At 73.5% G+C, this 57,166-nt stretch carries 51 protein-coding genes (1 of these 51 cut by a window edge); 26 read left to right on the top strand and 25 right to left on the bottom strand.

Features of this window, described 5'->3' with window-relative positions:
• Positions 1–310, top strand: the 3' end of a protein-coding gene (locus ACW69E_RS24180) for a helix-turn-helix domain-containing protein (protein WP_457500397.1). Its footprint begins 605 nt before the window's first position; the window shows 310 of its 915 coding nt (coding positions 606–915); its start codon lies beyond the left edge, outside the window; the stop codon is at positions 308–310.
• Between the two features lie 87 nt (positions 311–397).
• Here the strand turns inward: ACW69E_RS24180 and ACW69E_RS24175 are convergent, their stop codons facing one another.
• Positions 398–1,213, bottom strand: a complete 816-nt coding sequence (locus ACW69E_RS24175; RefSeq protein WP_457500396.1) for an SAM-dependent methyltransferase — start codon at positions 1,211–1,213, stop codon at positions 398–400.
• A 226-nt stretch (positions 1,214–1,439) separates the two neighbouring features.
• Positions 1,440–2,456, bottom strand: a complete 1,017-nt coding sequence (locus ACW69E_RS24170; RefSeq protein WP_457500395.1) for a LacI family DNA-binding transcriptional regulator — start codon at positions 2,454–2,456, stop codon at positions 1,440–1,442.
• A 286-nt stretch (positions 2,457–2,742) separates the two neighbouring features.
• Between ACW69E_RS24170 and ACW69E_RS24165 the strand changes: the two genes are divergently transcribed.
• The 4 genes from ACW69E_RS24165 to ACW69E_RS24150 all read left to right on the top strand — a co-directional run bounded on the left by ACW69E_RS24165 (position 2,743) and on the right by ACW69E_RS24150 (position 7,681).
• On the top strand, positions 2,743–4,041 hold the full coding sequence (locus ACW69E_RS24165; RefSeq protein ID WP_457500394.1) for an ABC transporter substrate-binding protein: 1,299 nt from the start codon (positions 2,743–2,745) through the stop codon (positions 4,039–4,041).
• Positions 4,042–4,157: 116 nt separating this feature from the next.
• Positions 4,158–5,174 carry a carbohydrate ABC transporter permease gene (locus tag ACW69E_RS24160; RefSeq protein ID WP_457500393.1) on the top strand — a complete coding sequence of 339 codons (1,017 nt, stop codon included), beginning with the start codon at positions 4,158–4,160 and terminating at the stop codon, positions 5,172–5,174.
• A gap of 18 nt (positions 5,175–5,192) precedes the next feature.
• On the top strand, positions 5,193–6,119 hold the full coding sequence (locus ACW69E_RS24155; protein ID WP_457500392.1) for a carbohydrate ABC transporter permease: 927 nt from the start codon (positions 5,193–5,195) through the stop codon (positions 6,117–6,119).
• Between the two features lie 101 nt (positions 6,120–6,220).
• Positions 6,221–7,681 (top strand): GH1 family beta-glucosidase, encoded by a 1,461-nt coding sequence (locus tag ACW69E_RS24150; protein ID WP_457500391.1) that lies wholly within the window; start codon positions 6,221–6,223, stop codon positions 7,679–7,681.
• A 92-nt stretch (positions 7,682–7,773) separates the two neighbouring features.
• Here ACW69E_RS24150 and ACW69E_RS24145 read toward each other — a convergent pair whose 3' ends face one another.
• Positions 7,774–8,232 carry a DnaJ family domain-containing protein gene (locus ACW69E_RS24145; protein ID WP_457500390.1) on the bottom strand — a complete coding sequence of 153 codons (459 nt, stop codon included), beginning with the start codon at positions 8,230–8,232 and terminating at the stop codon, positions 7,774–7,776.
• Positions 8,233–8,346: 114 nt separating this feature from the next.
• Entirely contained in the window at positions 8,347–9,882 is a 1,536-nt protein-coding gene (locus tag ACW69E_RS24140; RefSeq protein ID WP_457500389.1) for an ATP-dependent DNA ligase, read from the bottom strand.
• 131 nt (positions 9,883–10,013) lie between these two features.
• On the opposite strand from ACW69E_RS24140, the gene ACW69E_RS24135 reads away from it, so the two are divergent.
• The 6 genes from ACW69E_RS24135 to ACW69E_RS24110 all read left to right on the top strand — a co-directional run bounded on the left by ACW69E_RS24135 (position 10,014) and on the right by ACW69E_RS24110 (position 20,310).
• The gene (locus ACW69E_RS24135; protein ID WP_457500388.1) at positions 10,014–10,634 is read left to right on the top strand and encodes a dihydrofolate reductase family protein; all 621 of its coding nucleotides are present in this window, start codon (positions 10,014–10,016) and stop codon (positions 10,632–10,634) included.
• A gap of 469 nt (positions 10,635–11,103) precedes the next feature.
• Complete coding sequence (locus ACW69E_RS24130) at positions 11,104–12,840, top strand: sodium:solute symporter family protein (protein ID WP_457500387.1); 1,737 nt, start codon at positions 11,104–11,106, stop codon at positions 12,838–12,840.
• A gap of 33 nt (positions 12,841–12,873) precedes the next feature.
• Positions 12,874–13,005, top strand: coding sequence for a putative transporter small subunit (locus tag ACW69E_RS24125; protein WP_457500386.1), 132 nt, complete (start codon positions 12,874–12,876; stop codon positions 13,003–13,005).
• 305 nt (positions 13,006–13,310) lie between these two features.
• Complete coding sequence (locus ACW69E_RS24120) at positions 13,311–17,351, top strand: HAMP domain-containing protein (RefSeq protein ID WP_457500385.1); 4,041 nt, start codon at positions 13,311–13,313, stop codon at positions 17,349–17,351.
• 47 nt (positions 17,352–17,398) lie between these two features.
• Complete coding sequence (locus ACW69E_RS24115) at positions 17,399–19,915, top strand: SpoIIE family protein phosphatase (protein WP_457500384.1); 2,517 nt, start codon at positions 17,399–17,401, stop codon at positions 19,913–19,915.
• A 107-nt stretch (positions 19,916–20,022) separates the two neighbouring features.
• Positions 20,023–20,310 (top strand): hypothetical protein, encoded by a 288-nt coding sequence (locus ACW69E_RS24110; protein WP_237878327.1) that lies wholly within the window; start codon positions 20,023–20,025, stop codon positions 20,308–20,310.
• A gap of 65 nt (positions 20,311–20,375) precedes the next feature.
• On the opposite strand, the gene ACW69E_RS24105 is transcribed toward ACW69E_RS24110, so the two are convergent.
• The 4 genes from ACW69E_RS24105 to ACW69E_RS24090 form a co-directional block, all read right to left on the bottom strand.
• On the bottom strand, positions 20,376–21,254 hold the full coding sequence (locus ACW69E_RS24105; RefSeq protein ID WP_457500383.1) for a 5-oxoprolinase subunit C family protein: 879 nt from the start codon (positions 21,252–21,254) through the stop codon (positions 20,376–20,378).
• Positions 21,251–21,874, bottom strand: coding sequence for a 5-oxoprolinase subunit B family protein (locus ACW69E_RS24100; protein ID WP_457500382.1), 624 nt, complete (start codon positions 21,872–21,874; stop codon positions 21,251–21,253). The genes ACW69E_RS24105 and ACW69E_RS24100 overlap by 4 nt, the downstream gene beginning before the upstream one ends.
• A complete protein-coding gene (locus tag ACW69E_RS24095) occupies positions 21,871–22,626 on the bottom strand; it encodes a LamB/YcsF family protein (RefSeq protein WP_457500405.1) in 756 nt (251 codons plus the stop codon). Before ACW69E_RS24095 ends, ACW69E_RS24100 begins: the two co-directional genes overlap by 4 nt.
• Before the next feature lie 106 nt (positions 22,627–22,732).
• Positions 22,733–23,071 carry a DUF1232 domain-containing protein gene (locus ACW69E_RS24090; RefSeq protein ID WP_457500381.1) on the bottom strand — a complete coding sequence of 113 codons (339 nt, stop codon included), beginning with the start codon at positions 23,069–23,071 and terminating at the stop codon, positions 22,733–22,735.
• Positions 23,072–23,330: 259 nt separating this feature from the next.
• On the opposite strand from ACW69E_RS24090, the gene ACW69E_RS24085 reads away from it, so the two are divergent.
• Positions 23,331–24,332: a Gfo/Idh/MocA family protein gene (locus ACW69E_RS24085; protein ID WP_457500380.1), complete on the top strand. Its 1,002-nt coding sequence runs from the start codon at positions 23,331–23,333 to the stop codon at positions 24,330–24,332.
• 276 nt (positions 24,333–24,608) lie between these two features.
• Entirely contained in the window at positions 24,609–27,794 is a 3,186-nt protein-coding gene (locus ACW69E_RS24080) for a glycoside hydrolase family 3 N-terminal domain-containing protein (RefSeq protein WP_457500379.1), read from the top strand.
• 417 nt (positions 27,795–28,211) lie between these two features.
• On the opposite strand, the gene ACW69E_RS24075 is transcribed toward ACW69E_RS24080, so the two are convergent.
• From ACW69E_RS24075 to ACW69E_RS24065, 3 genes are all read right to left on the bottom strand, one after another.
• Positions 28,212–28,841, bottom strand: coding sequence for a histidine phosphatase family protein (locus tag ACW69E_RS24075; RefSeq protein ID WP_457500378.1), 630 nt, complete (start codon positions 28,839–28,841; stop codon positions 28,212–28,214).
• Positions 28,842–28,886: 45 nt separating this feature from the next.
• Positions 28,887–29,792, bottom strand: a complete 906-nt coding sequence (locus tag ACW69E_RS24070) for a hypothetical protein (RefSeq protein WP_457500377.1) — start codon at positions 29,790–29,792, stop codon at positions 28,887–28,889.
• 150 nt (positions 29,793–29,942) lie between these two features.
• A complete protein-coding gene (locus ACW69E_RS24065) occupies positions 29,943–30,611 on the bottom strand; it encodes a hypothetical protein (RefSeq protein WP_457500376.1) in 669 nt (222 codons plus the stop codon).
• A 141-nt stretch (positions 30,612–30,752) separates the two neighbouring features.
• Between ACW69E_RS24065 and ACW69E_RS24060 the strand changes: the two genes are divergently transcribed.
• On the top strand, positions 30,753–31,976 hold the full coding sequence (locus tag ACW69E_RS24060; RefSeq protein WP_457500375.1) for a lactonase family protein: 1,224 nt from the start codon (positions 30,753–30,755) through the stop codon (positions 31,974–31,976).
• A gap of 2 nt (positions 31,977–31,978) precedes the next feature.
• Here ACW69E_RS24060 and ACW69E_RS24055 read toward each other — a convergent pair whose 3' ends face one another.
• Positions 31,979–32,374, bottom strand: coding sequence for a DUF302 domain-containing protein (locus ACW69E_RS24055; protein WP_457500374.1), 396 nt, complete (start codon positions 32,372–32,374; stop codon positions 31,979–31,981).
• A gap of 185 nt (positions 32,375–32,559) precedes the next feature.
• On the opposite strand from ACW69E_RS24055, the gene ACW69E_RS24050 reads away from it, so the two are divergent.
• From ACW69E_RS24050 to ACW69E_RS24040, 3 genes are read left to right on the top strand one after another with little or no spacing between them, the layout of a single operon-like run.
• Positions 32,560–33,924, top strand: coding sequence for a rhodanese-like domain-containing protein (locus ACW69E_RS24050; RefSeq protein ID WP_457500373.1), 1,365 nt, complete (start codon positions 32,560–32,562; stop codon positions 33,922–33,924).
• A 49-nt stretch (positions 33,925–33,973) separates the two neighbouring features.
• A complete protein-coding gene (locus tag ACW69E_RS24045; RefSeq protein WP_457500372.1) occupies positions 33,974–34,333 on the top strand; it encodes a rhodanese-like domain-containing protein in 360 nt (119 codons plus the stop codon).
• Entirely contained in the window at positions 34,330–35,094 is a 765-nt protein-coding gene (locus ACW69E_RS24040) for a sulfite exporter TauE/SafE family protein (protein ID WP_457500371.1), read from the top strand. Before ACW69E_RS24045 ends, ACW69E_RS24040 begins: the two co-directional genes overlap by 4 nt.
• A 41-nt stretch (positions 35,095–35,135) precedes the next feature.
• On the opposite strand, the gene ACW69E_RS24035 is transcribed toward ACW69E_RS24040, so the two are convergent.
• Positions 35,136–35,426 carry a metal-sensitive transcriptional regulator gene (locus ACW69E_RS24035; protein ID WP_206348061.1) on the bottom strand — a complete coding sequence of 97 codons (291 nt, stop codon included), beginning with the start codon at positions 35,424–35,426 and terminating at the stop codon, positions 35,136–35,138.
• Between the two features lie 81 nt (positions 35,427–35,507).
• Here ACW69E_RS24035 and ACW69E_RS24030 point away from each other — a divergent pair, with 81 nt between their 5' ends.
• From ACW69E_RS24030 to ACW69E_RS24015, 4 genes are all read left to right on the top strand, one after another.
• Positions 35,508–36,074: a rhodanese-like domain-containing protein gene (locus tag ACW69E_RS24030; RefSeq protein ID WP_457500370.1), complete on the top strand. Its 567-nt coding sequence runs from the start codon at positions 35,508–35,510 to the stop codon at positions 36,072–36,074.
• A gap of 127 nt (positions 36,075–36,201) precedes the next feature.
• The gene (locus ACW69E_RS24025; RefSeq protein ID WP_457500404.1) at positions 36,202–37,254 is read left to right on the top strand and encodes an NAD(P)-dependent alcohol dehydrogenase; all 1,053 of its coding nucleotides are present in this window, start codon (positions 36,202–36,204) and stop codon (positions 37,252–37,254) included.
• A gap of 136 nt (positions 37,255–37,390) precedes the next feature.
• Positions 37,391–38,059, top strand: coding sequence for a helix-turn-helix domain-containing protein (locus ACW69E_RS24020; protein WP_457500369.1), 669 nt, complete (start codon positions 37,391–37,393; stop codon positions 38,057–38,059).
• Between the two features lie 78 nt (positions 38,060–38,137).
• On the top strand, positions 38,138–38,728 hold the full coding sequence (locus ACW69E_RS24015) for a tyrosine-type recombinase/integrase (protein WP_457500368.1): 591 nt from the start codon (positions 38,138–38,140) through the stop codon (positions 38,726–38,728).
• A 9-nt stretch (positions 38,729–38,737) separates the two neighbouring features.
• On the opposite strand, the gene ACW69E_RS24010 is transcribed toward ACW69E_RS24015, so the two are convergent.
• Entirely contained in the window at positions 38,738–39,946 is a 1,209-nt protein-coding gene (locus tag ACW69E_RS24010) for a cytochrome P450 family protein (protein WP_457500367.1), read from the bottom strand.
• 121 nt (positions 39,947–40,067) lie between these two features.
• Between ACW69E_RS24010 and ACW69E_RS24005 the strand changes: the two genes are divergently transcribed.
• Positions 40,068–40,748 (top strand): TetR/AcrR family transcriptional regulator, encoded by a 681-nt coding sequence (locus ACW69E_RS24005; RefSeq protein WP_457500366.1) that lies wholly within the window; start codon positions 40,068–40,070, stop codon positions 40,746–40,748.
• A 151-nt stretch (positions 40,749–40,899) separates the two neighbouring features.
• On the opposite strand, the gene ACW69E_RS24000 is transcribed toward ACW69E_RS24005, so the two are convergent.
• From ACW69E_RS24000 to ACW69E_RS23975, 6 genes are all read right to left on the bottom strand, one after another.
• Positions 40,900–41,796: a cytochrome c biogenesis CcdA family protein gene (locus ACW69E_RS24000; protein ID WP_457500365.1), complete on the bottom strand. Its 897-nt coding sequence runs from the start codon at positions 41,794–41,796 to the stop codon at positions 40,900–40,902.
• A complete protein-coding gene (locus ACW69E_RS23995; protein WP_457500403.1) occupies positions 41,793–42,533 on the bottom strand; it encodes a DsbA family protein in 741 nt (246 codons plus the stop codon). The genes ACW69E_RS24000 and ACW69E_RS23995 overlap by 4 nt, the downstream gene beginning before the upstream one ends.
• Before the next feature lie 114 nt (positions 42,534–42,647).
• Complete coding sequence (locus ACW69E_RS23990; RefSeq protein ID WP_457500364.1) at positions 42,648–43,142, bottom strand: hypothetical protein; 495 nt, start codon at positions 43,140–43,142, stop codon at positions 42,648–42,650.
• 115 nt (positions 43,143–43,257) lie between these two features.
• Positions 43,258–43,695: a hypothetical protein gene (locus ACW69E_RS23985; RefSeq protein ID WP_457500363.1), complete on the bottom strand. Its 438-nt coding sequence runs from the start codon at positions 43,693–43,695 to the stop codon at positions 43,258–43,260.
• Positions 43,696–44,052: 357 nt separating this feature from the next.
• A complete protein-coding gene (locus ACW69E_RS23980) occupies positions 44,053–44,529 on the bottom strand; it encodes a VOC family protein (protein ID WP_457500362.1) in 477 nt (158 codons plus the stop codon).
• Between the two features lie 223 nt (positions 44,530–44,752).
• Positions 44,753–46,192: an endo-1,4-beta-xylanase gene (locus ACW69E_RS23975; protein ID WP_457500361.1), complete on the bottom strand. Its 1,440-nt coding sequence runs from the start codon at positions 46,190–46,192 to the stop codon at positions 44,753–44,755.
• A 703-nt stretch (positions 46,193–46,895) separates the two neighbouring features.
• Here ACW69E_RS23975 and ACW69E_RS23970 point away from each other — a divergent pair.
• Together ACW69E_RS23970 and ACW69E_RS23965 are read left to right on the top strand one after the other, a co-directional pair.
• Entirely contained in the window at positions 46,896–47,351 is a 456-nt protein-coding gene (locus ACW69E_RS23970; RefSeq protein WP_457500360.1) for a tellurite resistance TerB family protein, read from the top strand.
• Between the two features lie 184 nt (positions 47,352–47,535).
• On the top strand, positions 47,536–48,513 hold the full coding sequence (locus tag ACW69E_RS23965; protein ID WP_457500359.1) for a TIGR03557 family F420-dependent LLM class oxidoreductase: 978 nt from the start codon (positions 47,536–47,538) through the stop codon (positions 48,511–48,513).
• 87 nt (positions 48,514–48,600) lie between these two features.
• Here the strand turns inward: ACW69E_RS23965 and ACW69E_RS23960 are convergent, their stop codons facing one another.
• A complete protein-coding gene (locus ACW69E_RS23960; RefSeq protein WP_457500358.1) occupies positions 48,601–50,091 on the bottom strand; it encodes an MFS transporter in 1,491 nt (496 codons plus the stop codon).
• 150 nt (positions 50,092–50,241) lie between these two features.
• Positions 50,242–51,036, bottom strand: a complete 795-nt coding sequence (locus ACW69E_RS23955) for a phosphotransferase enzyme family protein (RefSeq protein ID WP_457500357.1) — start codon at positions 51,034–51,036, stop codon at positions 50,242–50,244.
• 143 nt (positions 51,037–51,179) lie between these two features.
• Between ACW69E_RS23955 and ACW69E_RS23950 the strand changes: the two genes are divergently transcribed.
• Positions 51,180–51,962 (top strand): SDR family NAD(P)-dependent oxidoreductase, encoded by a 783-nt coding sequence (locus ACW69E_RS23950; protein WP_457500402.1) that lies wholly within the window; start codon positions 51,180–51,182, stop codon positions 51,960–51,962.
• A 38-nt stretch (positions 51,963–52,000) separates the two neighbouring features.
• Here ACW69E_RS23950 and ACW69E_RS23945 read toward each other — a convergent pair whose 3' ends face one another.
• On the bottom strand, positions 52,001–53,380 hold the full coding sequence (locus ACW69E_RS23945; protein ID WP_457500356.1) for a GDSL-type esterase/lipase family protein: 1,380 nt from the start codon (positions 53,378–53,380) through the stop codon (positions 52,001–52,003).
• Positions 53,381–53,678: 298 nt separating this feature from the next.
• Between ACW69E_RS23945 and ACW69E_RS23940 the strand changes: the two genes are divergently transcribed.
• Positions 53,679–54,980: an alpha/beta fold hydrolase gene (locus ACW69E_RS23940; protein ID WP_457500401.1), complete on the top strand. Its 1,302-nt coding sequence runs from the start codon at positions 53,679–53,681 to the stop codon at positions 54,978–54,980.
• A 62-nt stretch (positions 54,981–55,042) separates the two neighbouring features.
• On the opposite strand, the gene ACW69E_RS23935 is transcribed toward ACW69E_RS23940, so the two are convergent.
• Together ACW69E_RS23935 and ACW69E_RS23930 are read right to left on the bottom strand one after the other, a co-directional pair.
• Entirely contained in the window at positions 55,043–55,324 is a 282-nt protein-coding gene (locus ACW69E_RS23935) for a Thoeris anti-defense Tad2 family protein (RefSeq protein WP_457500355.1), read from the bottom strand.
• Positions 55,325–55,400: 76 nt separating this feature from the next.
• Entirely contained in the window at positions 55,401–57,047 is a 1,647-nt protein-coding gene (locus ACW69E_RS23930; protein WP_457500354.1) for a DUF4139 domain-containing protein, read from the bottom strand.
• Between the last annotated feature and the right edge of the window lie 119 nt (positions 57,048–57,166).

Genomic DNA, 57,166 nt, shown 5'->3' with positions numbered 1-57,166 from the left:
GATGCGCGGTCAGCTCCGCCACCTGATCGAGGCGGCGCGGCGGCCGAACGTCACGCTCCAGGTCGCGCCGTTCGAGACCGGCGGCCTGGCCGCGGTGGGCGGACCGGTGACGATACTGCGCTTCCCCGAGCCGGATCTGCCCGACGTCGTCTACCTGGAGCAGCTGACCAGCGCCCTCTACCTGGACAAGGAGGAGGACGTCGACCACTACCTGTCCATCATGGACCGGCTGTGCGCGGTCGCCCAGACCCCCGTCGACAGCGTGGGCTTCCTGGAAGGGCTTCTGGACAGGCTGGACGGGCTCGGCTGAACACGGGGGCGGGAGCGCCCCGTTCATCGGTGTGGGGCCGTCCTCCCCTCGGAGAGGACGGCCCCACACACGGCCCGGCGGCGGGCCTCAGGGCATGCGGGCGACGCCCCCGAACTCCTGCCACTCCCAGGTGCGCTGCCTGGGCCCCACGTCGGAGTCCGGACGCCAGGTGGAGACCTCCACCAGGCCGGGCTCGAGGATCTCCAGCCCCTCGAAGAACCGCTCGACCTCGTGCGGCTCCCTGACCCTGCCCCAGTTGCCCCCGGTGCTCCTGTCCATGAACTCGGTCACGGACCTGCGCGTCTCGGCGTCCTCGCTGACCAGCTGGCAGATCACGAAGAAGCTCCCCGGCGCCAGCCGGTCGGCCACTCGCTTGACCACGCCGGCCGGGTCCGCGGAGTCGGGAACGCAGTGGAAGACGGAGTTGAACAGGGCGGCGACGGGACGGTCGAAGTCGATCAGCCGGGCGGTGTCCGGGTGGTCGAGGATGCCGTCGGTGTCACACATGTCCGCCTGGATGACGGTGGTGTTCTCGTTCTCCGCCAGCAGCGCGCGGCCGTGGGCCAGCACGATCGGGTCGTTGTCCACGTAGACCACGCGCGCGTCGGGGTCCACCCGCTGCGCGATCTGGTGGACGTTGTCCTGGGTGGGCAGGCCGGAGCCGTGGTCTATGAACTGCCGGATCCCGTGGTCCCGGGCCAGGACGCGCACCACGCGCTGCAGGAAACGGCGGTTGTTGAGCGCCAGCGCCTGGGTGCTGGGGACGACCTCCAGCAGCTTCTCGGCCGCCTCCCGGTCGACGGCGTAGTTGTTCTTGCCGCCCAGATAGTAGTCGTACATACGCGCGGCCGTGGGGACGGTGACGTCGATCCTGCTGGTGAGGGGTTCCCTGGACTGGTTCATCCGGGCCTTCACAACCTTCCGCCTGGGAGATGTGTCGAGACTGGGGCGGCACCCGCCGAGTGGGGCCCATGCTGCCAGGCGCGGCCCCTCCCCGCTGCGGAAAGACGAACACTCAACTGATGGCTTTCCGCGGCACGCCCCGGTGGCCCGGCCGAGAGCAACTCCCTTGACCCCGAAGCCGGTTGAGCGGAATCACGGAACGCCGTCAGGGCGCGGGCGGACGGCGTCAGGCGGAGTCGCGGACGACGAGGGAGGTGGGGAGCAGCATGTGCCGCCGCGCGCCGCCGGGTTCGCCGATCTCCCGCAGCAGCAGCTCGGTGATCGTCCGTCCGATCTCCTCGACCGGCTGCCGGACGGTGGTCAGCGGAGGGTCGGTGTGCCGGGCGACGATCGAGTCGTCGAAACCCACCACCGCCACGTCGTCCGGCACCCGCAGCCCCCGGCGGCGCAGTTCGGCCAGGGCGCCCGCCGCCATCACATCGGAGGCGGCGAAGACCGCGTCCAGCCGGGGGCGGCGCTCCAGCAGCTCGCGCATGGCGGAGCGTCCGCCCTCCTCGGTGAAGTCGGCGGGGGCGACGAGTTCCCCGCCAGCCTCCCTCCCGGCCTCCTCCAGCGCCTCCCGCCAGCCCTGCAGACGGCTGTCGGCCACATCCATGTCCGGAGGGCCGGTGATGGTCGCGATCTCGCGCCGCCCGCGCTCGATCAGGTGGCGCACCGCGTCGCGCGCCCCTCCGATGTTGTCCGAGTGCACATGGTGCAGCGGCTCGGCCGGGGAGCGGCGCCCGGCCAGGACGGTCGGCAGACCGAGCTCCTCCAGCAGGCCGGGCAGCGGATCGTCGCGGTGCACCGAGACCAGCAGTACGCCGTCCACCCGGCGCGCGGTGAGGAAGCGGGTGAGCTGGTCCATCTCCCGCTGGTCGCGCACCAGGGTGAGCAGCAGCTGGATCTGGGTGCCGGCCAGGCCGTTGCTCACCCCGCGGATCACGGCGGAGAAGTAGGGCTCCGAACCCAGCCGGCTCTCCGACTCGGGTATCACCAGGGCGATGGAGTCGGTCCTGCTGGTCACCAGCGACCGTGCCACGGAGTTGGGCACATAGCCCAGTTCGGCGATCGCCGTCTGGACCGCCTGCCGGGCCGCGTCGCTGACCAGGGTGGAGCCGTTGAGGACCCGGGAGACGGTGGTGCGCCCAACCCCGGCCCGGGCGGCCACGGTCTTGATGGTCGGCCGCCGAGTGGCCCCCATGGCGTACCCGCCTCCTTCTGCTTCCGTCGCGCCGCGCACGGCGCTCACCAGCGCATTGTGTCAGACGGCCGTGTGGCGACCGGTGTGGTGCCGGTGCTCGCGGGAGCCTCGGCGGGCAACGGATCCGGTCCCCGTCCCTTGACAGCGGCTGTTCCTGCGGACAGTCTTCCACAACCTGATGGGAACGCTCCCACCTCTGAGTGGGAACGATTCCACCCGTCGGGCCCGTGCGGCCCGCCGGGGCCGCACCGCGGTGATTTCCGTCGCCGCCCGCAAGGAGGACGCCATGGGCAGGGCCCGCAAGCTGTTCGGTACAAGAGTCGTGGCCGCCGCGTCGGTCGCAGCCCTCACGCTCGTGGCGGGCTGCTCGGGCGGAGGCGGTGAGGACGGCAAGACCGAGGACGGCAAGACCGTCATCACCATGGGGCTGTTCGGCGTCATGGGCATCAAGGAGACCGGCCTCCTGGAGAAGTACATGGAGGAGAACCCGGACATCGTCATCAAGGAGGAGATCGCCGGCGACGAGCAGACCTACTACACGGCGCTGCAGACCCGGCTGGCCGCCGGCAGCGGCCTGAAGGACATCCAGGGCATAGAGGTCGGCCGGGCCAAGGAACTCGCCGACACCCGGGCCGACAAGTTCGCCGACCTCTCCGGCCTCTCGGGCACCGACCACTTCCTGCCCTGGAAGCAGAGCCAGGTCACCACCGGCGACGGCAGGGTGATCGGCCTGGGCACGGACATCGGCCCGATGGCGGTCTGCTACCGCAAGGACATGTTCGAGGAGGCCGGCCTGCCCAGCGACCGCGAGGAGGTCGCCAAGCTCTGGGACGGCGACTGGGCGAAGTACGTCGAGGTCGGCAAGGACTTCAAGAAGAACCACAAGGGCGACGCCGCCTTCCTGGACAGCTCCAGCGGCCTGTTCAACGCCATGATCTACGGCAGCTCCGAGCAGTTCTACAACAAGGACGGCGAACTGATCTACCAGGACAACCCGGTCATCAAGGACGCCTGGGAACTGTCCACCGGAGCGGCCCGGGACGGACTGACCGCCAAACTCCGCCAGTTCCAGCCCGGCTGGGATCCGGGCCTGGCCAACAGCAGCTTCGCCACCACCGTCTGCCCGGCGTGGATGCTCGCCCACATCAGCGAGAAGGCCGGCGAGGCCAACAAGGGCAAGTGGGACGTCGCCAAGGCCCCCAAGGGCGCCAACTGGGGCGGCTCCTTCCTCGGGGTCATGGAGGACAGCCCGGTGAAGGAGGAGGCCGAGAAGCTGGTGGCCTGGCTGACCGCGCCGGAGCAGCAGGAGCACATCTTCAAGGAGATCGGCAACTTCCCCTCCTCCGCGAAGGCCCTGGAGTCCCCGGCGGTGACCGGGGCGAAGTCCGAGTACTTCAACAACGCCCCGATCGGTGAGGTCTTCGGCGCGGCCGCCCAGGACATCCCCGACGAGCAGGTGCTCGGCCCCAAGGACGGCACCATCAAGGACACCTTCTCCCAGGGCCTCCAGCTCGTCGAGCAGGGCAAGAGCCCGGCCGAGGCGTGGGAGACCACCGACGAGCGCATCAGGAAGGCCGTCGACTGACCCGGACCTCTCCCCGGGGCTCCCGAAGTCCCCGGCGGCCACCGCCTCCCCGCGCGGCTGCCGGGGGCTCCGTCCCCACCGCCTCCCACCAAGCACTCCCAGGAAGGAAGCCCTCCGTGGCCACCTCCACCCCGGCATCCGGCCTCGGCGGGCCGCAGAGCGGACCGGCCGGCCCTACCAAGGAGAGCCCCGACGACCGCAAGGGCACGAGTTCCCGGCGGCCGTGGAGCACCCTCCTGCACCGCTTCGACATCAAGGCGGCCCCCTACGCGTTCGTCGCCCCGTTCTTCGTCGTCTTCGGCGCCTTCAGCCTCTACCCGCTGCTCTACACGGCCTGGATCTCCCTCCACGACGTGGAGCTGGCGACCATGGACATCATGGAGTGGGAGGGCTTCGGGAACTACTCGCAGCTCTGGCAGGACGACCGCTTCTGGAACGCGCTGGCGAACACCTTCACCATCGGCGTGATCTCCACCGTCCCGCAGCTGCTGATGGCCCTCGGCCTGGCACACCTGCTCAACTACAAGCTGAAGGGCTCGGCGTTCTTCCGGGTCGCCGCCCTGACGCCCTACGCGACCTCGATCGGCGCCGCCGCGCTGGTGTTCACCATGCTCTTCGAGCGCGACTTCGGAATGATCAACTGGTTCCTGAGTCTGTTCGGGGTCGACAACGTCGACTGGGAGAACAGCAAGTGGCCCGCCCAGTTCGCGATCTCCTCCATCGTCATCTGGCGCTGGACCGGCTACAACGCCCTGCTGTACCTGGCCGCGATGCAGGCCATCCCGCAGGAGCGGTACGAGGCGGCGGCCATCGACGGCGCCTCGCGCTGGCAGCAGTTCACCAAGGTCACCGTCCCCGGCATCCGCTCCACGATCGTCTTCACCATCGTGCTGTCCACCATCGGAGCCACCCAGCTCTTCGGTGAGCCGCTGATCTTCGGCCAGGGGCCGAACGGCGTCAGCGGCGGAGCGGACAACCAGTACCAGACGCTCGGCCTGCTGCTGTACGAGGAGGGCTGGAAGAACTACGAGATGGGGCGGGCCGCCACGGTCGCCTGGGCGATGTTCCTCCTGCTCATCCTCGCCTTCGTCCTGCAGCGCGTCGTCAAGCGCGTCAAGTCCCGCACGTCCTGACCAGGGAGCGGTAATCCGATGACCACCGACACCGCCCGCCCCCGGGCGGACGTACCCGAGCCGCTCGCGGACACCCTCGCGCCCACGAGCCGCCGGCCCCGTCTGTCCCTGCGCCCGAAGGCCGGACAGCAGCGGAAGGCCGGGCCCGTCGCCTACGCGCTGCTCGCCCTGGCCGCGCTGCTCTCCCTGTTCCCGCTGTACTGGACGATGGTGGCGGCCTCCACCGACAACACCCGGGTCTCCCAGACCCCGCCGCCGTTCCTCCCCGGTCCCAACCTGCTGAAGAACCTCTCGGCGGCCTGGGAGGACGCGGCGATGGGCACGGCGCTGGTCAACAGCTTCATCGTCGCCATGACGATCGCCCTGTCCACAGTCCTCTTCGCCACCCTGGCCGGCTTCGCCTTCGCCAAACTGCGCTTCCGCGGCCGCAACATCCTGCTGATGCTGGTCATCGGCACGATGATGGTGCCGCCGCAACTGAGCGTGGTGCCGCTGTTCATGATGATGACCGAGCTGGGCTGGGGACAGAAGCTGCCCGCCGTCATCTTCCCCACCCTGGTCAGCGCCGTCGGCGTGTTCTTCATGCGGCAGTACCTGCTGGAGGCGCTGCCCGACGAGCTCATCGAGGCCGGCCGCGTGGACGGCGCGCACAGCCTGCGGATCTTCTGGAGCGTCGTCCTGCCGGTCGCCCGCCCGGCGATGGCGGTGGTCTTCATGATCACCTTCGTGCACGCCTGGAACGACTTCTTCTGGCCGTTCATCGTGCTCGACATGACCAACCCCACGATCCCCGTCGCCCTGACCCAGCTCAGCGCGGGATACGTGCGCGACCAGTCGCTCATCATGGCCGGCGCGCTGCTGGGCACCCTGCCGCTGCTGGCGATGTTCGTCGTCTTCGGCAAGCAGATCGTCGGCGGCATCATGCAGGGCGCGGTCAAGGGCTGAGGCCCGCCCGGGAGGCCCGGACGACTTTGCGGTCCCGGGCCCCTGCCGCACCCCGAGCCGACCCCCACCCCCCTCGACACCATCGATCCGGAAGGACCTTCGTGGCCACCGCATCCCGTACAGCCGAACCCGCCCCGGCGACCCGGAGCGCCCGGGTGTTCCCGCCCGGCTTCCTGTGGGGCACCGCGACCGCCGCCTACCAGATCGAGGGAGCCGCCTCCGAGGGCGGCCGCACCCCCTCCATCTGGGACACCTTCTCCCGCACCCCCGGCAGGACGCGCAACGGAGACACCGGCGACACAGCCTGCGACCACTACCACCGCTGGCGCGAGGACCTGGAGATCATGGCCGGCCTCGGCGTGGGCGCCTACCGGTTCTCCGTCTCCTGGCCGCGCGTCCAGCCCGGCGGCAGCGGCCCCGCCTCCCGTGAGGGACTGGACTTCTACAGCCGCCTGGTGGACGGGCTGCTGGACAAGGGCATCCAGCCCGTCGTCACCCTCTACCACTGGGACCTGCCGCAGGAGCTGGAGGACGCGGGCGGCTGGCCGGAGCGCGCCACCGCCGAGCGGTTCGCCGAGTACGCCTCCCTGGTCGCCGGCGCGCTCGGCGACCGGGTGGGCACCTGGACCACCCTCAACGAGCCCTGGTGCTCGGCCTTCCTCGGCTACGGCTCGGGCGTCCACGCCCCCGGCCGCACCGACCAGGCGGACGCCCTGCGCGCCGCCCACCACCTCAACCTCGCCCACGGGCTGGGCACCCAGGCCCTGCGCGCCGCACTCCCGGCCGAAGCGCAGACCTCCGTCACGCTCAACCTCCACCATGTGCGCTCCCTGACCGGCGACCCCGCCGACACCGACGCCGCACGCCGCATCGACGGCGTCGCCAACCGGGTCTTCACCGGCCCCATGCTGCGCGGCGAGTACCCCGAGGACGTCCTGCGGGACACCGCGCACCTGACGGACTGGTCGTTCGTGCGGGACGGCGACACCGCGGCGATCCACCAGCCGATCGACTTCCTGGGCGTCAACTACTACAGCCCCACCCTCGTCTCCGCCGCCTCCGGCCCCGGCTCCCACAACGCCGACGGGCACGGAGCGAGCGAGCACAGCCCCTGGCCGGGCGGCGGTGACGTCGCCTTCCACCGCACGCCCGGCGAGACCACCGCCATGGGCTGGACGATCGACCCGACCGGCATGTACGACCTGCTGCTGCGGGTCAGGGACGACTTCCCCGGCATGCCGGTGATCATCACCGAGAACGGCGCGGCCTTCGACGACTACGTCGACCCCGAGGGCCGCGTGCTGGACCCGCAGCGGATCTCCTACCTCCACGGCCATCTGGCGGCGGTGCACCGGGCCATCGAGGCGGGGGCGGACGTGCGCGGCTACTTCCTGTGGTCCCTGCTGGACAACTTCGAGTGGGGATACGGCTACAGCAAGCGCTTCGGCGCGGTGTACGTGGACTACGCGACCGGTACGCGCATCCCCAAGTCCAGCGCCCGCTGGTACGCGGAGGTGGTCCGCGACGGCGCCCTGCCGCCGGAGCCCGGCGCGGGCGCCTGACCGCACCGGACCGCGCCCAAGGCCCCAGGGCCCCGGCCGCGGGTCCGGCTTCCGATCCGTCGGCCGGGCCCGCGGCCGGCCGTGTCCGGGGGTCAGGCGGGGCGCCGCCCCGCGCCGTCCCCGGGCCCGTCCGGCTTCCCCCGCCCCTCGCGCTCCCCGCGTCCCTCGCGCCACTGCCGTACGACCTCGTCGGCGTCGAAGGGCTCCAGGCCCAGCGGGGGGCCGGGCGGCGGCATCCGCAGCGCCGCGCGGATCCTCTCGTTGATCCCCGCCACGATCCGCCGTACCTCCGGCTCCGAGCGGGCCCGGCGGGCGGCGGCCAGGGCGTCCTCCGCCTCCTTGCGCAGGGCGAGCGCGGGCGGCAGGAAGGACAGCCCCTCGCGGCTCATCTTCTTCCTGACCCACCACAGGTCGTCATAGGGACGGTCCAGGTCGGGCAGCGGCCTGCCCATGCCCGGCAGTGCGTCGAACTCGCCACGCTCGGCCGCCTCGCGGATCTGCCGGTCGGCCCACGTCTCGAAGTCGGTCCCGGGCGGTTTGCGTTCGGTCATGGTGCGGTCCTCCCCGGGCGCGGCGGCGGTGACGGGCTTTCGCGGAGGGTGCTCGTACGGTCCAGGTTACGCGGGAGCCGGCCCCGCGGGACGGGAGCGCTCACCCGGCCGGGCTCACCCGGCCAGGGCGAGCACGGCCTCCACGGTGTCCGCCTGCGCCGCGGTCTTGTCCTCCCGGTAGCGCAGCACCCGGGCGAACCGCAGCGTTACGCCCTCCGGGTAGCGGGGGGAGCGCTGCACCCCGTCGAAGGCGATCTCCACCACCAGCTCCGGCCGCACCGTCACCGTGAATCCGTCGTCCTCCACGGCCAGTTCGCGCAGCCGCGCGGTCTGCCAGACCAGCAGGGCGTCGGTCAGTCCCTTGAAGGTCTTGCCGAGCATCGCGAAGGAGCCGTCCGGGCGGCGCGCGCCCAGATGGAGGTTGGACAGCTTCCCCGCGCGCCGCCCGTGCCCCCACTCGGCGGCCAGTACCACCAGATCGAGGGTGTGCACCGGCTTCACCTTCAGCCAGGACGCGCCGCGCCGCCCCGCGCCGTACGCGGAGTCCAGCGCCTTGAGCATCACGCCCTCGTGGCCGCGCACCAGCACCTCGTCGGCGAACTCCCGCGCCGCGGCCCGGGTCCGCTCCTCCCGCGGGTCCTCGACGACCGTGCGCAGCACCCGCATCGGTTCGGGCACCACCCGGGCCAGTTCCGCGTACCGGTCGGCGACCGGAAGGTCCAGCAGATCGCGGCCGTCGACGGAGAGCAGGTCGAAGAAGACGGGCGACAGCGGCAGCGACGCCCGTGCCCGCTCCACGTCCAGCCGCGACCCGACCCGGCCGGCGACCTCCTGGAAGGGCCGGGGCCGGCCGTCCTCGCCCAGGGCGATGACCTCCCCGTCGAGGACCGCCCGCCCGGCCCGCAGCCCCCGGGCGGCGGCCACCACCTCCGGGAGTCGGCCGGTGATCTCCTCCAGGGTGCGGGTGAAGACCCGCACCTCGGCGCCGTCGCGGTGCACCTGGACGCGGATGCCGTCGAGCTTCTCCTCCACCACGCACGGCCCGAGCCGGTCCAGGGCCTCGTCCACGCTTGCGGCGGTCTGCGCGAGCATCGGCAGCACCGGCCGCCCCACGTCGAGGCGGAAATCGGCCAGCGCGCCGGGGCCGCGGGCGAGCAGGGCCCGCGCCACCCGCCCCAGCGACCCGCCGACCATCACCGCCCGCCGCACCCCGGCCGGCTCCGCGCCCACCGCCGCCGCCAGGCCCTCGACGGCGAAGGCGTCCAGGGCGCCCTGCCGCAGCTCGCCGCCGATCAGCCGGACGAGGAAGCGCTGCTCCTCGCCGGTGGCGGCGGACAGCAGCTCCCGCAGCAGGCGTCCGCGTTCGGCCTGGGCGCCCCGGCCCGAGACCGCGGCGATCGCGTCCAGGGCGCGGTGCACGTCGGCCACCGACAGCGACGGCGCGTCCGCCGGGGGGACGGTCCGGCTCAGCGTCTTCCAGCCGATCCCCGTCCTGCGCTGGGGGAGTCTGCCCGCCAGGTAGGTGATGACGACCGGGGCGTCCTCGGGCCCGGCCTCGCGGAACAGCGCGGCGAGCAGGGCGACCTTCCCGGTACGCGACGGGGTCCGCGCGACGCGGTGGGAGACCTGGGCGACTTCGGCCAGCAGCATGTCCCCATCCTCACCCGGACGGTTGTCACCGGCGTCGGACGGCGCGCGGAAGAACAGATGTGCCGGGACCGATGACTTCCGGCGCACCGGCGGGTCCGCACCCGTGAGACCGAGCGGAGAGGAAGACGGCGATGGCGAAGGTGACACTGACGCAGTTCCTGACCCTGGACGGGGTCGTGCAGGCGCCCGGAGCTCCGGACGAGGACCGTGACGGCGGGTTCGAGCACGGCGGCTGGCTGGTCCCGTACGCGGACGAGGACATGGGGCGGTTCGTCGCGGAGGGCTTCCGGTCCGCGGAGGCCTTCCTGCTGGGCCGCCGGACGTACGAGATCTTCGCCGCCTACTGGCCGCGGGTCACCGATCCGGAGAACCCGGTCGCGAGCAGGCTCAACGCCCTGCCCAAGTACGTCGCCTCCCGGACGCTGGACGGTGTCGAGTGGCACAACTCCACGCTGCTGGGGGACGACGCGGTGCGGGAGGTCGCGGCCCTCAGGGAGCGGCTGGAGGGCGAGGTGCAGATCCACGGCAGCGGGAATCTGGCGCGGAGTCTGATGGCGCACGGCCTGATCGACGAGTACCGCCTGCTGACCTACCCCGTGATCCTGGGCGGTGGCAAGCGCCTGTTCGACGGCGGTGCCGTGCCGACCGCGCTGGAGCGGACGGGAGGCGGGACGACCTCCACCGGGGTGGTGATCAGCATCTACCGGGCGACGGGGAACCCCCGGCACGGCTCGTTCGACCTGGAGGAGTGAGGCGGGCCGGGGGCGGCGGCCGTGGGCCCGATGGTCAAGAAGCGGCATCGAACGGGCCGCCGTTGGTGATCTCCGCTACGTGCCGTAGAGCTTGACGTCGCATTTGCGACTTGTAAAGAAGTGGATGCAAACGGGCAGTACGGACACGGCAAACAGGGCAAAAAGCTTGTTCAATGTTCGACTATCTCGTGATGAGTCTTCTGAAAAATGGATAACCCATTCCATCCTGTCTCCAGGGGGATCGTGGGTCGTGGTGGCGTGAAGAAGCTGTTAACCTCCGGCAAGTTTGCGGACTGGAAGAGTCCGATTTTGTGTGAACGTCCCCCGGGGCCGGCGGCGCCACCGCCGGCCCCGGGGCCGGAGCCCTTCCGCCGCCCGCGGTGCGCGGAACGTGCCCGCGGCCCCCGGCCCGCCCGCCACTGGGCCGCGGCCGCTGCCGGGCTCCACGACCCGTAAGGAGGTGGCGCGCGTGGACGGGGTGGAGGCAGCCCAGTTCGGCGCCGTGGTGGTACTCGGTCTGCTGGTCCTCTTCTACGGAGGGACCTTCCTGATCTCGACCCGTATCGGGAAGAGGAAGGAGAACGCCGACGGATACATGACGGCCGGCCACAACATCGGCTTCGGGATCTCCGCCGCCAGCATGACGGCGACGTGGATCTGGGCGTCCTCGATGTACGCCTCGGCGACGTCGGGCTACACCTACGGCATATCGGGCCCCATCCACTACGGGCTCTGGGGCGCCCTGATGATCCTGTTCATCTACCCCTTCGGCAAGCGCATCCGGGCCGTCGCCCCCAAGGCGCACACACTGGCCGAGGTCATGTACGCGCGGCACGGCCGCTCCAGCCAGCTGATGCTCGCCGGGTCCAACCTCGTCGGCAGTCTCATCAGCCTGATGTCGAACTTCATCGCCGGCGGCGTGCTGATCTCCATGCTGTCGCCGCTCAACTTCATCCAGGGCGTCTTCGCGGTGGCCGCGGGCGTGCTGCTCTACACCCTGTGGTCCGGCTTCCGCGCCTCCGTGCTGACCGACTTCGTGCAGGTCGTCGCGATGCTCGGGGCGGTGGCCGTGCTCGTCCCGGTGATCTTCTTCGCGGCCGGCTTCCCGGCGGCGTTCGAGACCGGGGCGGCGAACCTGACCGCCCAGCAGAGCGACTTCTTCTCCAGCGACGCCTTCATGAACCAGGGCGCCCCCTACATCGCCGCGGTGCTGGCCTACGCCATCGGCAACCAGACCATCGCGCAGCGCCTCTTCGCCGTACGCCAGGACCTGATCAGGCCGACCTTCGTCACCGCGACCATCGGGTACGGCGCCATGGTGATCGGTGTCGGCATGCTCGGTGTGCTCGCCCTCTACCTGGGCTTCGAGCCGACTGGGGGCGACGCGAACAACCTCATCCCCGAGATGGCCGCCGACTACCTGCCGCCGGTGCTGCTGGCGGTGTTCTTCCTCATGATCGTCGGCGCGCTCTCCTCCACCGCCGACTCCGACCTGTCGGCCCTGTCCTCGATCATGATGGCCGACGTCTACGGCCAGAACGTGGCGGGCAAGGAGAAGGTGAACCCGAGGACGATGCTGCTGGTCGGCCGCATCACGATGGTGGTGGCCACCGCGGCGGCCGTGGCCTTCGCCGGCCTTCAGCTGAACATCCTCGACCTGCTGGTCTTCGTCGGCGCGCTGTGGGGGGCCCTGGTCTTCCCGGTGCTGGCCAGCTTCTACTGGGACAAGGTCACCAACAAGGCGTTCACCACCTCGGTCATCGCGGCGCTCGCGGTGTTCCTGCCGGTCCGCTTCGGCTGGATCCCCATGGACGGCGTCACCGGCATCGCCGTGGACGTGCTCTCCGTCATCGGGATCGGCGTGGTCCTCGGCCTGATGGTGTTCGGCTTCCTCGGCCTCCGCGCAGCGAAGGTCACCGGTGTGCTGTCGGCGGCCGCCGCCGCCCCGTTCGCCATCGGGTCCCTGCACGAGTACGCGACGCTGTCCGGCTCCCTCGTCGCCTACTCCGTGAGCACCGTCATCTGCTGGGCGATGTCGGCGGGCAGCGGTGAGAGGTTCGACTTCGCCCTCATCGCCCGGCGCACCGGCGACTTCGACGACGGTGACGCCGGCGGTGCGGGGAACGCCGGCGGTGCGGCCGCCGCCGTCCCGCGGCGGGCGGGCGAGGGCGAGGGCGAGCCCGAACCCGCCGGAAGCACCAAGTGAGGCGAGTGAGCGAGTGAGCGAGAAGGAGGCGCGGTGAGCACCATCGCCCTGAGTACGTACATCCTGATGTGGCCCGTCATCGTGGCCGTCGTCCTGTTCGTGATCAGCCGGGCGTTCTACCGCGAGTGGGCCGAGGCCCGCCGCAGCGGGCGGCGCCTGATCTGAGCCGTGCGGTGCGGGCCGGCGGCAGAGCCGGCCCGCACCGCGCTCTTCCGGCCGCCCGCGCGTCCGGCGGAGGCCGCCGTACCGCCTGAACGCTCAACCTCTGAGATGTCCGCCGGTGTTCGCAAAGGCGGAGGTTCGGTGACCGTCCCGTGGTGGGGTAATCTCACCGTGTCTGCACGTTTGTCGGATGACAAGCGTGACAGCCTGTGAACGTGGTGTGAACACACCGCCTGCCCGTCCGGGTGCGACCGGAGGAGCACGGCACGTGACGAACCCGGTGGCGGACGAGCGGAGCGATGGCGGACATGGCTGACACCACGGTTGGCGAGCCGCGCCCGGCGGAGCGCGGCAGGACCACCCGCGGCCGGAGCGCCGGCAAGGCGGGGGAGCGGGAGCTGAGGCAGCTCCTGGCCGGCCTGACGGCGGTCCGGGACGGCGACTTCGGCACCCGGCTGCCGGACGGCGCCGACGGAGTCCTCGGCGAGATCGCGACGGTCTTCAACGGCATGGTGGACCAGCTGTCGCTGTTCACCTCCGAGGTGACCCGCGTCTCCCGTGAGGTCGGCAGCGAGGGACGCCTGGGCGGCCAGGCCCAGGTGCCGGGCGCCGGCGGCGCCTGGCGGGACCTGACCGACTCGGTCAACTTCATGGCCGGCAACCTCACCACCCAGGTCCGCTCCATCGCCCAGGTGACCACCGCGGTCGCCAAGGGCGATCTGTCGCAGAAGATCCGGGTGGACGCGCGTGGGGAGATCCTGGAGCTGAAGGAGACCATCAACACGATGGTCGACCAGCTCTCCGCCTTCGCCGACGAGGTCACGCGGGTGGCCCGTGAGGTGGGCACCGAGGGCAAGCTCGGCGGCCAGGCGGACGTCAAGGGCGTCTCCGGCACCTGGCGGGACCTGACCGACTCGGTCAACTTCATGGCCGGCAACCTCACCGGCCAGGTGCGCTCCATCGCCCAGGTCGCCACCGCGGTCGCCGAGGGCGATCTGTCGCAGAAGATCCGGGTGGACGCGCGTGGGGAGATCCTGGAGCTGAAGGAGACCATCAACACGATGGTCGACCAGCTCTCCGCCTTCGCCGACGAGGTCACGCGGGTGGCCCGTGAGGTGGGCACCGAGGGCAAGCTCGGCGGCCAGGCCGCGGTGCGCGGAGCCTCCGGCACCTGGAAGGACCTGACCGACTCCGTCAACGTGATGGCCTCCAACCTGACCGGTCAGGTGCGCTCCATCGCCCAGGTCGCCACGGCCGTCGCGCGCGGCGACCTGTCGCAGAAGATCACCGTCGAGGCCAAGGGCGAGGTCGCCGCCCTCGCCGACGTCATCAACACGATGGTCGACACGCTCTCCGCCTTCGCCGACGAGGTCACGCGGGTGGCCCGCGAGGTGGGCACCGAGGGAATCCTCGGCGGCCAGGCCCGGGTGCCGGGCGTGGCGGGCACCTGGAAGGACCTGACCGACAACGTCAACTCGATGGCGAACAACCTGACCGGGCAGGTCCGCAACATCGCCCAGGTCACCACCGCCGTCGCCCAGGGCGACCTCACCCGCAAGATCGACGTCGACGCGCGCGGGGAGATCCTGGAGCTGAAGACCACCATCAACACGATGGTCGACCAGCTCTCCGCCTTCGCCGCGGAGGTCACCAGGGTGGCCCGCGAGGTCGGCAGCGAGGGACGCCTGGGCGGCCAGGCCGAGGTCGAGGGCGTCTCCGGCACCTGGAAGCGCCTGACGGAGAACGTCAACGAGCTGGCCGGGAACCTCACCCGCCAGGTCCGCGCCATCGCCGAGGTCACCGGCGCCGTCGCCGAGGGCGACCTGACCCGCTCGATCACCGTGGACGCCTCCGGAGAGGTCGCCGACCTCAAGGACAACGTCAACTTCATGGTGCAGTCCCTGCGCGAGACCACCCGGGCCAACCAGGAGCAGGACTGGCTCAAGACCAACCTCGCCCGCATCTCGGGCCTGATGCAGGGCCACCGCGACCTCGCCGTGGTCGCCGAGCTGATCATGGACGAGCTCACCCCGCTCGTCGGCGCCCAGTACGGCGCCTTCTACCTCGCCGAGGACGACGACGAGGGCACCGAGCTGCGCCTGGTCGGCTCCTACGGCCACCCCGCGGCGGCCGGCGGCGCCGAGCCGCCGCGCTTCAGGCTCGGCCAGTCCCTGGTCGGCCAGGCCGCCCGCAGCCGCCGCACCGTCACCGTCGACGACCTGCCCGCCGGTTACGTCACCGTCTCCTCCGGCCTGGGCGCCACCGAGCCCACCAGTCTGATCGTCCTGCCGATCACGGCCGAGGACCAGGTGCTCGGCGTCATCGAGCTGGCCTCGGTCACCCCCTTCACCGCGCTCCACCAGGACTTCCTGGGCCGGCTCATGGAGACCGTCGGCGTCAACGTCAACACCATCGTCGCCAACGCCCGCACCGACGAGCTGCTGGCCGAGTCCCAGCGCCTGGCCGCCGAACTCCAGGAGCGCTCCGAGGAACTCCAGGTCCAGCAGGACGAGCTCCAGCGCTCCAACGCCGAACTGGAGGAGAAGGCCGCCCTCCTGGCCTCCCAGAACCGCGACATCGAGACCAAGAACCTGGAGATCGAGCAGGCGCGGCAGGAGCTGGAGGACCGCGCCCAGCAGCTGGCACTGGCCTCGAAGTACAAGTCGGAGTTCCTGGCCAACATGAGCCACGAGCTGCGCACCCCGCTCAACAGCCTGCTGATCCTCGCCCAGCTCCTGGCACAGAACCCGACCCGCAACCTCACCCCCAAGCAGGTCGAGTACGCGGGCATCATCCACTCCGCCGGATCCGACCTGCTCCAGCTGATCAACGACATCCTGGACCTGTCCAAGGTCGAGGCCGGCAAGATGGACATCAACCCCGAGCGCGTACCCCTGCGCGGCCTGCTGGACTACGTCGAGGCCACCTTCCGGCCGCTCACCACCCAGAAGAGCCTCGGCTTCACGATCACCACGGCGCCCGGCGTCCCCGTCGACCTGTTCACCGACGACTCCCGGCTGCGGCAGGTGCTGCGCAACCTGCTGTCCAACGCGGTGAAGTTCACCGAGTCCGGCGGCGTGGCCCTGAGGATCGAGCCGGTCGCCCCGGACGAGCTGCCCCCCACCGTCCGGCTGCACGGCTCGGCCGTCGCCTTCCGGGTGGAGGACACCGGCATCGGCATCCCCGAACAGCAGCTGGAGACCATCTTCGGAGCCTTCCAGCAGGCCGACGGGACCACCAGCCGCAAGTACGGCGGCACCGGACTGGGCCTGTCCATCAGCCGCGAGATCGCCTACCTGCTGGGCGGCGCCATCACCGCCGAGAGCGCCCCCGGACAGGGCAGCACCTTCACCCTCTACCTGCCCGTGGCACGGCCCGACTTCACCGCCGCGCAGGACGCCTCCCACCAGGCCGGGGCCCGGGGAGAGGAAGCCGGGCCCGCCACCGTCCAGGAGCCGCCCGCCGAGCCGCAGCGGCCGCGGAAGCGACGGCTGCTGGTGATCGAGGACCGCCCCCGCGGCCTGCTCTCCCTGGTGGCGGAGAACGCCGTGGCGGACCTGGCCGAGGGCGCCGGGGACATGGGCGACCCGCGCGGCCCCGTGGAGGTCGTCACCGCGGTCGGGGCGCAGGAGGCCGCCGCCGCGCTCGCCGCGGAGGCCTGCCACTGCGTGGTGCTCCAGCTCGACATGCCCGACGGGGCGGCCATGGGCTTCCTGGAGGCCATGGACGGCGACGCGGCCCTGCGCCGGGTCCCGGTCCTCGCGCACAACAACCGGCGCCTGGACCCGGAGCGCGAACACGCCCTGCGCTCCCGCACCGGAAGCCGGCCGATGGAGCTGCTCTCCAGCCTGGACGAGCTGCGCGAGCGCATCGCGCTGCACCTGACCGCCGAGGAGCCGGGCGACGTGCTCCCGCTGGTGCGCACGGAGGAGAGCGCCGAGCCGGCGGCTCTGCCCGAGGAGGCGGACGGCTCCCTGGCGGGCCGCACGGTGCTGGTCGTCGACGACGACGCGCGCAACGTCTACGCCCTCACCGGCATCCTGGAACTCCACGGAATGCACGTCCTGCACGCCGACAACGGACGCAGGGGCATCGAGACCCTCACCGCCCACCTCGGCGTCGACGTGGTGCTGATGGACGTGATGATGCCGGAGATGGACGGCTACGCCGCGACGGCGGCGATCCGGGCCATGCCCGAGTACGCCGGTCTGCCCGTCATCGCGGTGACGGCCAAGGCGATGCCCGGGGACCGGGAGAAGAGCATCGCCGCCGGAGCGACCGACTACGTGACCAAACCGCTGGACGCCCGCGACCTCGTCGCGTGCATCCGCCGCTGCCTGGACGTGTAGTCACAAGCCCCGCCCGCCAGCCGACCACCTCCCCGAGGAGCAGCGCAGTGCAGACCCAGCGGCCGGACGAGTCCGTCCCCCAGGACGGACCGCCCAGCGCTGCCCCGGCGCGGGACGCGGCGGCCCCGGTGCCGTCCGTACGGCGGCCGTACGAGGGCAGGGTGTACGAGCGCGGGGAGTACGGCGGGGCCCCGCCGCGCGACGGCGCGGACGCCCGGGTCGGCAGGCTGGCCGCCACCGTCGAGCGGCTGCGCCGCGAGGTGCGCGAGGCCCATGCGGCGGCCGAGGGCCGCGCCCTGATCGAGATGGCCAAGGGCATCCTGGTCGAGCGGCTGGGCTGCGGCCCGGCGCAGGCCGCCAGGCAGCTGGACACCCTCGCCGACCAGGCCGGCCTCTCCCGGCTGGAGCTGGCCGCCGACCTCATCGACCAGGCCGCCCACGACCGGGTCACCGAGGCCGCCCGCGAGTTCCTGGCCAGGGCGGGAGAGGACGACACAGGCCCGGGGGGCGGCCGGGGCGAGGACGGCGGGGAGACCCCCTCGCTGTCGGTGCGGCTGCGCACCGCGGAGAGCGGCGCACTGGCCGCCGACGACACCCAGGCGGTCGCCGAATCCCTGCTGGAACACGCGCTGACCCCCCTGGGCGCCGTGGCCGTGGCCATCTGGGCCGCGGGCACCGACACCTCCCTGACCCTGGCCGGCTTCGCGGGCTACGCGGCCGAGGAGGCCGCGCGGTGGCACTACGTACCGCCGGGGGTGGCCACCCTCGCCCGCCGGGCCCTCACCGAGCGCCGCCCCGTGTGGTTCGCCTCTCCCGCCGAGTCCGGGCTGCCCACCCTGGGCCGCGGGCAGGCGCCCGAGGGGTGCCGGGTCACGGTCCCCGCCGACAACGGCGGCCGCATCCTGGGCGTTCTGGAGATCTGCTGGCCCGGCCCGCTGGAACCGCAGCCCCCGCAGGTCCAGCGGCAGATCGAGGCCCTGGCCGAGCTGTGCGCCCACACCCTGGACAGCCGCGCGGGGAACGAGGGGGAGGTCCTCCAGGCACGGAACCCGGGCGCCTCGGAACTGGTGGACTTCGCCGACGGCCTGCTGGACCCGGCCCTGGTACTGGTGCCCCAGCCGGACGCCGAGGGCCGGCTCACCGACTTCCGCATCCACCACGTCAGCGCCCACTTCGTCGATCCGGTCGGCCGCCCGCGCGGCGCCGTCGCCGGATCGCTGCTGCTGGAGGCCTACCCGATGGCGGTGGGCGAGAGCGGCCTGTACGAGAAGATCGAGCACGTCCACGCCACCGGCGAGCCGTTCCGCGCCGAACGGATGGTGCTGCGCGCCCTGGTCGGCCAGGTGCCGCTGACGGTGGAGGCGGCCGTCAGCATCAGCCGCCACGGTGAGAACGTCCTGCTCATCTGGCGCGTCCAGGACGAGGCGGCACGACTGGCGAGCGTGCTCCAGCACGCCCAGCGCCTGGGCCGCATCGGTGGCTTCGAGGAGAACCTGGTCACCGGCGAGATCGTCTGGAACAGCCAGCTGTTCACCCTTCACGGACTGCCGCCCACCGCCGCGCCGATCCCCCTGGAGCAGCTTCCCGCCCACACCCACGCGGACGACGAGGCCGCCATCGGGCGCTTCCTGCGCACCCTGCTGCACCACCGCCGCCCCGCCTCCACGGCCTTCCGTCTCCAGCGGACCGACGGGATCGTGCGCCACATCCGCGTGGTCGCCGAACCGGCCCTCGACGAGGAGGGTCGCCTGGTCGCGGTGCGCGGCGCCTACCAGGACGTCTCCGCACAGCACTGGACGGAGGTGGCGCTGGGCGCCACCCGCGACCAGCTGGCCCAGACCGAGCAGCAGGCCGCCGAACGCAACCGCATGACGCTGCAGCTCCAGCGCGCCATCATGCCGCCCACCCGGGGCCCCATCGACGCCGGAGGGCTGGACATCGCGGTGCGCTACCGCCCCGCCGAGAAGGACCACCTGGTCGGCGGTGACTGGTACGACGCCGTAGTCCTGCCGTCCGGTCAGGTGCTGCTCTCCGTCGGCGACGTGGCCGGCCACGGCATCGAGGCGGCCACCGGCATGGTCGTCCTGCGCAACGCACTGCGCGGTCTGGCCACCACCGGAGCCGGGCCCGCGCAGATACTGGCCTGGCTCAACACCGTCGCCCACCACCTCACCGAGAACGTCACCGCCACCGCCGTCTGCGGCCTCTACGACCCGGACACCCGGACACTGCGCTGGGCCCGGGCCGGCCACCCGCCGCCGGTCCTGGTGCGCCGGGGGGAGGCCGCCGCGCTGCCGCTGGTCGGCGGACTCCTGCTCGGCGCCATCGCGGAGGCCGGGTACGAGGAGGAGAAGCTGGTGCTGGAGACCGGCGACATGCTGCTGATGTACACCGACGGCCTCATCGAGCGCCGGGACCGCTCCCTGCAGGAGTCCCTGGACCAGCTCATGGCCCTCGCCCGGGACTTCGGCGCCACCCTGGACAAGCAGCTCGACCGTCTGCTGACCTACAGCAACTCCGACACCGACGACGACACCTGCGTCGTCGGCGTCCGGATGCGCTGACCAGGCCCTCCGGACACTCCAGGCCCCGACACCCGGCCGTTTCCGCTCCCTCGCACCGGGTACCTGCGCCGTGCACCCGAACGCGACACACGGTGAGGACGAGGGCCATGGGCGAGACGAACAGGCACCAGGAGCAGGGCGAGGGCGAGCACGGCCACGGGGCCGGGCGCCGCACCGACCCGGCCGACCGGGGCCCCGGAGCCCACTCCGGCCGGGAGACGCGGATGGAGCATCGCACCGTCCCCGGCACGGCGAGCGCCGCCGAGGGCTTCTCCGGCGGCGGCACCGTCGAGGGCGAGCCGCTCAAGGGCGTCGAGGCCGAGGAGGACGCCTCCGGCAAGGCCCGGCGGGCGGAGGAGGACGCCTCCGGCTCCGGCCGGAAGCCCGGAAGCTGAGACCCGGCGCGGGCAGCCCCGGCGCGGGCACGTCCGGCCGCGCCCCGGGCGGCCCGCGCCGGGTCTCAGCGCCGCAGCGGGACGAAGCGCACCCTCAGCCCCGGCACCGCCTGCGCCGCCGCCGCCAGCGCCTCCCGCGGCACCACGCCGACCACCGGATAGCCCCCCGTGGTCGGATGGTCGGCGAGGAAGACGATCGGCTCACCGCCCGGCGGCACCTGCACCGCGCCCGCCACCATGCCCTCGCTGGGCAGCTCGCCCCGCACCGACCGTTCCAGGGCGGGCCCCTCGGTCCGCAGCCCGACGCGGTTGCTCTCGGCGGACACCCGGTAGACCCCCCGGGCCAGCGCGCGCAGCGCGGCCGGGGTGAACCAGTCCTCGCGCGGCCCGGGCACCAGCGGCAGCACCAGCTCTCCCGACGGCGGGCCCGGAGCGGCGGATGCGACCGCGTCCGCCCAGGGCACGGGCCCCGCCGCCACACCCACCGGCAGCCGCGCCCCCGCCGACAGCGGCGCCGGGCCGAGCCCGGACAGCAGATCGGTGGAGCGGCTGCCGAGCACCGGTCCGACGCCGACGCCGCCGGCCACGGCCAGATAGCTGCGCACCCCGGCCCGCGCGGCGCCGACCTCCAGCACCGCCCCGCCCGGCACCCGTACCGCCGCGCCCCACGGCGCCGGACGGCCGTCGATCCGCACCGGGCACGGAGCACCGGTCACCGCCGCCACCACGGCCCGGTCCGGGCGCACCGCGCACCCGGTGAGGGTGGTCTCCAGCGTCGCGGCGCCGGGCGCGTTGCCCACCAGGCGGTTGGCCAGCCGGTGGGCGGGGGAGTCCAGCGCCCCCGAACGCGGCACCCCCAGATGGGCCAGGCCCACCCGGCCCAGATCCTGCACGGTGGTCAGCGCACCCGGCCGCAGGACCTCCAGCACACCCGCGCCCGTCATGCCACCGCCTCGAACCGCACCCGGGTGCCCGGGGCCAGCAGCGCGGCCGGCTCCCGGTACACGTCCCACAGCACCGCGTCCGTCCGGCCGATCAGCTGCCAGCCGCCGGGCGAGGTGCGCGGATACACCCCCGTGTACGTCCCGGCCAGCCCCACCGAGCCCGGCGGCACCGAGGTGCGGGGGACGGCGCGGCGGGGCACGCCCAACTCCCCGGGAAGCCCGGTGAGATAGCCGAACCCGGGGGCGAACCCGCAGAAGGCCACCCGGAACTCGGTGCGCGTGTGGATCGCGACCGCCTCCTCCTCGCCGACCCCCCACAGCGCCGCCACCTCGGCCAGATCGGGGCCGTCGTAGCGCACCGGCAGCACCACCGAGGCGGTGTCCGCCGGGGCGGCGCCGGGGAACTCCCTGCCCCGCAGCCACCGCGCCACCGCCTCCGGGTCCTCCAGCCCGTCCAGCAGGACGGTGGCCGCCGCCGGGACGATCTCCTCCACCCCGGGCAGCTCCCCGGTCTCCCGCAGCCGCACCAGTTCGGCGTGGAGGGCCTGGGCCCGCTCGGTACCGCCCACCTCCAGCAGCAGGGCACGCCTGCCCACGGGCAGCACCCTTCCCACCCTCACGGCGCGAACGCCTCGATGCGCACCCCGGCCTCCGCGAGGGCCTGCCGCACCCGCCGGGCGAGCGCGACGGCGCCCGGGGTGTCGCCGTGCACGCACAGCGACCTGGCGCCGGCGGCCACCTCCACGCCGTCGCCGGTGGACACGCTCCCGCGCAGCGCGATGCCCAGCGCCTGGGAGACCACGGCGTCCGGCTCGTGGATCACCGCCCCCGGCTCCCGCCGGGACACCAGCGTGCCCAGCGCGGTGTAGCCGCGGTCGGCGAACGCCTCGGCGACCGCGGGCAGTCCGGCCTCCTCGGCGGCCCCCAGCAGCAGCGACCCGGGCAGCCCCAGCACCGGCAGCCCCCCGCCCGCCAGCAGCACCCCGGACACCACCGCCCGCGCCTGGCCCTGGTCGTGCACCGCGCGGTTGTAGAGCGCGCCGTGCGGTTTGACGTACGCCACCCGCGCCCCGGCGGACTCGGCGAACACCCGCAGGGCGCCGATCTGGTAGGCGATCTCGTCGGCCAGCTCGTCCTCGGGGACCTCCATCGGCCGCCGCCCGAAACCCGCGAGGTCGCGGTAGGCGACCTGGGCGCCGATCGCCACCCCACGCTCGGCCGCCTGCGCGCACACCCGGCGCATGGTGGAGGGGTCGCCGGCGTGGAAGCCGCACGCGATGTTGGCGCTGCTGACGACCGAGAGCAGCGCCTCGTCGTGGGTGAGCTCCCACCGCCCGAAGCCCTCGCCCAGATCGGCGTTGAGATCGACCACCGGGGCCGTGCCGTCCGCCGGAGCCACCGTCTCCTCGTCCCGCTGTGTCATGCCACGAGAGTAGTTCCGCGACGGGGGACGGACGTGTACGCGTCCGCCGGCTCCCTCAGCCCCGGCGGCGAATCTCCGGAACCTCCAAAGCCCTCGGGGACTTTGCCTCCCCGCCGGCCCGCCCGTACCGCCGGGCCACCGCGCCCAGATGGTGGAGGGCGAGCAGCAGCAGGCCGACGTCGTCCAGGTACACCGGGTCCGGGAGCAGGTCGACGGGGAAGACCGTGTAGACCAGCGCTCCCCAGAAGGCGGCCCTGGCGCTCACGGGGATGTCCGCGCCGCGCAGGAGCAGGTAGGCGCGCACCAGCCTGACCAGCAGGACGGCGGCGGCGGCCAGCGTCGCGGCGGCGAGCACCGCGCCGAAGGCGATCAGTACGACATGCCGGGTCTCCAACGCACCTCCTCGCTCGCCGCCCGGCGGGCGGCCCGGGGCCGGACGGCTGTCCTCCCCCTCTTCTGCTCGCCGCCTCGGGGCGGAAACGCGCGGGGCGTCCCGTCCGGAGGCGGCGGTGCCCGGCCGCCCGGCGGCAGCCGTACCGCTTTCCGCCGGGCCCGCGTACACCATGCGGACAGCCCGCCCGTGCCCCGCGCGCCCGCCGTAGTGTGATCACCGACACGCCCACGCCGGATCCGGCCCGTACCCGGGGGAGCACATGACGCGCACCGACGACACGATCAGATGGGGCATACTCGCCACCGGCGGCATAGCCGGGGCCTTCGCCCGCGACCTCGCGGCCCTGTCCGGCGGCGAGCTCCTCGCGGTGGGCTCGCGCTCGCCCGAGTCCGCCCGCCGCTTCGCCGACGAGCACGGCGCCCCGCGCGCCTACGGAAGCTGGGCCGAACTGGCCGCCGACCCGGACGTGGACGTGGTCTACGTCGCCACACCCCACTCGGCGCACCTGGAGGCCGCCACCGTCTGCCTGGAGGCGGGCAAGGCGGTGCTGTGCGAGAAGCCGCTCACCCTCAACCTCGCCCAGGCCCGGGAGATGGTCGCGCTGGCGCGCCGCAGGGGCGTCTTCCTGATGGAGGCCATGTGGACCTACTGCAACCCGGTGGTCCGCCGCATGCTCGACCTCGTCGCCGACGGCGCGATCGGCGAGGTACGCTCGGTCCACGCCGACTTCGGCATCGTCGCCCCCAAGGACGCCTCGCACCGCCTGCGCGATCCCCGGCTGGGCGGCGGCGCCCTGCTGGACCTGGGCGTCTACCCGGTCTCCTTCGCCCATCTCGTCCTCGGTGAGCCCTCCTCCGTAGCCGCCTGGGCCCATCTGACGCCCGAGGGCGTGGACGAGACCACCGGAGTCCTGCTGGGCTACGACAGCGGAGCCGTCGCCACCCTCTCCTGCTCCATCGCCTCCGCCAGCCCCACCGTGGCGGCAGTCAGCGGCACCGGGGGGCGCATCGAGCTGCCGCACGGCTTCTTCGCCCCGGAGTCCTTCGTACTGCACCGCGAGGGGCGCGAGGCCGAGGAGGTCCGGGTGCCGCGGGCCGAGGGCGGCACCGGCTACGGGCCCGAGGCGGCCGAGGTGATGCGCTGCCTGCGGGAGAAGGAGACGGAGTCCCCGCTGGTGCCGCTGGACGGGACGCTCGCGGTGATGGCGACGCTGGACGCCGCCCGCGAGCGCGTCGGGGTCCGCTACCCGGGAGACGGCTGACCGTTCGCCGGGCATCCGGTGTGCGATGGCGTGAAAGGGGCCCGCGGGGCGGTCGCGAACACCCTGCGGGCCCCTCATCTGCCATGATGCCGAGAGCGCTCTCATTCCTCGGCCGACAGGGGTTCCGGGAGGGCTCCCACCTCCAAAAGGTTTACGAATCAAGGGTATTGACGGTCCATCCGGTCGCATACAGGATCAGCGCCGTGCGCATGACAGTGCGCCTGTGTCTCCGTGTGTCCAAGTGTTGAAAACTTCGACCGCCCCGAGGGAGCCGTCATGGGACAGCCACCGCACGCAGGAACGGGACCCGGGGAAGGAGGCCGGCGAAGGTGGCGCGGGCGAACGGCCGCCGCGACCCTCGGTGCCCTCCTCGCCCTGCTCGCCTCCGGCCTGACCCCAGCCGCGTCGGCCGCCGCGCAGGACCGCGTCCTGGACGACTTCGACAGCGCGGTGCCCGGCCCGATCGGCACCTACGGCAGCACCCCCGAGGACACCCCCAGGCTCAGCCAGGTCGCCGCCGAGGCCCGCCCGGGAGCCAACGCCTTCAACCGCGCCATGCGCGTGGAGTACGACATCACCGCCTGGGGCGGCTTCGACCACGCCCTGTCCGGCGCCGAGGACTGGAGCGGCCACGAGGGCTTCTCCTTCTGGGTCAAGGGAACCGGCAGCGGGGAGCGCGTCCAGTTCGAGGTCAAGGACGGCGGCCCGAACGCCGGTCAGGCCGAGTTGTGGGCCGGCTACTTCACCGACGACACCGACGGCTGGAAGCAGGTCCGCACGCCCTTCGAGGACTTCGTCCGGCGCCCCGACTACCAGCCCGCCGGCGCCCCGGACGACGGCGTACTGGACCTGACCCGGATGTGGGGCTACGCCGTCAACCTGCCCACCGCCTCCGGCGCCCTGGAGTTCGACCAGGTCGAGCTGTACGGCGTGGGCGGGGTGCGGGCCCGCGTCGCCACCGACCGGCCCGTCTACACCGTCGAACACGGCGGCACCGCCACCGTGGAGGTGTCGGTGGGTACCACCGGCGGCGTACCGCTGGCCGAACCCGTCACCGTCACCTACGCCACCGGCGAGGGCACCGCGGAGCCCGGCGAGGACTACACCCCGGTCGAGGGCACCCTCACCTTCCCCGCCGGCACCCCCTCCGGCACGGCGAAGACCTTCACCGTCGACACCGGGCGCAGCACGGAGCCCGCCACCGCCAGGACCATCCCCCTCACCCTCTCCGCCGACGGCGCACGCGCCCCCGACGACCAGCCCACCGTCGTCATCGACGCGCACGGCCTGCCGTACCAGGACCCCCGGCTCCCGGTGGAGGAGCGGGTGAAGGACCTGCTGTCCCGGATGACGCTCGACGAGAAGATCGGCCAGATGACCCAGGCCGAGCGCGGAGCCCTGGAGGCCCAGGACCACATCGCCTCCTACGAACTGGGCTCGCTGCTGTCCGGCGGCGGCTCCAACCCCGCCCCCAACACCCCCGAAGCCTGGGCCGACATGGTCGACGGCTTCCAGCTGCGGGCGCAGCAGACCCGGCTGCAGATCCCGCTGATCTACGGAGTCGACGCCGTCCACGGCCACAACAACGTCGTCGGCGCCACCGTCTTCCCGCACAACACCGGCCTCGGCGCCGCCCGCGACCCGGAGTTGGTCGAGGACACCGCCCACGCCACCGCCAAGGAGGTCCGCGCCACCGGCGTCCCCTGGAACTTCAGCCCCTGCCTGTGCGTCAGCCGCGACGAGCGCTGGGGCCGGGCGTACGAGGCGTTCGGCGAGGACCCGGCGCTGGTCACGCGGCTGGCCACGGCCGTCGAGGGCTACCAGGGCCGCGCCGACGGGCGGGACCTGAAGGACGCCGACCGGGTGCTGGCCACCGCCAAGCACTACGTCGGTGACGGCGGTACCGAGTTCGGCTCCTCCACCACCGGCACGTACACCATCGACCAGGGCGTCACCAGGACGACGCGCGAGGAGCTGGAGACCGTCCACATCGCCCCCTTCGTGGAGGCGGTCGACGAGGGGGTGGGCACCGTCATGCCGTCCTTCTCCAGCGTCGACTTCATCGGCGACGACCAGGGCCCGGTCAAGATGCACGCCCACGCCGACCTGATCACGGACGTCCTCAAGGGCGACCTCGGCTTCGACGGATTCGTCATCAGCGACTGGGAGGCCATCGACCAGATCCCCGGCGACTACGCCTCCGACGTGCGGACCTCGATCAACGCCGGACTCGACATGATCATGGTCCCGTACGACTACAAGGGCTTCACCACCACCCTGCGCGAGCAGGTCGACTCCGGCGCCGTGCCCATGGCGCGGATCGACGACGCGGTGACCCGCATCCTCACCAAGAAGTTCCAGCTCGGCCTGTTCGAGAAGCCCTACGCCGACCGCACCCACCTGGACTCCGTCGGCTCCGCCCCCCACCGGGAGCTGGCCCGCCGGGCCGCCGCCGACTCCCAGGTGCTGCTGAAGAACGACGGGAACCTGCTGCCGCTGAGCGGTGACGAGAAGCTCTACGTCGCCGGCTCCAACGCCGACGACATCGGCAACCAGGCCGGCGGCTGGACCATCTCCTGGCAGGGGTCCTCCGGCGACATCACCGAGGGCACCACCATCCTGGAAGGAATCCGCCAGGTCGCCCCGGACGCCTCCGTCACCTTCAGCGAGGACGCCTCCGCGCCCACCGACGGGCACCGGGTGGGCATCGTGGTGGTCGGCGAGACCCCGTACGCCGAGGGTGTCGGCGACGTCGGCAACGGGCACGACCTTCAGCTGTCCGAGGCCGACAGGAAGGCGATCGACACCGTCTGCGGCGCCATGGAGTGCGCGGTGCTGCTCGTCTCCGGCCGCCCGCAGATCATCACCGGCCAACTCGGCGACATCGACCCATTGGTGGCCTCCTGGCTGCCGGGCACCGAGGGCACGGGCGTGGCCGACACCCTCTTCGGCGAGCGGCCCTTCACCGGCCGCCTGCCGGTGAGCTGGCCGCGCTCGGCCGCCCAGGTCCCGGTCAACGTCGGCGACGCCTCCTACGATCCGCTCTACCCGTACGGCTGGGGCCTGCGCACCGACAGCGCCCGCGACCGGCTGGAGGACGTCCGCGAGGAGCTGCGGGAGCGCCGCGACGCCGCCTCCCGCACCGCCGCCGTCCACGTCCGCCTCGCCCTGAAGCGCTCCAACTTCCGGGCCGACGGCACGGTGCGGAACGCGGACGCGGTCATGAAGCGTCTTTCCAAGGCCGCCGCCCTGCTGGAGAAGTCGAAGGCCGACTCCTACCTCCAGGCGGACCAACTCGCCTCGGTGGCCCGGGACATCGCCCAGGCCGCACTGCTGAAGGCCGGTGACGGCGCCCCGGAGCGCGCGGTGTCCCGCACCGCGGACGCCGACCACGCCCTGGCCTCCGGCGACTACGCCAAGGCCGTCCGTCACCTGGCCGAGGCCCACCGCCTGGCCCGCTGACCGCCCGCCCGAACCGGTCCGCCGGGCGCCCCGTCTCCAACGGGGCGCCCGGCGGACCGCCGCTTTCCGGGGAGACGGACCGCCGAACCGGCTCCTCGCGGTGGAGGACCGGCGAAGGACTACTGTGCTGCCGTGACCGGACCGGCGCAGCGCCCCATCCTCTTCCTCGACGTCGACGGACCGCTCATCCCGTTGGATCGACGACGAGATCGGCGCCGTGGACCGCCTCTGGGTCGACGCGCAGCATCGGGCGCCGGCGCTGCTCCACCGTGTCGACCCGGCCAGGGGCTCGCCGACGAGGACTTCACCGCACTCGCCGCCTGGCTCCGCGCCTGCGCCGTCTGAGGCAGGGCGGCCGTCGCGCCGCGCCGGAGTGACCGGGGCGGCCTGTACGCCCACCGTGGAAGGACGTTCCGTTCACAGCCCGAGGTGGCCGGTGTCGCCGAGGCTGACGACCTGGCGGTTGTGGAAGAAGTCGTCCTCGCGGAGGACGGTGATGCTGCCGGACGGAGCCCGGAAGCTGACGGAGCCCAGCGACTCGAACGGCATCCCGATCCAGAACGCCACGACGAACGTCAGGGCGAAACCGTGCGTCACGACGATCTGGTGCCCGCACGGGCGCCGCAGGATCTCGTCCATGGCCGCGTAGACGCGCCGTGCGCACTCCGCCCTGGTCTCGGCTCCCCGTATGCCCTCGTGATGCCTCATCCGGTCCCCGGCGGCCGGTGGCGGGACGAAGCGCCGGTCCAGCCACTCCTGCGGCCTTCCCTCGGCCTCTCCGTAGGACTTCTCCCGCAACCTGGGATCCAACAACGCTTCTACGCCCAGCAGTCCGGCCACGTGGTCGGCCGTCTGCCGGGCGCGCAGCAGGTCCGAGGAGACCACCTCCACCTCGGTTCCCCCGGGAATTCGAGCCCGTGGAGCCCGTGCGATGGAGGCCGCCGCACGCCTGCCCGCGGGCGTGAGAGACGAGTCGTGCCATCCGCCGACGACTCTCTCCACGTGGTGTGTCGCCTCCGGGTGGACGATGACGTGGACGCTGCGCATCGGGTTGGCTCCTGCCGGGAGTGGCCACTGGGGGAGGCGGTGCCGTCAGCGATCGCAGCCCACGCGCTCGGTGGACAGGGCCAGGTCGTCCAGGAGCAGGTCGTAGGAGCCGGGGGTGGGGTCGCCCTGGTAGAGCTGCCAGCCGATGCGGACGGTGTCGACGTCGGGGAGGACGAAGTCGACGGGGTTGCCGCCGTGGCGTGTGGTGGTGACGGTCAGGTCCGGCTTGGGCTCGCCGTCGATCCAGACCGAGACGCGGTTGTCGTCCGCGTCCGTCTCCCACTCCAGGCACGTCCATTTCCCGGCCTCGGCCGGAGCGGACTCGCGCCAGTCGGTCCAGTCGCCCGTCGGCCCGCCGTCGGAGCCCACGCCCCACAGTTGCGTCCCGCCGCCGACGGTCGGCACGTACTGGCCGCCGATGGGCCGCACCACGCTGCCGTCGCCGCGGCCGGTGGCCTCGACCAGGGTGAAGTGGGCCCAGTCCGGGGCGGTGGGGAAGGCGTCCACGCGGACCCGCATCCGGCCGAAGAAGCTGTTGCCGGGGGCGTCGAAGTCGTCGACCTCCAGGAAGGCGTGGCCGTTGCCCTCGGTGCGCAGGCGCAGCACCTGCCCCGGCCGGTGCTTTCCGGGGTGGCGCCGGTCGCGTCCGGTGGATCGCTCCACGGTCAGGGTGCCGTGCCGGGTGTCCACGCCCCAGTCCATGCTGGTGCCCGCGCCGCGCGGCAGGTCCTCGAAGTCCTCGCAGAACAGCAGGGCGGGGGAGGGGGCGCAGCCGCGGTGCGGCGGGCGGTCGCCGGGCCGGTCGTGGGCGGGGTGGGGGACGGACGCCGCGCCGCCGGTGGCGGCGAGGGTGGTGACGGCGGCCAGGGAGAGGGCGCCGAGCAGGCCGGACAGCCGCCGGGAGGCGCGGGGGCGGCGGGACGGACGAGGCGGGCGGGGTAAGGAGCGCATGGGAGTTCTCCCTCGGGTGGTCGGGGACTGCCGAACCGCGCTGGGAGCGCTCCCATGCGGTCGTCCGGCACCCTACGGCAACTCGCCCTCCACGGAAAGGAGTTGAAGGGAGGAGGGGCGGGAGGCGGGACCGCCCGCACCCGGCGGACGTCAGGCCCCGGCGCCGACGCGGGACCGCAGGTTCTGGAACTGGCGCACCTGCATGATGAAGTGCGCCGGTTCGCCCATCAGCAGGTCGAACGGCTTGGTGATCCCCCGCGGACGGCTCCGGCCGCGGGTGCGGACCACCAGGCGCGTCCCGCCCTCGGGGGCGGGACGCAGATGGAAGGCCCAGATGCCGTCCATGTACGCCCGGGGCGGGGCCGCGGTCGGCATGTCGAAGGAGCGGCCGGACGGCAGCTCCAGATCCGAGCGCAGCACCAGGGTCCGGTTCGGTTCCAGCAGGGCCACGGTGAACCAGGCGCGGCCGTCGCGCGTCGCGAGCAGCCGCTGCCCCTCCGCAAGGTCCTGCCATTCGGGCACGAGGCGGTCCGCGCTCGGCTCGCCGTAGTGGTCCAGGCCGTCCCAGCTGTACCAGCCGCCGCGGTCACCTCCCATCTGGGCCAGCCAGGCCCAGACCTCCCCGGGCGGCGCCGGGAGGGTGGTGGCCATCGTGGAGGTGCTGGTGGCGTCGGGGACGAGGTCGTCGCCGGGGTAGGCGCTCGCGACCTCCTCCCCGGTCGCGCCCCAGGTCAGCAGCCGGGGGCGGAGCCAGAACGCGTAGAACGCGGAGGTCATGGTGAGGGGGAGCAGGCGGGCTCCCCGCCGGTGTCCGCTCATGCCTCCAGCATCGCGCCGCCGCCCACACCCCGCCACTCGCCCGGCGGACGTCCCGGTCCCCCGGCGGGCTTCCCCCGGGAGGGGAGGGGCGGTGATCCTTGACGGACGCCTCGTGGAATCGATCCCATACCGGAGGAACCGATGAACGGACAGTACCGCCCGACACGGCGTACGGCCCTGGCCCTGGCAGGCGCGGCCGCCGCGGGCCTGGCGTACGCACCGGACGCCGCCGCGCGGCCGAGGGGGAGGGAAGGGCGGCGGTTACGGGTCTACCTGGGCGCCTACACCGGCGGCACCCCCGGTCACGGCATCGGGGTGGCGAGCGCGGACCCGGACACCGGCGCCCTGCGGCTGGAGTCGGTGGTCCCCGCCGAGGACCCCTCCTTCCTGGCGCTGTCGGCGACGGGCCGTGTGCTGTACGCCGTCAACGAGGTGGAGAAGGGCCGGGTGTCGGCCTACGCGCTCTCCCCGGACGGCGCCGTACGGGACTTCCTGGGGCAGTCGCCCAGCGGCGGCGCCCACCCCTGCCACCTCGCCCTCCACCCCGGCGGACGCCATCTGTTCACCGCCGACTACACCTCCGGCACGGTCGGTGTCGTCGAGCTGCGGCCCGACGGCGCGCCGGGGGAGCTGGTCCAGGTGGTGCGCTACGCCGGCTCCGGCCCCGACCCCGAGCGGCAGGACGGGCCGCACGCCCACATGGTGCTGCCCGATCCCACCGGGGAGCGGCTGCTCACCGCCGACCTGGGCACCGACACCGTCCGCGTCCACCGCTTCGACGCCCGGCGCGGCCTGCTGACGGACGGCGCCGAGACGCGGATGGCGCCCGGCTCCGGCCCCCGTCACCTGGCCTTCCACCCCCGCGGGCGCACCGTGTACGTACTGGGCGAGCTGGACTCCACACTCACCTCCTGCGCGTACGACCCCGCCCGGGGCACCCTCACGCCCGTCGCCACCGTGCCGATCCTGCCCCGGGGCGCCGATCCGGCGGGCACCACCGCCGCCGAGGTACTGGTCTCGGCGGACGGCCGGTTCGTGTACGCCTCCAACCGGGGCCACGACCTCGTCGCCGTCCTCGCCGCGGGCGCGTTTGGAGGGATCCGCCCGCGTCCGGTCTCCCATCACCCCTGCGGCGGGAGGTCGCCCCGGCACATCGCCTTCGGAGCCCCGGCCCCGGGAGCCTCCGGGGCCCTCGGGACGGCTCAGCGCCTGCTGTACACGGCCAACCAGGACTCCGGCACGGTCGCGCTCCTGCGCCGGGATCCGGTGAGCGGTGCCCTCGCGCCGGCCGGGGAACCGCTCGCCTTCGACCGGGTGGTGTGCGTGCTGCCCGCGGGGCGGGAGCTCCCTCACCGGCAGGCGTAACTTCAGTTCCGGGAGGTCAGGGCGGCCAGGGCCGCGTCCAGGCGCCGGGTGGCCTCGGAGGCGACGGGCTCCATGGCGGGCAGTCCGGTGAGGGTCACCATGGTGCCGGGGTCGAGGGCCTGGACGACCGTCCGGTCGCCGTCGCGGCGCACGACCACGTTGCACGGGAGCAGCAGGCCGATACTGCGGTCGTTCTCCAGTGCCCGGTGGGCCAGCTGCGGGTTGCAGGCGCCCAGGATCAGGTAGTCCTCGATGTCCTGGTCGAGCTTCTTCTTCAGGGTCGCGGCGACATCGATCTCGGTGAGGACGCCGAAGCCCTGCTCGGCCAGTGCGTCGCGCACGGCGGCCACGGTGGTGTCGAAGTCGGTGCTCACCCGGACGGTGCGGTCGTAGCTCACGTCGTGACCCTCCTGTGCTCGGTGGTGTCGCGGGCCGGTGCGCGGCGTCCGTTTCCGTTCCTCCCGGCGGGTACCCGCCAGGGGAGGGGCCACGCGGCGCCCCGACCTCCAAAATACCCCCCCGGGTATGTGTTACGGTGGTGATCGTATCCCCCGGGGCAGGGCGATCCGGAAGGAGCAGCACCGTGTTCTTCGTCGACACCGTGGAGATCCAGGGGCTGGGCAATCGCGGCTACCTGGCCGGGGGCCGGTCGGCAGCCGTCGTGGTGGACCCGCCGCGGGACATCGACCGGATGCTCGCACTGGCGGCCCGGCGGGAGGTGCGGATCGCCCTCGTGGCCGAGACCCATGTGCACAACGACTACGTCACCGGCGGGCTGGAGCTGGCCCGTGTGGCGGGCGCCGAGTACCTGGTGCCCGCCGGCGCCCGTGTGTCCTACCCGCGGACGCCGGTGGCCGACGGCGACACCGCCGGGATCGAGGAGGGGCTGACGCTGCGCGCGCTGGCCACCCCCGGCCACACCCCGCACCACACCTCCTACGTGCTGGAGGAGGACGGGAGCGCGGTCGCCGTCTTCACCGGCGGCTCGCTGCTGATCGGCGCCGTCGGGCGGCCGGACCTGGTCGAGCCCCGCATGACGCGCGAACTGGCCCGCGCCCAGCACGCCTCCGCCCGCCGGCTGGCCGACGAGCTGGACGACGACGTGCCCGTGATGCCGACCCACGGCTTCGGCAGCTTCTGCTCCTCCACCCAGGCCGAGGGCGACTCCACCACCATCGGCAAGGAGCGCGAGTCCAACGACGCGCTGGTCAAGGACGTCGACGAGTTCGTCGCCGACCTGCTCGCCGGCCTGGACGACATCCCCGCGTACTACGCCCACATGGGACCGGTGAACTCCGCCGGACCGGCGCCGGTCGACCTGACCCCGCCCCGGCGCGCGGACGCGGGGGAGATCGCCGCCCGGCTGGCGGCGGGGGAGTGGGTGGTGGACCTGCGCAGCCGTGTGGCGTTCGCCGAGGGACATGTGGCGGGCGCGTACAACTTCGAGGCCGACGGCAAGCTCGCCACCTACCTGGCCTGGCTGATCCCCTGGGGCAAGCCGGTCACACTGCTGGCCGAGAGCTTCGAGCAGCTCGCCGACGCCCAGCGGGAGCTGGCCAGGGTCGGCATCGACCGGCCCGCCGCGGCCGCCACCGGCGGCCCTGCCGACTGGCTCGGCGACGGCGAGCAGCCGCGCTCCTTCCCCCGGGCGGCCTTCGCCGAGCTGGCCGGCGCCCGCGAGCGCGGCGAGGAGGTGGTGGTGCTCGACGTGCGCCGTGACTCCGAGCGCGCGAACGGCTACGTCGAGGGGTCGGCCCACATCCCCGTCCACCAGCTCCACGAGCGCATCGCGGAGGTGCCGGGCGGGACCGTCTGGGTCCACTGCGCCAGCGGGATGCGCGCGACGATCGCCGCCTCAATGCTGGACGCGGCCGGCCGCGAGGTGGTCGCCGTGGACGATCCCTTCGACGCGGCCGAGCAGGCCGGACTGACCGTCGTACGGACCTGAGAGCCACATCCGGCCCTCCCGGGCCGCCTGACGACTTACGGAGAGCACCATGTCCCTGTTCCGCCGCGGCCCCGGCCGCGTCGACCCGGCCGAGGCCGACCGGCGTACCGCCGGGGGCGACGCCGTCCTGCTGGACGTGCGCGAGGACGCCGAGTGGAAGGCCGGCCACGCCCCGCACGCCGTCCATCTGCCGCTGTCCCGTCTGATCGAGGGCGCCCCACTGCCCGGTCATCTGAAGGACAAGCCCGTGGTGGCCGTCTGCCGTTCCGGCAACCGCTCGCAGAAGGCAGCCAGGCTGCTGGCCGAGCGCGGTGTGGAGGCGGTGGACGTCACCGGGGGCATGGCCGCCTGGGAGAGGCAGGGCCTGCCCGTGCGCGACGGGCGCGGGCGCCCCGGCACCGTCGCGTGACCGTCCCGGCCCTGGTCCTGGCCCTGGCGGCCGGGGCCGTGGTCGGCTGGTCGCTGGGCGCGCTGGGAGCCGGCGGCAGCATCCTGACCGTGCCCGCCCTGATCTACCTGCTCGGCTTCACCCCGGCCGAGGCCACCACGGCCTCCCTGCTGATCGTCACCGCGACGTCGCTGACGGCCCTGGCCGCACATGCCCGGGCCCGTCAGGTGCGCTGGAAGGCCGGGTCCGTATTCGCCGCCGCCGGGCTGGTGCCCGCGGCCGCCGCCGGCGCCGTGGCAGGCGAGGTGCCCCCCGCCGTGCTGACCGGAGCCTTCGCGACCGTGGCCGCGGCTGCCGCGGCCGTGATGTTCCGCGGCGCGTCGGCGGCCGGAGCGGACGGGGCGGAGAGAGGCGGCGCACGGCCGCTGCGGACCGCCGGGGCGGGCGCGGGGCTGGGCGCGCTGACCGGACTGCTGGGCGTCGGAGGGGGCTTCCTGGCCGTGCCCGCCCTGCGCACCGTCCTGGCCCTGCCGATGCGGGCCGCGGTGGGCACCAGCCTGCTGGTGATCGTGGTGAACGCACTGGCGGCCCTGGCCGCCCGCGGCGATACGGCCGACGGCATCCACTGGGCGGCGCTGCTGCCCTTCGCCGGCACGGCCGTCCTGGGCGCGTGGGACGGCAGGCGGCTGGCGGCCGGGGTCCCCGCCGGCGTCCTGCAGCGGGTCTTCGCGGCAGTGCTGCTGGCGGTGGCCGCCGTGATGCTCGCCGACGCCCTGCTGTGACCCCTCGCAGGCCCCGCGGCCGGGACCTGCGAGGCCGGGGATCAGGCCAGGGAGAGGAAGAGCTTCTCCAGCCGGGCACGCATCTGCTCGCGGTCCAGGGCGGCGGCGGGGTCGCCGTCGGGGCTGTCGGTCAGGCAGCGCTGCAGACCGGTGGCGATGACCGCGAAACCGGCCTTGTCCAGTGCCCGGGAGGCCGCCGCGAGCTGTGTGACGACCTCCTCGCAGTCCCGCCCCTCCTCGATCATCTTGATCACTCCGGCGATCTGGCCCTGCGCCCGGCGCAGCCGGTTGACCACCGTCTTCAGTTCCTCGGCCGCCATCGCCAGTTCCACGGAACCTCCCCTTTCATACCCCGCCCGGTACCCTACCTGCCGGGTCGTCCTCCCCCGCGTTCGGAAGGAAACATCTCACACATGTCCACCGCCCCCGCACTCACCGTCGAACAGAGCAGCTCCCGCATACACGAGCTGACCGTGGTCGACGTGCGCACCCCCGGCGAGTACGCCTCCGGCCATCTGCCCGGCGCCCACAACATCCCCCTGGACCGCCTCCAGCAGGCACTGCCCGCCCTGCGGACCGCCTCCGCCCGCGGGGACCTGCTGGTGGTGTGCGCATCCGGAGCCCGCTCTGCGACCGCCTGTGCCGTCCTGGCCGAGCACGGCATCACCGCCGCCGCCCTCGAGGGCGGCACCGCCGCCTGGAACGAACGCGGCCACGACCTGCACCGGCCCGCCGGCGCCCGTACCGCCTGGGCCATGGAGCGGCAGGTCCGGCTCACCGCCGGTTCCCTGGTCCTGCTGGGTCTGATCGCCGGCCGCCGCAGGCCGGCCGCGCGCATGGTCTCCGCGGGCATCGCCGCAGGCCTGGTCTTCTCCGCCCTCACCGACACCTGCGGCATGGCCCGCGTGCTGGCCAAGCTGCCCCACAACCGCCCCCGGCCCGCCGACCTGGAAGCCACCCTGGCCGCCCTGGCCGGCTGACCCGCGCCCCCTCCCGTACGTTCCGGCCCGCCCCGCGGCCCGGTGGTGTCGCACCGGCACTCCGGGGGTACCGCGGGGCGGGACGGCTTCGAGGCCGTGTACGGATGGGAGGAAGCGGATGTCCGAGATGACCGCGGTGCGGCTCACCGGCTGGCAGAAGCCCCCGGAGGTGACCCGGGTCCCGGTGCCCGAACCCGGCCCGGGAGAGGTCCTGCTGAAGGTGGCGGGCGCCGGGGTGTGCCACTCCGACCTGCACGTCATGGACTGGCCCGCCGGCGCGCTGCCCTACGACCTGCCCTTCACCCTGGGCCACGAGACCTCCGGCTGGGTGCACACCCTGGGGCCGGGCACACGGAACACCGGGCTGCGCGAGGGCGACGCGGTGCTGGTCTACGGCCCCTGGGGCTGCGGGGTGTGTCCGGCCTGCGCCCGGGGAGCGGAGAACTACTGCCACCGGGCCGCCGAACTCCGGGCCGCCGGCGGGGGACTGGGCCTGGACGGCGGCATGGCCGAGTACATGCTCGTCCCCTCCACCCGGCTGCTCGTACCACTGGGCGACCTGGACCCGCGCACCGCCGCGCCGCTGACCGACGCCGCGCTGACGCCCTACCACGCCGTCAAGCGCTCCCTGCGCAAGCTGGTGCCGGGAACGGCGGCGGTGGTGATCGGCGTGGGCGGGCTGGGGCACATGGCCGTCCAGCTGCTCAAGGCGCTCAGCCCGGCCGACGTCATCGCCGTCGACCTGGCCCCCGACAAGCTCGACCTGGCCGCCGGGGCGGGCGCCGATCACTGCGTGCCCGCCGGGGAGGGGGACGCGGACCGGATCCGCACGCTGACCGGCGGCCTCGGCGCCACCCTGGTGCTGGACTGCGTCGGCGCCGACGCCACGATGGCCACCGCCGCCGCGTGCGCCGCCGTGGAGGCCGACATCACCGTCGTCGGACTGGCCGGCGGCACACTGCCCGTCACCTTCGGGGCCGTTCCCTTCGAGGCCGCGGTGTCGATCCCGTACTGGGGCAGCCGGCCGGAGCTGGCCGAGGTCGTCGCCCTCGCCCGCGCCGGGCGGATCCGCCCGCATGTGGAGGTGCACCCCCTCGGCGAGGCGGGTGAGGTCTACCAGCGGCTGCGCGACGGCAGGGTCGACGGCCGGGCGGTACTGGTGCCCACCGCCGAGGTCTGACCCGCCCCCGCCGTCCGCGGGTATGCCCCTTCGGCCCCCCATGGAGTGGGGCGCGATCGGGTACCCGTGCACGGGTACCCGATCGCCGCGGCGGAACCCGCATCAGGCGGAGGGCTCGAGGAAGGAGGCGGTGGCCGTGCCCGACAAGCAGCACCACGAGCTGCCGGACCCCGGGGACATCGGCCGGCGGGTGGCCCTCCAGCGCGAGCGGCTGGGCCTCACCCGCGAGGAGGCCGCCGTACGGGCCGGCATGGCGCCGGGATATCTGCAGTACCTGGAGGAGCACCCCTCGGCCCCGAGCGGGCCGGGGCTGCTCAGGCTGGCCGCCGCCCTGGAGACCTCCGTGGAGTGGCTGCGTGGCGGCGGCGCCAACACCCCGCCCGGACGGGGACGGGCCGCGGGCCGCCCTCGGTACCTCGAACTCGACGAGGAGGAGTGCTGGGCCAGGCTCTCCACGCACGGCGTGGGGCGCATCGCGGTCACCACCACCGACGGGCCCGCCATCATCCCGGTGAACTACCAGGTCGCGGACGGCGCGATCGCCTTCCGTACCAAGCCCGGCTCCGCGCCCTCGGCGGCCGTGGGGCACGAGGTGGCGTTCGAGGTCGACTACGTGGACGACGCCTTCCGGCGCGGCTGGAGCGTCCTGGTCGTGGGCCGGGCCCGGGCCGCGGGCGAGGAGGAGGCCCGCCGCCTGACCGACCAGGAGCCCGGCGAGCCCTGGGCCGGGGGAGAGGGGCGCGACCTGTGGGTGGTCGTCCGCGCCGAACGCGTCACCGGGCGCCGCATCCACACGGACGACTGATCGCCGGGAAATAATGTGCCAAGCGTACGATAGCTCCGAGCCGGAGGAATCCGGGCGGGCGCGGCCGGAACGGAGACCATGACAACTGGGCAGGCGAAAGAGGCGGAACAGGCTGAGGAACCCGGCAGGGCGGCGGAGGCCCGTTACCCCAGGCCTCCGGTGTCCCTGGAGGAGGCCGAGTGGGTGTGGCGGACCCTGGCCTCCCAGGCCGTGGAGGAGGGCGCGAAGCCGGAGACGGTACGGCTGGCCGTGGTGACCGGGCTGGCCCGGGCCTCCGGCGCACGCTACGGCGACCTGCTGCGGTGCACGGTGCGGTCGCTGGATCTGGGGGCGGGATGGGTGGACGTCGAGCACGGCAAGCACCGCGTCCCGCGGCGGCACGGCCTGGACGCGGGCACGGTGCCGGTGCTGCGCCGCTGGATGGACGTCCGCGCCGACCTGTGCGCCGAGCTGGAGGGTTCGGTCCCCGAGGCGCTGCTGCTGACGGTCCACCACACACACGACAACGGGGTGACGGTCGCGGCCGGGCTGCCCATCACCCGGCAGGGCCTGGTGCTCTCCTGGCGCCGCTTCGTGTACCGCACCAACGCCGCCCACGCCGGCCGGCGCCCTCCGCTGCCCACCCGCTTCGAGCAGCTCCGCCGCGCCTGGACCACCGCCGGGGCGTGACGCGGGCCCTCAGCGCTCCCCGGGGCGCCGCGGGGAGCAGCGCACGGGCAGGCGGCGGAGGCCCCGCAGCATTCCGGTCCTCCAGGCGAGGTCGGCCGGATCGGCGTCGAGCGCGAGATCGGGAAGGCGTTCCAGAAGGCTCTCCAGCGCGACGGCGGCCTCCAGGCGGGCGAGTGGCGCGCCCAGGCAGTGGTGGATGCCGTGGCCGAAGGCCGAGTGGCCCCGGGTGTCGCGGCGGATGTCGAAGCGGTCGGGTTCGGGGAAACGCGACGGGTCGCGGGAGGCCGAGGCCAGCACGGCGAGCACGGACTCCCCGGCGGGGACGACGGTGCCGCCGATCTCCACGGGCTCGGCGGTGAAACGGTGGGCCGAGGTGACCACCGGACCGTCATGGCGCAGGGTCTCCTCGACGGCGCCCGCGAGCAACGAGGGGTCGGAGCGCAGGGCGCCGAGCTGATCCGGGTGGGTGAGCAGGGCGTATACGGCGCCGGAGATGAGATTGACGGTGGTCTCGTGCCCGGCGACGAGCAGGAGGAACGCCATGCCTAGCAGTTCCCCGGGCGAGAGGTCCTCCTCCCCGCGGGCGGCGGTGGAGGCCAGGCTGCTCAGGAGGTCGTCGCCCGGTCTTCTCAGCTTCTGTTCGACGAGGGTGCCGAGGTACTCCGTCATGGCCTGTGCGGCGGCGTTTCCGGAAGCCGGGTCGGCGGGATGGACCATCTCGGTCGACCAGTCGCGGAAAGCGGCCCGGTCGGAGGCGGGGACGCCGAGGAGTTCGCAGATCACGGCCACCGGCAGCGGCATGGCGAAGGAGGCGACCAGATCGGCGCGGCCCCGCGCGGACACGGCGTCCAGGAGATCGTCCGCGATCCGCCTGATGCGGGGGCGCAGCGACTCGACGCGGCGGCCGGTGAACTCCCGTGCCACCAGCCGCCGCAGGCGGGTGTGGTGGGGCGGGTCGGTCTGGAGCATGTTCCGGCCGATCGAGTGGCCGCCGTCGTCCTCCCGGTCGGCCGAGTGGCGTATGTCGTTGCGCAGCCGTGGATCGGTGAGCGCGGCCCGTACCGCGTCGTGGCCGAGGACCAGCCAGACGCCCCTCGTCCGGTCGGTGGGGAAGTGGTGGACCGGGCCGCGCTCGCGCAGCAGGGCGTGGACGGGGTGGGGGTCGGCGGTGAAGTCCGTGCCGCGGGGGGACAGGAAACCGAGGTCGGGCACGGTCATGGGCTTGCCTCCAGGTGTGGGTGGGAGCGTGTCGGCGAATAATCCGGGGAGTGGTCCCCGTTTTCGCGACGGTAACAGTGAAACGGGGAGCGGTCCACGCTTTGCTGTTAGGGTGCGGCCCATGTGCACGGTCGGAAGAGGCGGAACGGGCAGGTCCGCGCCACTGCGGCGGGACGCGCGGCGCAACAGGGAACTGCTGGTCGCCGCCGCCCGCGAGGTCTACGCCGAGCAGGGTGTCGAGGCGCCGCTGGACGACATCGCCCGGCGGGCCGGGGTCGGCAACGCCACCCTCTACCGGCACTTCCCCACGCGCGGCGCGCTCATCGAGGCGGTCTTCCGCGACTCGCTCACCGAGACCCTGCGCACGGGGGAGGAGGCGCGGCTCGCCGAGAACCCCTGGGAAGGTCTGACCACCTACCTGGAGGGGATCTTCGAGGGCCTGGCCGCCGACCGGGGGGCCAACGACCTGATGACCACCGGAGTCGAGGGGGCGCCCTCCCTGGAAGAGCTGCGGGCCCACAACCGCGGGACGGTGGACGCTCTGCTCCGCCGCGCCCAGGAGCAGGGTGCGGTGCGGCCGGACATCACCGCCGAGGACCTGCTGTTCGCCCTGGCGGCGCTGGGGCGGGCGGTACCGGCCTCCGCGGTGGTCGAGCCCGCCGCGTGGCGCCGCTGTCTGGCCCTGCTGCTGGACGGCCTGCGCGCCGAACCCGTCCGCCCCCTGCCCGCGCCGCCGGTCGACTTCGGCACCCTGGAGCAGGTGCTGCGTGAACTGGGTCCTTCCGGGCCCGGCCGCCGGTAGGGGCCGCTCCACCCGGGACCGCCGGGCCGGACGGCGGACGGGCGGTGCCCCACCCCGGCGGCCGACCGTGCGGCGGGGGGCCCTCGGCCGCAGGCCGGGGCCGGTCGGGTGCGGAAGGGACGGTCCGCCCGCACCCGAACAGGGGCCCGTGTCAGTCGGTCCGGCCGGTGGCCTCCTGTGTCCGCTCCGCGCCGTCCGCCTTGTCGTCCCCCTCGCCGCCGTCGCCACCCCGCCGGGGAGAGCGCCATGCCCGGAGCAGCAGGACGGCGGCCGCCAGGGCGGCGATCCCTGCCGGCACGGCCGTGTCGGGGATGCCGCCGCCCCAGTCCGTCACCCACTGCTGCAGAGCGAACTCCCGGTCGACGTCGAGCGGCGCGGGCAGCGCGGAGGAGCCGTCGAAGACCAGGAAGACGGCGCCCAGCAGGATGAAGAACAGGCCGGACAGCAGCGAGACGCTGTGCGTCTCCAGCCGCCCGACGCGCAGGGGGCGGCCGCGCAGCCACTTCCTGCGCCCCAGCTCGAAGCGCTCCCAGAACAGGGCCAGGACGAACAGGGGCACGGCCATGCCCAGCGCGTAGACGGCCAGCAGGGCACCGCCGTACCAGGGGCTGCCGCTGACGGCGGCGACGGTCAGGACGCTGCCCAGGATGGGCCCGGCGCAGAAACCCGCCAGCCCGTACACCGCGCCCAGGGCCAGGACCGCCAGGGGCGAGGAGGGCCGGATGCCGGCCGCGGCCGTCTGCATCCGGCGCGAGGCGAACCCCAGGCCCAGGATCTGGGCGATGCCGAGCGAGACGACCGTCCAGCCCGCGACGGTGACCAGCAGGTCGCGGTTGCCGTAGAACAGCCGGCTGGCGAAGGAGCCGGCGGCGCCCAGTGGGACGAGCGTCAGGCACAGGCCGCCGTAGAAGACCGCGGTCCGGCCCAGCAGCCGGGACGGGCTGTTGAAGGAGTAGGCGAAGAAGGCGGGCAGGAGCAGGGCGCTGCAGGGGCTGAGCAGGGCGAGCAGCCCGCCGGCGAACGCGGCGAGATATCCGATGTCGCTCACTTGCCGTGCGCCTCCGCCGCCTTCTTCGCGTCCTCGATGGCGTCGGTGAAGACCTCGGTCGGCTGGGCGCCCAGGATGGGCCGGTCGTTGACCAGGAAGGCCGGGGTGCTGGTGACGCCCAGCTCGTAGCCCTCCCGGGAGTCGCGCTCGATCGCCTTGCCGGCGGCGTCGCCGTCCATGTCGGAGCGGAACTCATCCAGGTCCTTCACTCCGGCCTCGCGGGCCATCTCCACGAGCTTGTCCCCGGCGAAGTGGCCGCTGTTCATCTTGCGCTCCTCGCCGAAGGCGAGCTTGTGGAACTCCCAGAACCTGCCCTGCCGTCCGGCTGCGTACCCGGCCCGCGCGGCGGCCTCGGACTCCTCCCCGAAGATCGGGAAGTCGCGCCACTCGATGCGCAGCACGCCGGACTCGACGTACTTCTCGATCAGTTCCGGTTCGGTGTCCCGGGCGAACTTCCCGCAGAACGGGCACTGGAAGTCGGCGTACTCGATCAGCACCACGGGGGCGTCGGCGCTGCCGACGGCGTTCGGATCGCCGTCGTCGCGGCGGGCGAGGGCGAGGAGGTCCTCATCGGGGGGTGCGGCGTCCTGTGGGGTCTCCACCCGGGCGGCGGGCTCGTCACCGCCCGATCCGGGGACCGCGCCCAGGGCCGACACCAGACCCAGGACGAGTGCGAGGACGAGAACGGCGACGGCGGCCAGGGTGCCGCGCTTGCGGCGTGCGGACGTGCTGGACATGGCGGGCATGGCGAAGCTCCAGGGAGGAACGGGTGCGAGAAAGGTGGAAAGCAGGGGGAGGGCAGCAGGAAGACCTGCCGGAAGTCCTGCCGGAGCCCCTGCGCGGGGAGGCGGTCAGGCCGCGGGGGCCGCGTCCCGTACGGGGGTGCGGCAGGCGATCTCGCCGGTCAGCCGCTTCACCGCCGCCACGGCCAGCAGAGCGACCGAGGCGAGGGCGAGGAACGGCTGGATGGGTGCCCAGACGCTGAGCGCGCCGGAGGTGCCCAGGGCGATGAGGACGAACTTGTTGCACACCGGGCAGCCCACGGCAAGGAAGGACAGCACACCGCCGATGGAGCCCGAGCGCGATGCCCGGGGGGTGGCGGGGGCCCCGACGTAGGTGGCGAGGACGACACCGGCCAGCAGAGCGGTGGCGACGAGCGTCGGATAGTTCCACCACAGCGTCGGGGTCATCCGGGAGAAGAGCGGGCTGGGGATGACGGCGGTGGGGAGGCCGACCAGCAGGGCGGTCAGGGCGGCGCCGCCCGCCGCGGCGCCCCAGCGCAGCGGGGTCCACGCCGCGAGGGCGGTGCCGGCCGTGCGCAGGGCGCGCGGGAGGGAGGAGAGCATGAAGGGGATCCTGTCCTGTCGTGACGCGGAACCGGTGGACCACAGGGGGCCGTGTGCGGACCGCGTGGGAACGATGACGGCGGCGGGGGCCGCGGAGGGCGGCCCCGGGACAGGTCTAGATCCTCAGGACGGTGAAGGCGTGCGGGGCGGATGCGACCGGCCCGTCACGGCCCGCGGGGGCCCGGGCGCCGTGGATGCCGGGATCCGCGGGCACGCGGCGCCCGTGGACCCCGGGCGCCGCCACGGGGTCCCCCGCGCCCGTGGCGGGGACGGCCGCCGGCGCTTCCCCGCCACCGGAGCACGAGGGGGAGTCGCCGTCGCCTGCCACGGGAGCGGTCGCCGCCGTCATGGCTTGGTCGGTGTACGCGGGCGTCCCCGAAGCGCGGGCCTCCGCCACGAGAGGCGAGGACCCGGCGGGGGCGGGTGCGCGGCCCTGATGGGCCGAAGAGGCCGACGCCGGGACGCAGAGCACCGCCAGCAGAGCCGCGAGGGCCAGGGTCAGGGTGCGGACGGCCCACGGGGAGAGGCCGCGGGAGCGACGGAAGGCGTGCATCGCTTGTGCTCCCCCCTTCCCCCAGGGCTCGGTCGGCGTGAAACACGCGGCTTGGAACGTGAGGTCCGCCGGGTGACCAGGGACGCTCGGCAGCGTACAGGACGGCGTCGGCCGCGGATCTTCCCTCTTTCCGCCGGAGGGCGGGAGGGCCCGGGGCGCGGACACCGCCTCCGTTTCTATACCCCCTGGGGTACGAGTGTCCAGGAGTCCCCTCACACGGCCGGCCTTGGGGGCGAGCGGGCCCACGCGGCCGACGCTCCGGTGGGCGTGGAGCGCCTCTTCCGGCCTGAGGCGCCCCTTCCCCCGGTCCGAGCGGCCCCGGCCCGGGGCCGCTCGGACCGGGGGAGACGTCGGGGGTCACTTTCCGGCGGCCTCCCGCAGGGCCTGGACGTCGATCTTTTTCATACCGAGCATGGCCTTCATGACCTGCTGGGACACCGCCGGGTCGGGGTGGCTCAGCAGCTCGGGCAGCTCCCGCGGGACGATCTGCCACGACAGGCCGTAGCGGTCCTTGAGCCAGCCGCACACGCTCTCCTCGCCGCCGTCGGTGAGCCTGGCCCACAGCTCGTCCACCTCCGCCTGGTCGGCGCAGTCCACCGAGAGGGAGATCGCCTCGCTGAAGGTGAACTCCGGGCCGCCGTTGAGCCCGATGAACTCGCGTCCCGCGAGCTCGAAGGTGACCGTCATGACCGATCCCGGCTCGCCCGGCCCGGCCTCGCCGTAGTACTGGACGTCCGTGATCCGAGAGTCGGGGAAGAGGGAGGTGTAGTACCGGGCGGCCTCCTCGGCCCGGCCGTCGAACCACAGACAGGCCGCGATCTTCTGCTTCTGCATGGCATGCCCTCCTGGTGTGCGGATGCCGGACGCCTTCCGATGGGTGGACCGGCCGGGCCGCCGGAACTCATCGCCGCCCGCCCGGTGGATCCGGGCGGGCGGCGCACCGGGCGGGGCGGCGGATGCGGAAGAATGCCGACGCGCCGGTGGCGCGGCGGTCCGGAGACCGCCGCGCCACCGGGTGTGGGGGGAGGGATGCGTGCGGGAGCCGCCGTGACCGGGGTCAGGAGGCGGTGCAGGAACCGAGCCGGGGCGCGTTCCAGTTGCCGTTGGCCATCACCGTGAAGCCGAAGCTGGTGGAGGAGCCGGCCGCCAGGGTGCCGTTCCCGCTGGGCCGCATGGTCATGACGTTGCCGCTGGAGTCCCAGCTCGGGGTGCCGTTCCAGGTGGCGGAGATCTTCTGGGGCGAGGTGACGGTCACCGTCGTGGACCAGTTGGTGATCGGGGCGCTGCCGGCCCTGACGGTCACCCTGCCGTTGAAGCGGTCGCCCCATCGTTCGGTCTGCTCGTAGGTGACGGTGCAGGAGGCCGTGTCGCCGCCACCGGTGGTCCCGCCGTCGGTGCCGCCGGTGGTGCCGCCCGTGGTCCCGCCGGAGTCGGAGCCGCCGAGGGCCTCCAGGACGGCGGTGTAGGCGGGCTTCTTGTTGTAGTTGCCGTCGAAGAGCAGCGGGGTGTCGGAGGAGCGCCAGGAGTACTTGTCGGTCACGCCCCAGACGGTGATGCCGGTGCAGCGGGAGACGGCCAGGCAGGCCTGGGTGATGCCGCGGTACTGCTCGGCCTGGGAGGAGCCGGAGCCGGCGATGTCGAGCTCGGTGATCTGGACGTCGACGCCGAGGTCGGCGAAGTTCTGCAGGGTGGTGTGGTAGTTGCTGGGCACCGGGTTGCCGCTGTTGAAGTGGGCCTGGAAGCCGACGCAGTCGATGGGTACGCCGCGTGCCTTGAAGTCCCTGACCATGTTGTACACGGCCTGGGTCTTGGCGTGGCTCCAGTTGTCGGTGTTGTAGTCGTTGTAGCAGAGCTTGGCGTCCGGGTCGGCGGCCCGGGCGGTGCGGAAGGCCTCCTCGATGAAGCCGTTGCCCAGGCGCTGCTGGAAGACGGAGTTGCGGCGCGCGCCGCTGGAGCCGTCCTCGAACGCCTCGTTGACCACGTCCCAGGAGTGGACCTGGCCCTTGTACTGGCCCATCACCCGGTTGATGTGGTTGTTCATCGCCGAGCGCAGGTCGTTCCCGGACAGGTTGGTCACCCAGTTCGGCAGCTGGGAGTGCCACACCAGGGTGTGGCCGCGCAGCTTCATCCCCTGGCTGCGGGCGTGGTTGGCGATCCGGTCCGCGGTGGCGAAGTTGAACGAGTTGCGGGAGGGCTCCAGGGCGTCCCACTTCATCTCGTTCTCGGCGGTGATCGAGTCGAACTCCCGGTTCAGGACGCTCATGTAGTCCGACTCGCCCATCCGGTTGGCGGCGATCGCGGTGCCGAAGTAGCGGCCCTGCTCCGCCGCCGCCCCGGCCAGGGTGGAGGCGGCGGAGGCGGTGCCGGTCAGAGCGGTGACGGTGCCTGCGGCCGCCAGCGCCAGGGTGGCGCCCACGACCAGCGCGTTGCGCAGCGCGGAGCGGCCGCGCCGGCCTGGCGTTCCGGGCTCCGGGGAGGTGCGGGGGGTGTCGATCACAGGGGTCCCTTCATCCGTGGCCCGTCATCGTCCTGCCGGGGCAGAACGGGACGCCGTCGGGCCGGTGGGTGCCGTTCGCGGCTCCTGGGCCCGCCGCCCGGCGCGAGGTCGGTGACAGGTCCATGGCGATCAGCAACGATCGAAGTGGAGTATGCGCTGACCGCGAGTCAGCGTCAATGCTTCCTTCCGGAAAAATTTCGGATGGTGCCGAGGTTCATTTCCCTTTATTGGCCAGGGTTTTGAGGTACCTGAGGAGAGGTCAGGTTCAGCTGGGGCATGTGATCGGGCGAAAGTTTCGGTTGTTTTCCGGACGGAAGGAGGGGCCCGTCCGACGGCTGCGGGACCCGGCCGGACAGCACAAGGCCGCGCCGCGACGAGGGGGAGGGGCGTCGCGGGCGCGGCCGTACCGTGCGCATGCCCGGCGATCCGCCGCTCACACCCGGCCGGCCGTGGGAAAGCGATCCGCGTTCGGCCTTCCGGAGGCCCAAAGGGCGACGTGCGTAAGCATCGTGACGCCGTATCACCCGGTCGGCGCGTTCACCCCCTTGGCCAGGGGCGATGTCACCGGAGCCGGTGCGGCACTTCTATCCTTCCCCCGGAGCCGAACGGCGCGCGGACGGCCGCGGCTCCGCGCCGCCCCGCCGGGCGGACGGTCCGGACGGCGCGCGGCCCGGACCTCCCGAGCGACGTACGGAGTGTGCCCATGGCCCTGTGGAACCGCCTCAAGGAATCCGCACAGACGATGCAGGCCCAGCTGGAGGAGAGGAGGAACGAGCTCAGAGGCGGTGCGTTCCGCGACGCGTCCATGGCGATGTGCGCACTCGTCACAGCGGCCGACGGCACGGTAGATCCGGCCGAGCGGCGCCGTGTCGCCTATCTGATCGCCAACAACGAGGTGCTGAGGAACTTCCCCGCCGACGAGCTGCACGGCCTCTTCGAGGACCGGCTGGACGCGATCGCCGCCGACCGCGAGAGGGGCAGGGCCGACGCCCTCCGGGAGATCGCCGGGGTCAGGAGGAAACCGCTGGAGGCGCGTGCCGTCGTCCAGATCGGCATCGTCATCGCGGGCGCCGACGGCCGCTTCGACCTCGCCGAACGGGCCGTGGTACGCGAGGTGTGCCAGGCACTGGACCTGCCCCCGCACGAGTTCGATCTGTGAGCCGGTGAGCGCGGGGGCCCGCCCCGCACCTTCGCGCCCCGTTCCTCTCCCACCGCCCTCCCTCGTCCACATGGCCCAGCGCGCCGTTTCGCGCCGCGTGACGCGGGAACCCGCCGCGAGCGGCAACCGAACGGCACCACGTACGGCGACGTACGGCGACGTACGGCGAGGGACAGAGGAACAGATGCAGATCGGCTACAAACTGGCGGCGGAGGCGTTCGGGCCCGCCGAACTCGTCCGGCAGGCGGTCCGCGCGGAGCAGGCGGGTTTCGACTTCGTCGAGATCAGCGACCACTACCACCCGTGGCTGGACAACCAGGGCCACTCGCCGTTCGCCTGGACGGTCCTGGGCACCATCGCGGCGAAGACCGAGCGCATCGGACTGGCCACCGGCGTGACCTGTCCGACCGTGCGGTACCACCCGGCGATCATCGCCCAGGCCGCCGCGACGCTCGCCCTGCTCTCGGAGGGCCGGTTCGTCCTCGGCGTCGGTGCCGGCGAGCGGCTCAACGAGCACGTCGTCGGCCGGGGCTTCCCCGCCGTCGCCGCGCGCCACGAGATGCTCCGCGAGGCCCTGGAGATCATCCGGCTGCTGTGGCGCGGCGGATACCGGTCCTACGAGGGCAGGCACCTGCGCCTGGAGGACGCGCGGGTCTTCGACCTCCCCGAGGAGCTTCCGCTGATCGCGGTGGCCGCCAGCGGCCGCCCGTCGGCGCGGATCGCCGCCGAGCTCGGCGACGGGCTGTTCGCGACCGAGGCCAAGCCGGAGATCCTGCGCCACTACCACGACGCCGGCGGCTCCGGCCCCGCCTATGCCGAGGTGCCCGTGGCCTGGGCGCCCGACGAGCACACCGCGGCCCGTGCCGTCCTGGAGACCACGCGGTGGGCCGTCACCGGCTGGAAGGTCATGAGCGAACTGCCCAACCCGGTCAACTTCGAGGCCGCCACCACCACCGTCCGCGAGGAGGACATGCTCGCCAACTTCGCCTGCGGCCCGGACCCGGCCAGGTTCACCGAGATGGCGCAGCGGTATGTCGACGCGGGCTTCGACCGGCTGGTGCTGATGAACGCCGGCCCCGACCCGGACGGCTTCATGGAGTTCTACAGCGGTGAGCTGGACCAGCGCATCCGCGCGCTGTCGCCGCGCCCGGCCGGCTCCTGAGCGGACCCCGCACGGCGGAAGGGGTGCCGCGGCGGTACCGCCGCGGCACCCCTCCCGTAGCCCCTCCGCCCCGTTCCGGGGCCGGGGTCACCCGCGCTTGCCCGGAGCGGGCGTCACCTGCGCGGACAGCGGCACCGCGATGTCCTCCAGCGCCCGCCGCTCGGCCGGCACCGCCAGGAGGACGGCCACCAGCCCGGCCACGGTCATCAGACCGGCGCCGATCTGGAAGGCGAGCACGGTGTCCGCGACGACGCCGGACTCGGTGAGCCTGGCGAAGATCAGCGGACCGCTGATGCCTCCGGCGGCCGTACCGATGGCGTAGAAGAAGGCGATCGCCATCGCCCGCGTCTCCATCGGGAAGACCTCGCTGACCGTCAGATAGGCCGAACTCGCCCCGGCGGAGGCGAAGAACAGCACCACGCACCAGCAGGCCGTCAGCGTGGTGGCGCTCAGATGGCCGCCGCCGAAGAGCCAGGCGGTCGCGAAGAGCAGCACGCCGGAGAGGATGTACGTGCCGGAGATCATCACGCGGCGGCCGACGGTGTCGAAGAACCTGCCCAGCAGCAGCGGGCCGAAGAAGTTGCCGACGGCGATGACGGCGAAGTAGTAGCCGGTCGAACCGGTGCCCACGTCGAAGAACGTGGTCAGGATCGCGCCGAAGCCGAAGGTGATGGCGTTGTAGAGGAACGCCTGGCCGATGAAGAGCGACAGCCCCAGCACCGCCCGCCTGCGGTAGTGGGAGAAGACCGTGCGGGCGATCGTTCCGAAGCCGATACTGCGGCGCGTGTGGATGGTGATATCACCGGCCGGCGGCGGCAGTTCGGTGCCCTTCTCGGCGCGGATGCCCTCCTCGACCTCGCTCACCAGCTTCTCGGCCCTGTCACCCTGCCCGTGGATGAACTGCCACCGCGGGCTCTCGGGCACATGGCGGCGCACCAGCAGGATGGCCAGACCGAAGACGACACCGAGGGCGAAGGTCAGCCGCCAGCCGACGTCGAGGGCGAAGACGTCGGTGTCCAGCATCACGATGGACAGCAGCGAGCCGCCCACCGCGCCCAGCCAGAAGCTGCCGTTGATGATCAGGTCGATACGGCCCCGGTACTTGGAGGGGATCAGCTCGTCGATCGCGGAGTTGATGGCCGCGTACTCGCCGCCGATGCCGAAGCCCGTCAGGAAGCGGCAGGCGAAGAACCACCAGCTGGAGAAGGACAGCGCGGTCAGCGCGGTGGCGCCCAGATAGACGGCCAGGGTGATGATGAAGAGCTTCTTGCGGCCGTAGCGGTCGGTCAGCCAGCCGAAGAACAGCGCCCCCGAACAGGCGCCGGCCACGTACAGGGCAGCGGCGATGCCGGTCACCTCGGCGGAGGTGATGGGCAGACCGCTGCCCTCCTCCGCCAGCCGCCCGGCGATGTTGCCGACGACCGTGACCTCCAGGCCGTCGAGGATCCACACCGTGCCGAGCCCGATCACGATCATCCAGTGCCAGCGCGACCACGGCAGGCGGTCGAGCCTGGCCGGTACGGACGTCGTGACCGTGCCCGTACCGGCCGACGCTTCCACGGGGTTGTCAGTCGCCATCTCCACTCCCTCCGGCGCTTGGCCGAGGGGATGCGCCTCGGCGCGCTCCTCACGGTTTCCCGGCGGAGGATGGCCCACACGCGGCTGTACGGGGAGGGTGCGCGGGAGGCATGCGGCCGAGGCCGCGGGCGCCCCGGTCCTCCGGCGGCCTCAGCCGCCGAGCAGGGCGTCAAGCCAGAGCCGCTCACGCCGCTCGGTGTACTCGGCGTCGCGCAGCCACGTCTCCCCGTGGCCCTCGTCCCACAGCCTCGCCCACGGCTGGACACCGTGGGCGGCCCGGTCCCGCAGGAAGTCGTGCATGGCCCGGGTGCGGCGCCCCAGCAGGGGCACCAGACGGCGGCGTTCGTCCTCGTCCAGCCCGTAGGCGCCGGCGAAGGCCCGCAGCCGCGCCCCGGCGTCCGTACGCCGGAAGGCCGGATTCGCCGACAGCGGGACGAAGCCGTGGGCGGCGTAGGCCAGATCCTCCAGACGGGAGCCGGGCGCCGCGCCGTCCCAGTCGACGAACGCCCACTCCCGGCCGCCGTCGGACACCAGATTCCACGGGGCCAGATCGTGGTGGGCGACGATCTCGTGCCCCTCGGCGGGGATCAGCCGCTGCCAGCGGGCGCCGGGCGGCGGGGTGAAGTCCGCCACGGCGTCGTGGAACTCCCGGATCAGACGTGCCACCCGCTCCAGCCGGTGGACCGGGTCCAGCAAGCGGAAGCGATCCGGCCACACGGTGCGGCCCGGCAGGTACGTGAGCACCTCGCGTCCGCGGTCGTCGACGCCCAGCGGCCGGGGCGCACCTCGGAACCCGGCCCCGTGGAGGTGCTCCAGCAGGGCGTGTACGGCGGGCGTCCAGGGTCCCGCGGGGCGGCGTACGGTGTCACCCACCCGGACGACACCCGCGCTGACGTTCCCGCCCGCCAGCGGCTCCTCCACGCACTCCCGCGCCTCACGCTCCACGCCGCCCAGTCTCACCCGCCCGCCTTCACCCGCGCACCCGGATTAGGGTGTGGGCGCCGACGGCCCGACGGCCACACCCGCGACCCACCCAGGAGCCTGCCGTGCAGCACCCCGACGGATCCGAGACGCCCGACACCGGCGAGGTGGCCGCTGACAGCACCGCGTTCCCCGGCAGCGGGCGGCGCGTGCTGGTCAGCGGCGCGTCCCGGGGGCTGGGCCGGGCGGTGGCGCGGGCGTTCGCCGCCAACGGTGACACGGTGGCCGTGCACCACGGCAGCCGCCGGAAGGACGCCGAGGCCACCTTGGCCTCCCTGCCCGGCGACGGGCACGTCCTGCTCGGCGCCGACCTGGCCGACCCGCGGCAGACCGCCGGCCTCGCGGACGCGGCGGCCGAGGCGCTGGGCGGCCTCGACGTCCTGGTGAACAACGCGGCGGTCAACACCCCGCACCCGCCCGCGACCACGGAGTACGACCACTGGTGCGCGGCCTGGCGGCGGCACGTGGACGTCAACCTGCTCGGCACGGCGAACCTCAGCCACGCCGCCGCCCGCCACATGATCGGCCAGGGCACCGGCGGCCGGATCGTCAACATCGGCTCGCGCGGGGCGTTCCGGGGCGAGCCCGACCACCCCGCCTACGGCGCCACCAAGGCCGCCGTCCACGCGCTGGGCCAGTCCCTGGCCGTCGCCCTCGCCCCGTACGGCATCGCCGTCACCTCGGTGGCGCCGGGCTTCGTCGACACCGAACGCGTCACCCACCGCCTGACCGGCCCCGAGGGGGAGGCCATCCGCGCGCAGAGCCCGTACGGGCGGGTGGCCTCGCCCGAGGAGGTGGCCGAGGCGGTGCTGTGGCTGGCCTCCCCGCGGGCCCAGTGGAGCGCGGGCGCCGTACTGGACCTCAACGGGGCCTCCTACCTGCGGACCTGAGCGGGGCCGGCCCCGTCCGCCGGGGCGGGCGGGGCCGGTCAGGCGGCCCGGCCGGCGCCCGCCCTCTCCCGGCCGAGGCCGAAGACACCGAGGTCGATCGCCTCCGCCATCGCCGCGTGGCCCGCCGCGTTGGGGTGGTAGCAGTCCGCCTCGTACTCCGCGCGGATCCTGGTCGGGTCGGCCGGATCCCGGACGGCGGCGTCGAAGTCGACGACACCGTCGAACAGCCCGCCGGTGCGCACGAACTCGTTCACCGCCAGCCGGTTGGCCTCCTTGGCGCTTCCGGCGGCGTTGCACATGGGCATCAGGGTGGCGCCGACGACCTTCAGCCCGCGCTCGCGGGCGCGCTCGGTGATCTCCCGCATGGCGTCGATGACCTGCCCGGCCGGCGCCGGGGGCGCGAACTCGCCGCCGCCCAGATCGTTGGTGCCCTCGAACAGGATCATGTACCGCGCGCCCGCCAGGTCCAGTACGTCGTCCTCCAGCCGGTCGGGCGCGGGCGGCCCGCAGCACTGGCCCGTGGGGTCGTAGGGGTTGGGCTGGCGGCTGACGGTGTTGCCCGAGATCCCGGCGTTGGCGACGGCCAGTCGCCGGTGCGGGGGAAGGGCGTTGATCCGGCGCGCCAGCAGGTCCGTCCACCGGTCGCCGCCCCCGGTGGCGTTGTGGCCGGAGGTGTTGGAGTTGCCCAGGGCGACGATGGTGCCCGCAGCGGGCGTGCGGCCGTCGACGACGTCCACCCACCACAACTGACCCGGGTGGTAGCCCGGTTCGTCCGACAGCCCCCGGTCCTGTTCCGGATAGGAGGCGTCACCGGTGTCGCGGGTGTGGTCGCCGGGCAGGGACAGGAAGCTGCCGGGCGGGTTCGGGGTGGGCGGGGGGAAGGCGTGGTCGTTGACCGGCGCGCCCGGCGCGTACAGGCTGACCGCCAGGTTCTGCTGGGCGGACACCCGCAGCGGCACCGGGTCACTGTAGACGCGCTCGCCCGGTGCCAGGGTCACCCGGCCGCGCCCGCCGAAGGTGAGGGTGCGCAGGGAGCGGGGGACGAGATCGGCCTCCCCGACCCGGCGCTGCAGCCCGATCGTGGCGGAGCGGAAGACCGCCGGACGGTCGCCGTACGGGTTGCCGATCCGCACCCGCAGCCAGGTGGCCGACACCGAGGCGCGGGCGATGTTGCGCACGGTCAGGTCGGGGGAGGCGCCGTGCACCCCCTGGAGACTCGCGCTCCAGATCGCGCTTCGGCCGTGCGCCGGCCCCCGCTCGCGCGATCCGGCCTCACCCGCGGTGGCGCCGGTGCCGGACGCGGTGGCCGGGGGAGCCGACAGCAGGGAGAGCAGCAGGGCGACGAGCAGCATCAGCAGCGGGGCCGGCCACCCGCCCCTGCGGGCGCGGTGTCCGCCGCCTCTCGGCGAAGACGTCACGGCTTTCCTCTCGTTCGGCTGGTGCGGTGGGCGTACCGGGCGTCGAGGAGCTGAAGTCGTGCGTGGTGACAGGCGGTTCGGGAGAGCGGAACGCGCGGGAAGCGTGCGGTGCGCGGACCGCGCCCCCGCACAGTAGGAACGCCCCGGCCGGGGCGTCAACACCGCCTCGACGCCGGCCGGCGGCACCCGTTCGCGGGGGCCCGTGCACCGGAGGGGGCGCGTGCCGCGTACGGTGCGAACGGAGCCGTCCGGCACACGCCCGGCACCCCCGACCCCGGCACGAGGAGCCTTGAGCACCATGGACACGGCCGTCTACCGCCACAACGGGCTCGTCTGCGCCGACCACACCCTCCGGGTGCCCCTGGACCACACCCGCCCGGACGGCCCGGCGATCACCCTGTTCGCCCGCGAGGTGACCGCCGCCGGGCGGGAGGCGGAGGGCCTGCCCCGGCTGCTGTGGCTCCAGGGCGGTCCCGGACACCGGGCCGAACGGCCGAACGCCCCGGGAGCCTGGCTGCGCGAGGCGCTGCGCGACCACCGCGTCGTCCTGATGGACCAGCGCGGCACCGGCCGCAGCACCCCGGCCGACCGCCGCACCCTCGCAGCCCTCCCCGGCGCCGCCGCCACCGCCGCCCACCTGGCGCACTTCCGCGCCGACTCCATCGTCCGCGACGCCGAGCTGCTGCGCCGCCACCTCGCCGCCGACGGGGAGCAGGACCGCCCCTGGACGGTGCTCGGCCAGAGTTTCGGCGGCTTCTGCGCCCTGACCTACCTGTCCCTGGCACCCGAGGGACTGGAGAAGGTGATGATCACCGGCGGCCTGCCCTCCCTGACCGCGCACGCCGACGACGTCTACCGCGCCGCCTATACCCGTGTGGCGGACCACAACGAGCGCTACTTCGGCCGCTACCCCGGCGACCAGCGCCTGGCCGACGCCGTGGCCGGGCACCTGGAGCGCGAGGACGTACGGCTGCCCACCGGCGAACGGCTGACCGTGCGCCGCTTCCAGACCCTGGGCACCGCCTTCGGCGGCGCCTCCTCCTTCGACTCCCTGCACTACCTGCTGGAGACCGCGTTCGTGCCGGGCGCGCGCGGACCGGAGCTGTCCGACACCTTCCTGCGCGGAGTCGAGGCCGCCGTCTCCTACGCCGAACACCCCCTGTACGCCGTCCTGCACGAGGCCATCTACGCCCGGGGCGGCCGGCCCACCGCCTGGTCCGCGCACCGGGTCCGCGAGGAGTTCCCCGTCTTCGACGCCCTGCGCGGCGGGCCGCTGCGCTTCACCGGGGAGATGGTCTACCCCTGGCACTTCGAGGAGGACCCGGCGCTGGAGCCGCTGGCACAGGCCGCCCACCTGCTCGCCGGGCGCACCGACTGGCCACCGCTGTACGACGCCGACCGCCTGGCGGCCAACCGGGTGCCGGTGGCGGCGGCCGTCTACCACGAGGACATGTACGTCGACCGCGAGCACTCCCTGCGCACCGCCGCCGCCGTACGCGGCCTGCGTCCATGGATCACCGACGCCCACGCGCACGACGGCGTACGGGTGGACCCCGCCGTCTACAACCGGCTGCTGGCCATGGTGCGCGGCGAGATCTGACGGCCGCCACCCGGCCGGAGGCCGGCCGCCGTGCAGCGGGAGCCGCTCAGCCCGCCGCCGACTCAGCCCCCGCCGCCGGCCCGGCCCCCGCCGGCCTCCTCCGGCGCGTCGACGTCGTACCAGTCGTCGGCCAGCAGCCCGGCGTGCGACGGCTGCACCCCGGCCTGCACGGTGCCGTCGGCGGTGAAGAACCGCAGATGGGCGGCGAGCGGCCGGCTTCGCCCGTCGGGGCAGACGCAGTCCGACTCCGGTTCCAGATAGACGTACTTGCCCGGCTGGATCCAGCTGCGGCGCGCCACACGGCGGCCGTCCCTCAGAAGCTCCAGGGCTGCGGAGAAGTCCATGCGGCGAACGTAGCGGACCGCCCGGGAGGGTCTTGAGAACCGGACGCCGGATGCGCTATGGGAGGCCGGAAGCCCCTCAGAGCCCCATCACGCCGTCCGCGGCCGTGAGTTCGTACTCCAGCGTGATCTCGCGCCTCTCGCCGGGAGCCAGGCGGAGGGTGTAGCGCACCATGCCCTCCGCGTCGACGCCCTCGTCCGGCTCCGGCAGGCACGCTCCCCTCCGCAGCCGCACCTCGACGGCGGAGACCTCCGAGACCGGGACGCGCTCGCGGACCACCACCACCGCCGCCTCCCCCTGCGGGGAGGAGTCCAGCCGGGAGACGAACAGCCGCACCGTACGCGTGATCACCGTGCGGTGGTTGACTCCGCTCAGGCCCGCGGTGCCGCGGCTCTCCCCGACATGGCGCACCACCCGGTAGGTGTCCTCGCTGCCGAAGGCCAGCGAGACCTCCTCCCCCTGCCCGGTGAACGGCAGTTCGCCGCGCCCGGTGAACCCGCCGCCGCGCACCAGGTCCACCGGCCCGGCCAGCAGCACGTGCCCGGCCCCGTTGGCCGCCCTGGCCACCCTGGTCACCAGCGGCGACAGTTCGGGGGCGCACTCCAGCGAGGTGCGGCACGGCGCGGTGAACGCCGACAGGGGCACCCGGTGGGGGCGCCCGTCACAGGCCACGTCGACGGGCGCCGCGGCGGTCATCACCCGCACCTCGCCGCCGTCCGACAGCCCGGGGAGCTCCCCGTCCGCCCCGTCTCCGTCCGGCCCGTCCCCGACCGTGCGCACCTCCTCCTCGCGCAGATCCACCTCCACCGTGCGCCGCTCCGCGGCCGAGCGCTCCCGCAGCACCAGTTCGTCCTCGTACAGCGCCGGGGGACCGGCGGCGAGGGTGGGCCGGGCGGTGGACAGCGACAGCCGCACCCCCCTCCAGTCCTCACCGGTGCGCTGCCACACCACCGCGTCGGTCTCCAGGCGCACCGACCGCTCGTCCCCGGCCAGCGTCGCCCGGTACGCCGGCCGCCACAGGGCGCAGGGCACCAGATGGGTCAGACGCAGCACGGCGGGCCCGGCGCGGTCGGCCTCGACGACCACCTCGACGACCGCCGTCAGCTCCTGCGGCTCCTCCTCGGTACGCCGCAGAGCCCGGCGCGCGTCCTCCAGTTCCTCCTCCGCGCCGAGCAGCCGGCGCCGCAGCAGACGCAGCTCCCCGGAACGCGCCTCGTCCTCCTGGTCGATCCGCTCCATGCGGTCCGCCCAGCGCTCCGGATCGGCCGAACCGGCCCCGGCGCCCTCGGCGACATCGCGGTACAGGTCCGCCCTGGCCTGGGCGACGACCGCGAGGCGGCTCTCCAGCCGCTGCCGCAGCCACCGGGCGTCGCGCAGCTCCTCCTCCAGAGCGTGGACCCTGCGGCGCAGCTTCGAGGCGTCCCCGCCCGGGTGCCCCGGGCGCGGGGGCGCGTATGTGCGCACCACCCGGGCGTCGACGACCCGGACGCCGCCCGCACCGCCCTCCCCGGCCGGTACCTCCGCGCGCAGGGAGCGGTCCACGGCCAGCGGCGTCACCGGGCCGAGCAGCAGCCGCTGCGCGCCCGCGGCCAGTTCGACGCTCCCGCACCGCTCGACCTGGGCCCGGTCCTCCATGCACGTCACGGCGGTGACCGGCAGGGGGACCGGTTCCGGGCGGGAGACCGGCGCGCCGCGGCCGGCCGTGTCCTGGGGTGTTCGGGTCATCGGGGCTCTCCTTCGTGGATACCCCGTCCTTTAGAGCGGGGAGGAGACGAAGCTCCTGCGGAGCAGGGCAGGGAACGCCGGTTCGCCGCCAGGGCGGACCGGCGTCCACCCGCGACTGC

The organism is Streptomyces sp. SS8, assembly GCF_054072955.1.
This window is presented reverse-complemented; position numbering and strand designations above follow the sequence as displayed.

Coding starts and splice junctions, on each gene's coding strand:
- ACW69E_RS23930 (WP_457500354.1), bottom strand. CDS start 57,047: ATGACCCGAACACCCCAGGACACGGCCGGCCGCGGCGCGCCGGTCTCC.
- ACW69E_RS24070 (WP_457500377.1), bottom strand. CDS start 29,792: ATGCGCTCCTTACCCCGCCCGCCTCGTCCGTCCCGCCGCCCCCGCGCC.
- ACW69E_RS23980 (WP_457500362.1), bottom strand. CDS start 44,529: ATGCAGAAGCAGAAGATCGCGGCCTGTCTGTGGTTCGACGGCCGGGCC.
- ACW69E_RS24140 (WP_457500389.1), bottom strand. CDS start 9,882: ATGCTGCTGGCCGAAGTCGCCCAGGTCTCCCACCGCGTCGCGCGGACC.
- ACW69E_RS24025 (WP_457500404.1), top strand. CDS start 36,202: ATGACCGCGGTGCGGCTCACCGGCTGGCAGAAGCCCCCGGAGGTGACC.
- ACW69E_RS24010 (WP_457500367.1), bottom strand. CDS start 39,946: ATGACCGTGCCCGACCTCGGTTTCCTGTCCCCCCGCGGCACGGACTTC.
- ACW69E_RS24110 (WP_237878327.1), top strand. CDS start 20,023: ATGGGCGAGACGAACAGGCACCAGGAGCAGGGCGAGGGCGAGCACGGC.
- ACW69E_RS24060 (WP_457500375.1), top strand. CDS start 30,753: ATGAACGGACAGTACCGCCCGACACGGCGTACGGCCCTGGCCCTGGCA.
- ACW69E_RS24105 (WP_457500383.1), bottom strand. CDS start 21,254: ATGACGGGCGCGGGTGTGCTGGAGGTCCTGCGGCCGGGTGCGCTGACC.
- ACW69E_RS24075 (WP_457500378.1), bottom strand. CDS start 28,841: ATGCGCAGCGTCCACGTCATCGTCCACCCGGAGGCGACACACCACGTG.
- ACW69E_RS23985 (WP_457500363.1), bottom strand. CDS start 43,695: ATGCACGCCTTCCGTCGCTCCCGCGGCCTCTCCCCGTGGGCCGTCCGC.
- ACW69E_RS24030 (WP_457500370.1), top strand. CDS start 35,508: ATGTCCACCGCCCCCGCACTCACCGTCGAACAGAGCAGCTCCCGCATA.
- ACW69E_RS24065 (WP_457500376.1), bottom strand. CDS start 30,611: ATGAGCGGACACCGGCGGGGAGCCCGCCTGCTCCCCCTCACCATGACC.
- ACW69E_RS23935 (WP_457500355.1), bottom strand. CDS start 55,324: ATGGACTTCTCCGCAGCCCTGGAGCTTCTGAGGGACGGCCGCCGTGTG.
- ACW69E_RS23965 (WP_457500359.1), top strand. CDS start 47,536: ATGCAGATCGGCTACAAACTGGCGGCGGAGGCGTTCGGGCCCGCCGAA.
- ACW69E_RS24175 (WP_457500396.1), bottom strand. CDS start 1,213: ATGAACCAGTCCAGGGAACCCCTCACCAGCAGGATCGACGTCACCGTC.
- ACW69E_RS24145 (WP_457500390.1), bottom strand. CDS start 8,232: ATGACCGAACGCAAACCGCCCGGGACCGACTTCGAGACGTGGGCCGAC.
- ACW69E_RS24155 (WP_457500392.1), top strand. CDS start 5,193: ATGACCACCGACACCGCCCGCCCCCGGGCGGACGTACCCGAGCCGCTC.
- ACW69E_RS24165 (WP_457500394.1), top strand. CDS start 2,743: ATGGGCAGGGCCCGCAAGCTGTTCGGTACAAGAGTCGTGGCCGCCGCG.
- ACW69E_RS24045 (WP_457500372.1), top strand. CDS start 33,974: ATGTCCCTGTTCCGCCGCGGCCCCGGCCGCGTCGACCCGGCCGAGGCC.
- ACW69E_RS24005 (WP_457500366.1), top strand. CDS start 40,068: ATGTGCACGGTCGGAAGAGGCGGAACGGGCAGGTCCGCGCCACTGCGG.
- ACW69E_RS24120 (WP_457500385.1), top strand. CDS start 13,311: ATGGCTGACACCACGGTTGGCGAGCCGCGCCCGGCGGAGCGCGGCAGG.
- ACW69E_RS23995 (WP_457500403.1), bottom strand. CDS start 42,533: ATGTCCAGCACGTCCGCACGCCGCAAGCGCGGCACCCTGGCCGCCGTC.
- ACW69E_RS23960 (WP_457500358.1), bottom strand. CDS start 50,091: ATGGCGACTGACAACCCCGTGGAAGCGTCGGCCGGTACGGGCACGGTC.
- ACW69E_RS24015 (WP_457500368.1), top strand. CDS start 38,138: ATGACAACTGGGCAGGCGAAAGAGGCGGAACAGGCTGAGGAACCCGGC.
- ACW69E_RS23990 (WP_457500364.1), bottom strand. CDS start 43,142: ATGCTCTCCTCCCTCCCGCGCGCCCTGCGCACGGCCGGCACCGCCCTC.
- ACW69E_RS24135 (WP_457500388.1), top strand. CDS start 10,014: ATGGCGAAGGTGACACTGACGCAGTTCCTGACCCTGGACGGGGTCGTG.
- ACW69E_RS24085 (WP_457500380.1), top strand. CDS start 23,331: ATGACGCGCACCGACGACACGATCAGATGGGGCATACTCGCCACCGGC.
- ACW69E_RS24170 (WP_457500395.1), bottom strand. CDS start 2,456: ATGGGGGCCACTCGGCGGCCGACCATCAAGACCGTGGCCGCCCGGGCC.
- ACW69E_RS23940 (WP_457500401.1), top strand. CDS start 53,679: ATGGACACGGCCGTCTACCGCCACAACGGGCTCGTCTGCGCCGACCAC.
- ACW69E_RS24080 (WP_457500379.1), top strand. CDS start 24,609: ATGGGACAGCCACCGCACGCAGGAACGGGACCCGGGGAAGGAGGCCGG.
- ACW69E_RS23970 (WP_457500360.1), top strand. CDS start 46,896: ATGGCCCTGTGGAACCGCCTCAAGGAATCCGCACAGACGATGCAGGCC.